Raw genomic sequence first — 56,407 nt, 5'->3', positions numbered from 1 at the left:
TTTCGAATTGCATGCACGTCGGGTGCCCCCAGCGTTTCGATCAAGGGCTCCGGCTCTGAGCCGGCAAGCGCCGCTGCGAACATTAGTTTCCGCTTGACATATATCAAAAATGAATGAGACGATGTCAATCATACGGATTTCACATGTAGGGAGAATATGGAAACTCGGGACCTTCAGACCTTCCTTGCGGTTGCTGCCAGCGGCAGCATTACCAAGGCGGCTGACATGCTCGGGCGTTCCCAACCTGCGGTGACACGCACCATTCAGGATCTTGAGGGCGAACTTGGCTTCGAATTGCTGCACCGGGTCGGCCGACGGGTGCAGCTATCTGAAGAGGGTGTCGCATTTGAAGAAGAAGCGCGGCGACTGCTGATGTCCTTCACCGAACTCGCGGCGCGGGCCAAGATGATCGCCGCCGGCCGGGGTCGGATCCTGCAGATTGTTACAACCTCCGCGATCGGCACTGGCCTGATCCCGACGGCCATGGCCGAGCTCAAGGGTATCGAGCTTCCGCACGAGACACATCTCGGACAGTTTCTTCCCTCCATCGTCGCCCAGGAAGTGCGCAGCGGTCGTGCCGAGATCGGCTTTTCAAGCCTGCCGCTCGATACGCCCGGCCTGGATGTCCTGCGGCTCTATTCGGCGCCCGATGTTGCTGCTGTGCGGGAGGACGATCCGCTGGCAGAACTCGACGTCATACCGCTTTCGGCCTTTGCCGGCCGTCGCGTCGCTACCTTGCTCAACCCGCTGCGTTTCCAACTGCATGTCTCCAAGGCATTGGCCGCCAGGGGTATCGACACCGGGCCAGTGATCCGGACGAATACTGCCTATGGCGCGTTGCAGCTTGTGCGCCGGACCGGCGTAGCCGCTGTCATCGATCCCCTCACCGCTTATGGCGTGGCCTTGCCTGGGGTCGCCATCCGCCCGATTGACGCGACCGTCCTTTTTTATTGGGGCGTTGTTGCTGCCGAAAAACGCCCCCTTCGTCCAGTCGCGCAGGCGTTGATGGATGCGGTCGAGGCGGTGGCTGAACGGTCGATCGTCGGCTTCAAGAAACTCGATCCGGCCCTGGCCGGCCAATTGGTGAGCGATCCTGCATCCGGCACAAATCACGGAACGGGAATATGAAGCATACTCCCACCGCGCCAACGTCGACAGGTCTTGCCGCGCTCGAAGCACAGCTCGCACAGGATCTTGAGTTTCTCGAACTGCCCGCCAAGCCATGGGTTCCCGCGCGTTCGCACGACGGCGTGCCGGTCCGTGATGTCGTTGTCATCGGCGCCGGCATGTGCGGACTTGCCGCCGCGGCAAAGCTGGTGCTGAACGGGATAACCAATGTCGTGGCCTATGATGCGGCTTCGGCCGGGTTCGAAGGACCTTGGGTGACCTTTGCCCGCATGCAGACGCTTCGGTCGCCGAAGACCCTGCACGGTCCGTCTCTCGGCCTGCCGCAATTGACGTTCCGCGCCTGGTTCACTGCGCAATGGGGCGTTGAGGCATGGCGTTCGCTGGACAAAATCCCGAAGGGCCAATGGATGGACTACCTGGTCTGGTACCGCAAGGTTCTCGGCCTGCCGGTCCGCAACAGCGTGCGGATGACCGGACTGGCACCTGTTGGAGATCTGATTGCGATCGATATCGAAGGCGCGGAAACCGGCCGGGTTCTCACCCGTCGTCTCGTTCTGGCCACCGGTCGGTCCGGTTTGGGCGGTTTTGCCGTGCCCGATTTCCTCAGCGGCGTCGATCGCGCCTATTGGGCCCATTCCGCCGACGACATCCACTTCGATACACTGAAAGGCAAGCGTGTCGCTGTCATCGGCGCTGGTGCCTCGTCCATGGACAATGCCGCAACGGCGCTCGAGGCGGGAGCCGGCTCTGTTGACATGTTGATCAGGCGCAAGGAAATGCCGCGCATCAACAAGCTGACCGGCATTGGCAGCCCGGGTGTTGTACTCGGAATGCATCACTTGCCCGATGCCTGGAAGTGGAAATTCTTCGATTATACCGCCTCGACCCAGACGCCGCCGCCGCGTTCATCGACACTTCGCGTGTCTCGGCACCCCAATGCTCGGTTCTTTCTCGACTGCGGCATAGTTGCGGTGAAGCAGGAAGCAGGGACCTTGCTGGTGGAAACCACGCAGGGGCCGATGCGCTACGATTTCCTGATCGCGGCAACCGGCTTTTCAAATGATTTCAGCGGCCGCCCGGAATTTGCGGCGATCGCCCCACATATCCGTACCTGGTCGGATGGCCGATATAGGCCGGATATGGGCCCGGCTCGTGCAGGCATGTCCGACGCACCGGACCTAGGTCCCGCCTTCGAGTTTCGTGAGCGCGTCCCCGGCTCCTGCCCGATGCTGTCGCATATCCACTGCTTCAACGACGCCGCCATGCTGACGCACGGCAAGGTCTCCGGTGATATCCCAGCCGTCAGCGCGGGTGCCGACCGTTTGGTCCGCGGCATTGCCGCATCGCTGTTTGCCGAAGATGTCGAAACCCACTTCGCCAACCTGATCGCTTACGACACGCCCGAACTTCTGGGCGACGAATGGGTCGATTCAACACCCTTGTTGGAGAAGGAGGCCGCGCTGTGATCGACGCAATGGACAAGGCCGCCGGTCTATCACCGGACGATGCGCTTTTCAGCGCGCGTCGGTTTCGGCCTGAATTCGTGCTGGGGGCCGAGGAATGTCGCCTCTCCGTCCTGCAGCCAGCAAACGACCAAGGGCTTGCGCCTAATTTGCGGGTTGCTCTGGCCCGTCGCATGGCCGCTCTGAATGCCGATCCGGTCCTGATGGCCGAATATGATGAGCAGCTGGCTCAGCTCGATCCGACTGAGCAGCTTTTGGCCTTAGCCCAGGGGGAAACGGATTTGGAAGAGCCATTGGCGACCATCGCACGCCATGTGGACCTGATTACGCTGACACCGAAAAAGGCGGAAGCGGGCTACATCGCCCTGCTCGCCCAAGCTGGATTGAACAATCCTCAGATCGTCGCCCTTTCCGAGCTCATCGCCTTCGTCAATTTCCAGACGCGGGTGGCAACCGGCCTGCGATTGTTGAGGACGGTATGATTTCCGCGGTGCGCCTGAAGCCATTGAATTGGCATCCGTACATAGCGCCGGTCGAGCTATCCGAGGCCACGCCGGAACAGCTTGAAGCGATGAAGGTCACGCCATCAGCCAAGAAAGTTTCGGAATATGTGCGCACCCTTGCGCATGACCCTGAGAGCTACCTTGCTCGCACCGTCTTGTTCAACGCAATCATGTATGTCGAAGGCGGGCTTGCCCGCCCTGACCGCGAGCTGGGTGCATTAGGTGCGTCCATCGTCAATGGCTGCAAATTCTGCGCCGTTGTTCACGCCCGCAGGCATGCAGAGCTGACCAAGAACGACGAAGTGGTCACCGCGCTCTATCTCGATAAACCTGAAGCGCTCGGCCCACGCGATGCTGCAATCTACAGTTTTGCCCGCCGCCTGTCGGCGGCCCCGTCGGAAGCGACGGCAGACGATATCGCCGCGCTTCGATCAGTCGGCATGGACGACCGCGAGATTATCGACCTGATCCACTCCATATCGATCTTCGGCTGGGCAAACCGGCTGATGCACGTTCTCGGCCATGCAGAGAGCGGGTGATGATGTCGCATGCGGTCGAAGCAGTCCGTCTCACACTTTCCGAAGGGCCAACCAGAAATGCTTGAACTCAAAGCTGTAAAGCTGTCTTACGGAAGCACGCAGGTTCTGAACGGCGTCAATCTCTCGGTAAAGCGGGGTGACGTGGTTTCGATCATCGGCCCCAGCGGCACCGGCAAGACCACGTTGCTGAAATGCATCAACTACCTGGCCAAGCCGTCGTCAGGAACCATCGCGTTCGATCAGATCCGGATGGATTACCAGCGTGCCGACAAGGTCGCTGTCCAGGCGATCCGGTTGCGAACGGCGATGGTCTTTCAACAATTCAACGTCTTCAAGAACATGACGGTCCTGCAGAACGTGATGGATCCACTGGTCGTCGTGCAGCGCAAGTCCGCGGACGAGGCGCGGGAGATCGCCTTGCGGGAGCTCGAGCGGGTCGGCCTCACCCCGAAGCGAGACAGCTATCCCTCCCAACTGTCGGGCGGCCAGCTCCAGCGCACCGGCATTGCGCGCGCCCTGGCGGTTCGTCCCGACGTGATACTCTTCGATGAGCCTACGTCATCGCTGGATCCAGAACTCGTCGGTGAAGTCCTGAAGGTGATCAAGGACGTCACCTCGTCAGGGATCACTTCGCTGCTTGTGACCCACGAGATGCAATTTGCAAGGAACATCTCCAACCGGATCGTCTTCATGGACCGTGGCGTGGTCGCCGCCGATGGCAGCCCGGCTGATATCTTCGACGCGCCTTCCAGCCCACGACTTGCTCAATTCCTGCAGTCAGAACTCGCTTTTCAATAATCCAACAACAAGGGAACCAAGACATGTCTGCAATCACATCCAATTTCTCTCGCCGCTATGCCCTGGCCATCGCCGGCGGCATCGCGATTGCCCTTGCAACGGCGGGGGTCAGCTATGGCCAGACCGTTCGCACGATCAAGATCGCTACGTCTGCCGAATCCAAGCCGCTGGCATGGGGCGCGATCGGCGTCGAGCCGCAAGGCTATGAGCCCGACCTTCTGAAGGCGATCAACGCAAAGCTGCCCCAATACAAGTTCGAAATGGAAGGCGTCTCCGACATTGCCCAGGAAACCGGTCTCGCTACGGGCAAGTACGACATTGCGGTGGGTGGCTACTACAAGTCGCCCGAGCGCTCCAAGCAGTTCTTCATTCCGGAAAATCCTATGGGCGCCAGCCTGATGAAGATCTACAGCAAGAAAGACAGCGGCATCAAGGAAATGAAAGACCTGGTCGGCAAGAGGATCGTTCCGACAACGGCCGGCGGTGGAACCTACAAGTTCATCATGAACTGGCAGAAAGAAAACCCGCAATACAAGCTCGATGTCACGGCATCGAGTGCAGGCATTCCCTACCCGAACCGGCTCGACGAAGTTCAGAACGGCAAGTTCGACGCTCTCGTCTTGCCGTCCAATCTCGGTGAGCAGACCGTCATCGAGCAAAAGAAACTCGATATCGTAGCGTCCGAACCAGTGTTCAGCAACAACACCTACATGCTGATCCACAAATCAGACGAGAACAAGGTTCTGGCTGACGATGTGAACAAGGTTCTCAAGGAATTGAAAGACGACGGCACGATCGAGAAGCTCTCGCAGAAGTGGTTTGGCGAGGGCATCGTCCAGTACATGAAATAGCACGGCCGTCGAGGGCCATATTCGCTAGTCAGCGGCAAGGTTGAATTGCAAGAAGGAGCGTTTCAAAGTGGATGTATCTGCTATGATTCCCGAGTTGCTCTCGGCACTGCCGCTGACGCTCGCCATCACGTTTACGGCCCTCATTTCCGGGTTCTGTCTGGCTCTCATCGCGACAACACTCCGGGTTCGCAGGGTGCCACTGATCAGTCACCTGGTGGACCTCTACGTGTCCTATGCCCGGAGTGTTCCTGTCGTCCTGCAGCTGTTCGTCGCGTTTTATGGGCTTCCGCTGTTGGTGATCCTGTTCGGCGCCAAAGATTTTATTTCGCCGACGATGGCTGCCATGGTGGGGTTGAGCCTCTACCATGGAGGATATCTGTCGGAAGTCATGCGGCCTGCATATCTTGCCGTCGATCGCGGCCAGCACGATGCGGCCGATAGCCTTGGATATACGTTCCGGCAGAAAATTACTCGCGTCGTCGGCCCGCAAGCGGTGCACTTCGCACTACCGGGCTACGGGAACTCCGTCATCTATCTGATCCATAACGTTGCGCTGGTCATGTACATCGGCGCCGCCGACGTCATGGCGACTGCGCATTTGATCATGGAGCGCGACTACAACCAGTTCCAGTTCGAAACCTACCTCGTTCTGGCGGTCATCTATTCGCTGATGTGCCTGGTCGCATGGCTCATCGTGCGCTTCTTCGAGCTTCGATCACCGATGCAAGCGCCAGAGGCAACGACAACAACTCCGATCAAGAAAGAGCTCCTCGCGAGCGTCTGACGTAAGGGTATTCAACCATGTTTGATACCGATATTTTGCTCCAGGACACGCAGGAAATTCTGAGTGCCGTACCCGTGACCGTTGGAATGGCACTCTTGATTTTCGTCCTGTCGACGATAGTCGGCAGCATATTCGCGCTGATCGAATACAGACGGGTGCCGGTTCTGCGAGAGCTCATCATGACTTACAAGATCGTCTTCAAGGGCGTTCCAATGGTCATCGTGATTTTCCTCGCCTATTTCGGTCTGCCGCCCGCATTCCAGTTCCTGTTCTCGTTGCTCGGGATCAACTTCAACGCTCACGAAACCCCCAATTGGGTCATTCTTGTCGTTGCGATTACCGGCTGTGTCGCCGCGTTCCAATCAGAGATTATCAAGGGAGCCCTGAATGCATTCGACACCGGTCAGTCGGACGCGGCCCATTCGCTCGGCTATACGGGCGGCCAACTGTTTCGACGTATCCTGTTTCCCCAGGTGGCCCTCACCGCAATTCCCGACCTGACGACTTCGATGATGGTCATCATGAAGGCGCTTTCTCTCGGATTCGCCATCGAGGTCGTCGATATCTTCGCCCAGTCCCAGCTGACCGCCGCCCTGAACTACTACTACCTCGAAGCCTTCGTGATTGCCGTCGTGATCTACATGGTGATTGCCTATATCGTCACACAGATTGCCGACAGGCTGGAGCAGGCGCTGAGGGTGCGGACGTAAGGCGGATGTGGGATAGAATCGTCAAGCTTCGGATATCGAGCCGCAGCTGGGAGGCAATTCTTTCGGGGATGAAAAGCTTAAGGAGAAACCCAAGTAGCCGATGTCTATACCGTTGAGTTTCATGCGTTTGGTTGATAAGCATCGTTTGTCGCTGCTGACTGGCTTCATGCCGACTGAAGCACCGATCGCGCCGGACGCGCCAAACCTCAATCCTGGCTGGGCCGCGTCGGAACATGTCTAGCAAAAAGCCTGCGATCCTTGTGCGCCAATGAAGCCCGCGACCGGACAGCCCTCTACCTTGCGGGGTGGGATGTTTACCTCGGCTTTTTGTTGCGACCAGACGCGGTGGTTCCGCCCGACGTCTAAACCGATGTTTTCTTCAGGATGGAGCCGATGGCCAATGATATGATCCGCCCCGCGGTCAATGCGGAATTGCCGTCCGGATCTTTCGACGGAACAAATTCCACGGCCGCGATGCTGCATATCGTTGCTTTCGCCGCAACACCTTTCATCAGATCCACGACCTCCCAGTACAACACCCCGCCCGGCGGGAACAAAATTCAGCAGGCATGATTGATGGGTCGAGCCCGTCGAAGTCGAGGTTTATGTGGACATTAGACTCCGAAGGAATGGCATCCAGGATCGGCTGAATGCCTTTTTGACGGACGGTCTGCGCCGAAAAGAACCTTACGCCCCAAGCTTTTGCATCGGCGATTTCCTGGGGTCCGGCCGAACTTCGTCGCGGCGTGTAACAATCTCGAGGACCTTGATGCCGATTGTTGTTCTCGGAATCCCATGCGCTACGCCGTATCCGGGCGCCGTCGAATACACCCACGCAAATCTGGATGCACCGCGCGATGGAGGCGGCGGTGTTTCCCGACGTACGAGCCAATCCGGTCCTGAGAGGCGCCATCGCGGATGGATCGGCGCGATCCCGATATCCGTTGAGGAAGTCGTAATCCCACAATATGCCCTTCTGATGCGCGCCATGAAGCCGATCGTCTTGCCGGTGTCCAGCGCCGACCCGCCGCCGAACGCGACTACACCGTCATGCTTCCCACCTCGAAACATGCGCACACCGTCCTCCACGTGCTTGTCCCGGGGGGTCGTCCCTGCATGCGTCTTCTCATAGGGCAGGAAAACGCCATTGGTCATACCGTGATGTGTGTCGTAGAGCGCGCCGACCGGATGCGAGAGTGCGTGGACGGCGCCCATCCCTTTCGGAAAGGCGACAGCACCCATCGCAGCAGCGCTGATCAGGTCACCATGGGCCTCGACGTCATTCGGATTCGAATACGCCTTCGGAAGGTTTTCGAAGATCAAGCGCACACCTTCGATGGCGATCGCGTCGCACATCGGATGATAGTAGGCGCTCGACAACGCCTCGATGCAGTGCGCGAGCGCGTCCATCCCAGTTCCGACAGTGATGAGCGGAGGCATGCCTACGATCAGTTCGGGGTCCCCGACGACAACCTTGGCCTCATCAGGTGATGGAACACCACGTTCTTGGTGTGCGTGGCCTCGTCGGTGATTATCGCACCGCGTCCCACATCGAAGCCCGTTCCGGCCGTGGTCGGGACGGTGACGAACGGCGTATTGCGGGGCCTCGGCTTGCGCCGAGCATGCGTCTTCCGTCCATCGTAGCGGGCCCGCCATTGGCCGGCGGAAGGCCTATGCGGCTAATGCTCTTCCCCCCGCCTGATCGCAAGATCATCGTGGTGCGTCCAATAATAAACGGCAGCTGACATTGCTACGATGCCCAACGCAAAGCCGATCGCCAACCCCAAATAAAACATCTCTGCCTCACGGCGATAACCATGCTTGGCGAAGGCATACACCAATTACAAATTCTGAGTAAAGGGATCAGCAAATATGACCAAATTCTTCGTCGACGCGGATGGCGTCTATCTCGGCGGCTTTGACGGTGCAGACGTCAAGTTGCCTGAAAATGGCACCGAGATGCCAGAAGCACCGGAAGATGCGCGCCAGGTCTGGGGCGGCAAGGCGTGGAGTGCCGTTCCTTCCGTGCGTCGCATGGTCCTGGAATCGGTTGTACAGGCTCGCATCATCGACGCGGGCAAGATGGCGCAGGCCTATGCCGCGCTGACGGGCAATCCAATCTATTTTGCCCGCTGGTCCGCGCCGGATCGGCCAGAAGTCTATAGTGACGATCCTGACGCTGTCGGACTAGTCCATGCTCTTGGGCTCGATCCTGCGGTCATCCTCGCGCCTTGAGTTTTTGACGAATGATGTCCACCGGCGTCCGCCACATTCGATATCGGCCAGCCTCGACGATTTGCCGTGCAACGGGCTCAGCAGCGTATGCATAGAAGAAGCGATGTACACGAGATTCTGCGAACGCCTTCTTCCCTCGTGTATTATAGTCCCTGATCTTGAGCTTATGCGGGCTGATCGTCCGCCCCCCCAAGGACAAGGCTATGCCGATGCAGAACTGCTCCGCAGCGTCAATTTTCGATATCTGATGGACAGCAAGCATCGGTGGATACGCGTCCATCAGAGCGGGAAGATTGTCTCGATGCAATCCGAGAATGCCGCTTTGCCACATAGGTTCGCGGCCCGTGATAACATGTTCGCCGATCCTAAGGCCTTCCCCTTCCAGCACAGGCGTCCATTTGTGGGGTTTCTCTAGGCGTCGCATCACTGAATGCTTAGGCGAAATGCCTTCGGAGGCATGAGATAGAAATCCCGCTGGGTAGTGGTCTGAGTCCATAAAAATGAGGCGGTCGGTCATCCTCAGGAGTTTGATCAACGCCCGGGCCTTGATGCCAAAATGATATTGACCGCTGAAGGACCAAGCCTCTTTCTGCATGTCAGTCAGAAGCAACGTCTCCATGGGATAGTCGACAAACAATTCGGGCCTGTCCGTCGCAACAATGATCTTTGCTTCTGGACAATGATACAAAAGCTTGAGTGCGCTCAGCAACGCGCCGCGATGGTACAATTCGTTTTCGCCATACGCGATGTAACCGAAGATGTCCCTCATCGAGTGGCGTGCTTTGCGATGAAAGTCTCGATCGGACCGCTGAGAGTAGCTGCCTCGCTCTTGATCTTATCGTCGTCCCACAACCACCACTGTATTTCCAGCAATTGCGCAACGGTATCAGCAGGGAACCGGCTGCGGATAACTTGCGCGCGATTGCCGGCCACTATCGCATAGGGCTCGACAGACTTGGTGACGACGGAGCCGGCACCCACAACAGCGCCGTCGCCGACTGTCACGCCTGGCAATATAATGGCACCGTGGCCAATCCAAACATCGTTGCCGATCGTGATGCCCCCAGGCTTGCCAGCGTTGGGTAAAGGCTCAGGCTGCTTCAGGACGCGGCTATAGATCGGGAATGAAGTGGCACTCTTCGTCTGGTGTTGGCCGGTGCACATGAACAGCACTTGGCCAGCAACAGAGCAGAAGCTACCCACATTTAGAGGGGCTTCATTAGTCGGAAAAAGCACCTTCCGCCAAGTGACGCCATAAGTGTGGCGGCCAACCGACACATTATCGGGCAGTTTCGCGCGCGCGTCTTTGAACCATTTAGAGAATACAGACATTAGACATCCCGCCCTGGCCGCAAAATAGCGGTTACCTTCTTTCAAATGCAACCTCAAGAGGCTTACACATGGACCGCAATTTCGTGCGGGCGCTCGCGCTCGTTCTCAAATCGGAAGGGCTCTGGTCGGACAATCCGGCCGATCCTGGCGGCGCCACCACGAAAGGTGTGGCGCTGGAGACCTTCCGCGCCTATATCAAGCCCAGCGGCACCAAGGCCGACCTGAAGGCTATCACCGATACCCAGCTTGCAACGGTCTATCGCCGCCAGTTTTGGGATGCGGTGCACGGCTCGGAGCTTCCGGCCGGCGTCGACTATCCCGCCTTCGATTTCGCGCTCAATTCGGGTCCAAAGCGAGCCGCAGAATACCTCCAGCGCGTGGCCGGCGCGAGGGTCGACGGCCGACTAGGACCGGACAGCCTCAAGGCGATCGGCGCCAAGCCTGCCGGCGTCATCATCGACGCCTATTGTGATGCGCGTCTCGGCTTCATGAGGCGGGCCAAGAACAAGAGACCGGCAAGCTCCTTTGGCTGACCTTTGGCAAGGGCTGGACGGCCCGCATGGCAGCCGTGCGTCGCGATGCCATGCTGATCTCCGCACTGCCTGCATCGCCGCCGCAGATCAGGGTTGAGGTGCCGGTGGAGGTGCCGAAGCCTGTTGTTCCCGAAGGTCAAGGAGAAATCCGGCTTCCTGTCCTGGTTGACCGGCCTCTTCGGTTCCGGCGCGCTTGGGCTTGGCTGGCTTGCCGGCATGACTGGAAGGCCGTTCTGCGGGCGGCGGCGTCCTCATCGTCTTCATCCTGATCTTGCTCTTGCGGCGCTCCCAGATCGTCGCGGCGGTGCGCCAGATCAAGGCGGAGGTTGCTGAGTGATGGAAGGCTTTCGCGAACTGCTCATCCCGGCGTTCGATCGCCTGCTGCGCACCGTCGGCGCTATCAACCTGGTCCTCAGCGCCGGGTTTGCCGTCCGGTTCTGGTGGCCGCTATGAGCGCGGTCATCGCATGGCTCCTGAACAACCCAACCGTGCTTGCCTTTGGCGCGACCATCATCGGCGCGCTTGGCTTCGGCTTTCAACAGCGGCTTGCCGGCGCCAAGGCCGAACGCAACAAGCAGGCGGCGGCCAACGTGATCGCCGCAACCCAAGCCGACGAGATCGATGATGCCGTCGCCGGTCGCGCGCCGGACGACAACCGGGGGAGGCTGGGCAAATGGTCACCAAAGCAATAGCCCTTGCGGTGCTCGTCGCGATTGCCGGCTGCACGACGATAGGCGGCTCGTTTTGCGCGGTCGAGCACCCGATCCGCCTGTCCGCCGAAGCAATCGCGGCGCTTTCAGACGGCGAGGTGAGCCAGGTCTTGGCCCAAACGAAAAGGGCGCCAAGCTGTGCGCATGGAAAGCCTGACATGCCAACATCGGCGACGAAGAGCCTGGAGATGATGGTAGGCGGCCTCGTCGCCGCTTTGGAGGGTGTCCAGCGGGACGTCACCGAAATCCGGCGCGATATCAAAGATAGCGACGCCCGGGCCGCGCTGAGCTACGAGCAATCCGAACAGCGCGCCGCCGCCAGCCGATCGAAGATGTACGCCAAGACCGACGAGTTGGTGGAGCGTCTTTCCCAGACCGAAGGCGCAGTGAAATCCCTCAGTGAAGACATGACTGAGGTGAAGGCCGTGACAGCGGAGGTCACCCGGTGGAAACTGATGGGGCTCGGTGCTCTCGGCGTAACAGGCATGGCTGCGGCGGCGCTAGCCTCCCTTGTCACCGCGTACTGGTCTGATATCTGGTGGGCGCTGCGCGGCGGCTGATTGGCGACGACATGAAACCAACTATCCGACTTCGCCCCGGCGCCTCACGGTATCCGGGGCTTTTCGCTTTTCTGGTCCCAACCGATGCCAAATTGAGTGCTGAGGTTGTTATTGGGGGCTACTTGTTCCATTCGTTCATTCTGTATAAGCGCGAGCCTAGCAGCAACCGGAAGCAAGTATTTGAGCAAGTCGAATTTCCGGCCTGAGATCCAGGGGCTGCGTGCTATCGCTGTCTGCTCAGTCGCTTTGTTCCATGTCTGGCCGTGGCTGGCCCCCGGCGGCTATGTCGGCGTTGACGTGTTTTTTGTCATTTCTGGTTTCTTGATCACCGGCGTCCTGCTGCGGGAGGTGGAGGACACCGGAAGAATGGACCTACTTGGTTTCTATGTTCGCCGGGCGCGGCGCCTCTTGCCTGCCGCGATGCTTGTCCTTCTGCTGGTGGGCTTGGCGACCCCGCTCTATCTACCCTCCGCGCTATGGAGGGACGGCACGAATGAACTGGTGCACAGCGCCTTTCAATTGGAGAACTGGCGGCTCGCAGCGAAGGCGATTGATTACCTGGCGATGACGAGCGCGCCGAGCCCGGTCCAACATTACTGGTCGCTGTCGATCGAAGAACAATTCTACGTTGTCTGGCCGGGGCTGATCATCGGCCTCCTGTGGCTTTCACGAAAAGTCCACAGGCCTTGGCGACCCTTGCTGGCCGCCGTGCTAGGCGCAATCTTCATCGCCTCGCTTGCCACCTCCGTATGGCTCACGCTTGTTGACCCGGCGCGGGCGTATTTCGTCACTCACACCCGCATGTGGGAGCTGGCGCTCGGCGCTCTGCTGTGTGCCATGGTGCCGGAGTCAGCCGACACACGGATCGGGGTACGAGCGCGGCGATTGCTTGGGTTTGCCGGCGTCGGCTCGATTCTCGCAGCCGCCTTTCTGTTCTCGACCAAGACACCCTTCCCCGGCTATGCGGCGCTGTTGCCGACCGTTGGGACCGCGTTGGTGATCGTCTCTGGTCAAAGCCAGTCGTCGTTCAGCGCCTTTGCTTTGCTCAAGTCACGACCGTTCCAATTCCTCGGCGACATCTCTTACTCGCTCTATCTTTGGCATTGGCCAATCATCGTTTTTTTCACCCAGCAAAGTGGCGAAGCGATCGGCCTTTGGGGCGGCCTGGCCATCCTTGCAGCAAGCGTCGGTCTAGCCGCCATCACCAAGGTTCATGTCGAGGACCGTTTCCGCCACCGCGCATCGTTGCGATCACGCCCCCGACTGGTCGAGTGGCTGGCCGTTTTTGCCCCGGTTCCTTTGGTGCCTCTAATCGCATTTTGCGCTGTCTCGATAGAAATCGCCCGGCAACAAGCATTGATCTCGGACAACCCGAATGACTATCCAGGGGCTAGGTCCTTGTTCACCAACAGGCCGGTGCCGACCGTAGCGGCCTATGCTCCTTCGCTGCCGACAATAAAGCAGGATAAGCCACAAACGGACAGCTGCCGCCCGCCTCGCGAAAACGGCGAACCTGTCGGTTGCCAGGTTGGCGATCCAAATGGGCGGCTCAAGGTGTTCCTGGTTGGCGATTCGCACGCAGAGCACTGGCTTCCGGCGTTTCAGGTGGCGGCGTCGGATCGAGGTTGGAATGCGGAGAGTTTTACCAAGCCCGGATGCCCGCTATTTCCTACCATGATCATGATGTCTGACAGCGACCGTCCGTTTCCAGATTGCCTGACCTGGGGTCAGCATATGCTGCGAATTATTCGACAACAAAGGCCAGACATCATCATTTTCGGGCAGAGAGACGTTTTACGTGCTTATCCCGACGACGGAAGCCAAGTGCCCGTGAGCGATACGTTGGTGCAGCTATGGCGCAGCATTGAGGCATTGGGCATTAAGGTGGTGGTAATAGCCGACACACCAGCTTGGGGAACGAACCCGGAGCGGTGCATGGCTCGGGACGGCCACTGCTCTGTTCCATATAAATCGGCACGTGATCGGGATCCCGTGGTAGTTGCCCAGCGCCTCTACCCGCATGTGCCGCTCGTCGACTTCAGCGACATTGTATGCCCGGGCAACATTTGCCCTGCGGTCATCGGCAATGTTTTTGTCTGGCGCGACACCGATCACCTGACCGCCACGTATTCCCGCTCAATGGCCGACATTTTCGGCAAACGCATCGACGCGGCAATCAATTAGCTGAGGGCGGCCGGCGCTCATTGGTCGAATTCTAGCGGCAGGTGATCCGGTTTCTCGTGCCACATCACCTGCCGGGAATGAGATCGTTCTTACAGGCGAACGAACTTGTCGAGATGCAGGCGTATCCGTTGGCCTTCTGCGAAGGACAGCGCGAATGATTCAATCACGAATGATCGGGTAATTTCCTGGTCTTCCTCGGCCACACGAACGGACCATTCGCCGCAGGCTTCGACGACTTCCACGCAAGGCAATACTTTGCGGATTGGTATCACGTTATCCATCACAGCCTCCCTACAAAAAGCAATGGTAACGTCGAGTTTTATACGCCCGCCGAAAGCGGGTTTTCAATAACAAAGATGGTCCGGGTTCATACCGTTGGGGTCAGCGGATCGCGGCTGGGTAACTCAGTGCCGCGACGTGATGGCGGATGGATGTGCTCGAACAGGAGATGACCGATCTGCTGCATCGCCGTCATATCCGGGTAAGCGGCTAGAACGGAGCCTTCACCGCCGACGCTGCCGAGCATCGGTATCAACACAAAGCTGTGAAAGTTCTGCTTCTTTTCCATTTTCGTACCTGCGATGGAGAGGCCGTTTGGTCTCATGGGGCGCTTTTTTGTTAGCGGCTCGTGCCCATCGGGCGACGCTTGTCGCCAGCGCACGCGTTCTTCCCGCTCAAGCAGGGCAATTTCGCAATCGCTTTCGCAGCATCGAGCGGCAGCCGAGAATATAACCCTGTTGCTTCTCATCCTCGTTCAGAGCGACATCCAGGTACTGCTTCATGTCCACGGAACCGGAGATGAGAGCGCATTTGCACTCGCCGCAAACTCCGTTTCTGCAGTCCGAAGGACAGTAGTGCCCGGTGCGCATCGCCGCTTCGAGAATTGTTTCGCCGTCTAGTACGGCGATCTCGTCCGCAAATTGCTGCACGATCAGTTTGTAGGACATCTCCACGATCCAGTATTGGCAGGCAGATTCAATTCGTAGGGACGCGCAACAAACTCTGCGCCCCTGCTGAGCAAGAGCCGACGTCGCGACTGAACGCAATTTGAACAATGCGAAGCAAGGTTTCGCTTTAACCGATGCAGGCTTGCGCCGGCGCAGATGACTGAGCGGTCGCAACACGTGACAGGACTTTTTGCCCGAACTTGATCAAGCTGTCGGCCTGCCGGTACTCGGGTCTTTCAAGGAGCGACGTGGCCCAGCCCTTCAGTGCCGAAACCAAATATTGGTTCGCACAATCATGATGGCCTGCCGGCAAGAGGTCGCGACATTCGTATACGTCCGCGATGACCCGGCAAAAGGCCGGATGCCCATCTCGGTCGATGACGACAGGAGAAATTTCCAATGCCCAACGCTCAAGTTGTTCGGATAGACACCATGGCCCCCGGAGGTCATGCACTTTGCTGACTTGGAGTTGGGGCCACCCGGCCGTGGAGAAGTGACCATTCGGCAGATTGCCATAGGCTTCAATTTTATCGATATATCGCAACGCAAGGGCATAGCGCGCTTCTCTTGAATACTGGCCTGGGACATGAGGCAGTGGGAGTGGTTGAGGATCTGGATTCCTCAGTAGAGGAGTTCAAGATCGGCGATCGGGTCGCATATATGAGCGCGGGCACAGGAGCCTACGCGACATTCAGGACCGTCAACGCCGAGAAGCTGGTTGCCGTTCCCGATGGTCTTTCGGACGAAGTGATCGCCGCCCACTTCTTCAAAGGTCTGACGGCGCAGTATCTGATACAAAAGACGTTCCCCGTGGAATGGGCATCTGGTGCTCCTGCGCCCCTCCCGGCGGTGTCGGCTCCATCCTGGCGAGTTGGGCCAGTAAGCTAGCGGCAACCGTCATTGGGGCGGTCGGATCGGACGAGAAATGTTCGTTGGCGAAAGCCAACGGATGTGCGTTCGCTGTCAACTATTCCAGAAAAGGCTGGGAGGACGAAATTGTCGAATGGACCGGAGGTACCAAGGTCGACGCAGTTTTGGATTCAATAGGCAAAGACACATTCCTGTCTTCGCTGGATCTGGCCACCCCTTTCGGAACTGTCATTGTCTTGGCATGGCATCCGGACCGGCTCCGGCGATCGATCCGGAACTCTTGAACCGCAGAGGCCGTCTCTTCCTGACGAGGCCTTCCATTTTTCCGCACAACGCGGCAGCGGCGCAATTTCGGGAGAACGCCGCCAACCTGTTTAAGGCCATGTCGGACGGAATGTCCGATACCAATTCCTACTCCCGGTTCGAGTGGACCCAGGTTCAAGACCTGCATCGGGCCCTCGAAGCGCGCGAGCTATCCGGTCCTGCTGTGATTATTCCCCAAATCCCCTAAGTATGCATCACGGACGGTCGCTGACATCGGCCTGGAAGATCGTGTTGCCGTTCGATCCTGGGATTGTATGACACGCTGGCGCACTGCGGCGAGGCGTTGTTCCTTTGCTCGATGATCCTCCAGGGCGGGCTCCAAATGGTCGTATGGCGGGAGCACATGCCTCGCCATGGTCGCCTCGCGCCACGATGAGCTCGGCGACGCGGTCGAGCGCTCGCTCAAAACCGCTGTGCTGTGGCTGGTCGAGGCGTGTGCAGTTTTGCACACGATCTCCCGTAATTATTTGATTTTGCTCAACTGTCCGTCCGGTCCATCATTGAGACAAGTCGTGGTTTTCAACGTCGTGACGCTCGACACCGACTTGCCGTCACCCTGGCTGACGATAGCAAAGAGCGCCCCCCTCAGTAGTAGGTCTTGCGATGTCCCGCTACCACTTCAACCCCGCTATCGTACGCAATGGCCCGATTGTGGCGGCCGCCCAATGCGGTGTCTGTGCAATAGCGGCTATATTTTGCCCTTCCTATGGCGAGTAGAAGCCTTCCGCGACCTAGAGCATCTCGCTCAAGTCACGCCAATGCCGCTAACGATGCCCTCAGACATTCTCGCCGTCACCCACGCGTATCGACTTCACCCCTCGGGAGTTTCGCGCACGCCTGTCGGGCTTCGCCTTCGATCTCGATCTTGCTCCGCGCTTGAAGATCGAAGCGCACCGTTACGGTGCGCATGCGTGCATGCAGCACATCGTCCAGCGTGCCGCGCATTTCATGCAGATAGGTCAGCGACGACTTCCCAAGCTTTTCTATAACGGTGCGAACGGTGATCAGAGTTCCCACCTCGGTTTCGTGCACGTAGTCGATCTCCATCCTCACATCCGCCCAGCCGAGCGTCGGCGTCAAACGGGGATCGGCGATCCTGCCAAGCAGCTGGAAACTGGCGTCGTCGAACATAGCGACGTAGTGACGGACGTTGAGATGGCCCATCGCGTCACACATCCAAGGATGGACGACGCCGACATAGGTTTCAATCGGGGGCGTCAAAACCCGACCTCGTTTCCGCCCTTGAGATCCAGCAACTGGCGGGCTTCGTCGGGGGTTGCGATTTCAAGCGACAGTTCGCCAAGGATGCGCTTGATCTTGGCGACCTGCTCGGCATTGCTCTTGGCAAGCGCGCCCTTGCCGATATAGAGACTGTCTTCCAGCCCGACACGCACATTGCCACCCATGATCGCACCCATCGTGCAGAGGTTCATCTGGTGCTTGCCGGCGGCAAGGATCGACCAGAGATAGTCGTCTCCGAACAGCCTGTCCGCCGTCCTGCGCATGTGCATCATGTCTTCGGCGTCGGCGCCGATTCCGCCCAGAAGTCCGAAGATCGTCTGGACGAAAAGCGGCGGCTTCAGCAGCTTGCGGTCGAGAAAGTGCGCCAGCGTGTAGAGGTGACTGACATCATAGCACTCGAACTCGAACTTGGTGCCATAGGCCTGGCCGACCTCGACAATGATGCGCTCGATCTGCTCGAACGTGTTGGAGACGATGCCCTTCTTGGTATCTTCCAGGTAGCCCTTCTCCCAGTCGTGCTTCCAGTCGGTGTATTTCGGCGCGATGTGATGCAAGGCGAAATTCATCGACCCCATGTTGAGCGAGCAGAGTTCGGGCTTGGCGGCATGGGCGGCTTCGAGACGCTCGTCGAGCGTCATCTTGAGGCCGCCGCCGGTAGAGATGTTCATCACGGCGTTGGTCTGCTGTTTGATGCGCGGCAGGAAGTCCATGAAGAGCTTAGGATCGGGGGTCGGCTTGCCCGTCTCGGGGTCGCGGGCATGCAGATGGATCACCGAGGCGCCAGCTTCGGCTGCGCCGACAGCCGCGTCGACGATCTCGGTAGGCGTTATCGGCAGATAGGGGCTCATGGTCGGCGTGTGAATCGATCCGGTGACCGCACAGGTGATGACGACTTTCGGCGATTTCTTCATGATCGGGTCTCCCTTGTCTGCCTTTTGGTGTTATCGATCGAGCGCGAGGCAATCCTCGCGGCCACAGCCCAGCCGGATCGCCGTACCCGGATCGAGCTTCGGCTGAGACGACGAAGTAGCAAGCTTGACGATGAATTTCTGGCCGCTCGCGGTCGCGGCGACGAGCCGGACATGATCGCCGACGTAGATTGATTGAACGACCGTCGCCGGAATCTCGTTGAGCGCCGTGACGCCGTCCTGCAGAACGGACAGGCGCTCGGGCCTTATCGACAGCGTCACCCTGACACCCGCAGAAAGCGCAGCACCGCAGGACATGGCGTTCAACACAACGTCGCCGTCGTCGAGACGGACGTATACGCCGCCATCCTCGCTTCCGGCCAGCACGGCGCCGAACATGCGGTTGTTCTCACCGATGAAGCTTGCGACAAAGCTCGCCGCGGGACGCTCGTACAGTTCGCGCGGCGTCGACAGTTGCTCGATGCGGCCGGCGCTGAACACCGCGATGCGGTCCGACATGGTTAGCGCTTCAGTCTGGTCGTGCGTGACGTAGACGAAGGTCACGCCCAGCCGGGCGTGAATATCCTTGATCTCGAACTGCATCTGCTCGCGCAGCTGCTTGTCGAGGGCGCCAAGCGGTTCGTCCATCAAGACAAGATGCGGTTCGAAAATCAGGGCGCGGGCAACCGCCACACGTTGTTGCTGCCCGCCCGAAAGCTGCGCTGGCCGCCGATTGCCGAATTCGGGCAACTGGACCATGTCGAGAACGTTCCCGACACGTCGCCTGACCTCCTCGCGGCCAAGTTTGCGGACCTCGAGCGGGAAAGCCAGATTTTCGGCGACCGTCATGTGCGGGAAAAGCGCGTAGTTCTGGAACACCATGCCGATGCCGCGACGATTGGCGGGAACGTTGTCGATGCGCTGACCGTCAATGAGAATTTCGCCCTCGGTCGTATCTTCGAATCCTGCCAGCATCATCAACGCCGTCGTCTTGCCGGACCCGGAAGGGCCTAGCAGCGTCAGGAATTCGCCGCGCACGATTTCCAGGTCGAGCTGGCGCACCGCCTGGACCGCATGCCCGTAGCGCTTGCTGACGCCGCGAAACTCGACGTGAACCGGCCCACGCGGAGATCCGCCCATCACCGCGCCTGCGCCTTCGGATCACGGCGCACCGAAGTCGGGCGCTTTCGAGCAGGCTGCGCCTCAGCCGCCGCCGCGGCGCGAAGAATGATGTCGGCGGCCTCGCGCAGATCGGCCACCAGGGCCTTGCGCGCAGCCGCGCCATCGGCGCGACGCAGCGCCGCGAGCATTTCGTCGTGATGGTCCAGGCCCAGGCCGTAGGTCACGTCCGAGCGGACGATGTTCAAGAACGGTCCTGCCTGCAGCCACAATTTCTCGATGATCTGCTGGATGAGAGGTGACCGCGCGGCATGGTACATCGTGAAATGGAAGCGCCTGTTCAGGCCGAGATAGTTAGCCATGACGTTGCTCTCGACGCACTCGCGCATCAGGCTGTTCAGCTTCGCCAATTCATCGAGTTCTTCGGGCGTGATGGTCGTCGCAGCCCATTCGGCCGCCGTCCCTTCGACGCTGCAGCGCACACGCACGAGATCCGAAATACGCGCCACCGTGGCCTCGGGGACGATGACGCCCCGGTTTGGGTGGTCGAACATCGCCTCGTCGCTGACGAGTTGCCGCAAGGCCTCGCGCACCGGCATGGCGCTGGTCCGGTACTGTTCGGCAAGCTGTCGCACGACCAGTCTTTGGCCGGGCAGGAAGTCACCGTTCATCAGTGCTTCCTTCAAGCCCGTATGGACACGAACATGAGCTGTCTTTTGCGCGGCCGAGCCGGCGGTGGCATCCTTGCGATCGAGCATCAGTTTGTCCGGCGGGGCAGTATTTTGAGGTTGCTCGACAGGAAATCGTCGAATGCGGCGGCGAAGCCGTCGAGTTCGGCGTCGCCAAATGGCAGTGACAACGCCAGCATGCCGCGCGGCGTCACGTAATACCCTCGCAACAGCATCTCGATATGCCACAGCGCAATCACCGATGGATCGGCATCGTCGAGCCGCGCCGGCGTGTCCACCGGCCCCCTGACGAAATGCAGGTTCATCAACGACCCGCGCCCTATGACGATGCCCTCGACGCCATGTCGTTCAAGTGAGACGTTCATCGCTTCACGCAAGCGATCGCCGCGCGCATTGATGGCGCGGCTCGCCTCTTGCGTCAGCACCTGCGTCAGACCGGTGAAACCAGCAGCCATGCTGAGAATATTGTTGTTGAACGTCCCGCCATGCGAGAACGCACCAGGCAAAGCCGGATCGAAGCGGTCGACGAGGTCGGCGCGTCCACCGAATGCGCCAAAACTCGCACCGCCGCCGATGTACTTTCCGAGCGTCACGAAATCGGGAAAAATTCCGTGCGCGCCATGGAGCGCTCGATAGTCGAGGCGCGAGGTCATGACCTCGTCGAAGATCAGCAGCGCGCCGGTCTCCTTCGTCGCTGTGCGCAGCGCCTGCAGGAACTCGCGGGTCGCCGGGATGCAGCCGCCGCCGCCCATCATCGGTTCGACGATGACGGCGGCAAGCTCGTCGCCCTGTTCCTTGATGAGCGCCACGGCGTCTGCACTATCGTTGTAGTCGGCGAAGACAAAGGGGAAAGGCAAATTGAGCGGTGAGCCGCCATGCGCAAAAGTCAGTACGCCGCCGTGATAGCCTTCCCGGAAGGCGAGTATCTTCGAACGCTTCGTGATGGCGCGAGCGGCGGAAATCGCCATGATGTTCGCCTCGGTGCCCGAGTTGCAGAAGCGCACGCGCTCGATGGCTGGAAAACGCTCGACCACCGCCGCTGCCAGGCGCGCCTCGTAGCGGTTGGGTGCACCCAGCATGATGCCGCCCTGTATGACGTCCACAAGGGCCGCCGAAATCGCCTTGTCGGAGTGGCCGTAGAAGCCGGCGCTGTATTCCGAGACCAGATCGACATAGGTATGGCCGTCGAGATCGGTGACCCTGCAGCCCTCGCCGGAGACGAACGAAACAGGGAATGGCGGGTACCAAAGTACAGCCCTCGTATTGCCGCCCGGCAACGATGCCGCGGCCTCGTTCTGGCGCGCCAGGCTGTTCGGGTTGGCGTCAGCGAAACACTGTCGCGCCTCGTCCAGAACAGCAGCGAGACTGACATTGGCGCGCACGTCTCTAGTGCCTTGCAGCATTCGATCAAATTCCCTTGTCTTTTTAACTTTCTTGCACCCTATCGCAAATTCCTGTTGCAAATCAATCCATTTTGCGTTTGAAATTTGATCAAATCTACAATGATAAGAAAGGGGAACTGCGATGAGGACTTATCTGCAAGCCGTATCTGCCGCCGCGATCTGCCTCGCGACCTCCACTTTTGCCGCGTCCGCGGCCGATCCCGTCACGGTGGTCGGCTGGGGTGGTACATGGGACAAGGCCTACAAGGATGGAGTCTGGGACAAGTATACCGAAAAGACGGGCGTCCCGATCATCATGGAAGAGTGGGGCGGCGAGGTCGCCAAGGTGCGTGCCCAGGTGCAGGCGGGCAACATTACCTACGACGTCGTCTCGGTGGAAGCGCCCGCCATGGAAGTCGGCTGCGCCGAAGGCCTGTTCGTCCCGCTGACGCCCGAGATCACCGGCGACGCGGCGAATTATCTCCCAGGCACCCTGCATGAATGCGGTGTCGCGTCCGACACATGGGCAACGGTTCTTGCCTACAACACGGATGTCTATAAGGGCGACGCCGCGCCAAAGAGTTGGGCGGACTTCTGGAACGTCGAGAAATTTCCAGGAAAGCGCGGCCTCTACCAGCAAGCGCAGTTCACACTGGAAAATGCGCTGATGGCCGACGGCGTGAAACGCGAGGACATGTACAAGGTGCTGGCCACGCCGGAAGGCGTCGACCGGGCTTTCGCCATGCTCGACAAGATCAAGCCGAACGTCGTCTGGTGGTCCACCACGACGCAGGGCATCCAGAACCTGGACAGCGGCGAAGTGACGCTCAGCGACGCGTTCAATGCACGCATCACCAACGAAGCCATCAACGAGAAGAAGCCTTACGCCATCGCATGGGACGCCGGCTTCTTCTACGGCACCGACTACTGGGCCGTGGTGAAGGGCGCACCGCACCAGCAAGGCGGGCTGGATCTCCTCAAGTGGTTCTCCATCCCTGAAAATCAGGCCGGCTTCTCCAAGCTCTATGCCTATGGCACCGGTCGCAAGGAAGCCGCCGACCTCATTCCCGCGGACTGGAAGGCCAACCTGCCGACGTCGCCGGAGCACCTCCAGTACGGCGCCGCCTATGACAACGACTTCTGGACCGAGCACAAGGAAGCGCTGGAAGAACGCTTCAAGGCCTGGCTCGCGAAGTAACTTGGGCATGCTGGTCGGGACAAAACCGGCTATGAAGCGACGCCAACGGGGCGGCATGCTCGCCCTGTTGGCGGCTCCGCTTATATTATTCGTCGTCATTCTGTTTCTGTGGCCGCTGGCGCGCTTCCTGGCTCTGGCCGTCGACAACTCGGATTTCTCGAACAACCTGCCGCGCACCATTGCCGCTCTGGCCGGCTGGAAAGCAGAGAGCGGCCTGCCTGGCGAACCCGTCTTTGCAGCACTCGTCGAGGACCTGGCCGACGCGCGGCGCGCCGGGAAGGAAGGCGTCCTGGCGCAACTCGTGAACCAGCGCGTTGTCGGTAGCCGTTTCCTCGTCATCAAGACGGCAAAGGATGCGGCCGACGGCGAGCTCGGCATGCGCCCCGTGCGCGACGAGGTGCTCGCCAAACAGGCCGGCTGGAAAAACATCGATCTCTGGCAGGTCATAGCGCGTCAGCAAAGCGCGCGAACGGACTATTATCTGCTTGCGAGCCTCGACCTGAAGCGCGGCGCGGACAATTCGATCGAAGCCGTTTCGGCCGACCGCGCCATCTTCGTCGACGCGCTGCTGCGTACGATCTGGATCAGCATGGTGGTGACGGTCATCTGCGCGGTGCTCGCCGTGCCGCTGGCGCAGGCGATCGTCAGCGCGCCGCCTGCCTGGTCGAAGCTGATGTTCGCGCTGATCCTGTTTCCGCTCTGGACATCGCTGCTGGTGCGCACCGTCATCTGGATCATCGTGCTGCAGAAGAACGGTCCCGTGAATTCCACACTGCTCGGATTGGGTATCGTCAGCGAACCCCTCGACCTCATCTACACCCGCTTTTCGCTGTACCTGGCGATGGTTCAGGTTCTGCTGCCCATGATGGTCCTCTCCGTCGTCGCCGTCATGCGGCGGGTTCCGACCACCTACATGCGCGCGGCGCTGTCGTTGGGTGCGCCGTGGCTCACGGCGTGGCGCCGCGTGCAGTTGCCGTTGATCCTGCCCGGGATCCTGTCCGGCGGGGCGATCGTTTTTGTCTTCGCGCTCGGCTATTACATCACCCCGACGCTTGTCGGCGGGCCGACAGACCAGATGATCTCCAGCTACATAGCCTTCTACACCAACAGCACGCTGAACTGGGGCATGGGCGCAGCGCTTTCCCTGCAACTGCTGATGATCCTCGTATTGTTTGCGTTCCTGTTCTGGACGGCATCCGTCCTCTTCCGCAGCAAGGCGCATGTCGCATGAGCGCCGACCGCTTCCGGAAATGGCTGATGTATGCCTATGCAGCGACGTTGCTGGCTTTCATCATCCTGCCCCTGCTGATCGTGGTCCCCATGTCGCTGACCTCGAGCAATTCGCTGGCATTTCCAACGCCGGGCTGGTCGCTGCGCTGGTATGCCGAACTGTGGGTCGACCAGCGCTGGCCGAACGCGCTGTGGAACTCGGTCGTCATCGGGCTATCCACCACGGTTCTGGCTTTGCTGCTCGGCATACCGGCGGCGATCGGGCTCGCCTGGGGCGATTTTGCCGGCAAGCGAATCCTCTACGCAATAATCGCCGCGCCTTTGGTGACGCCGGTCGTCATCGTCGGCGTCGCGGCCTTTTCATTCTTCGCCACGCTGGGACTCGTTGGCAACAAGCTATCGATCATTCTGGTGCATACGGCGATGGCCGTTCCTGTGATGCTGACGACCGTCGTCGCCAGCCTTTCGACCTTCGACCGGACGCTGGTTCGTGCGGCGGCATCGCTCGGCGCCGGCACCATGCGCACCTTCTTCAAGGTGGTGCTGCCGCTGATAGCGCCGGGCGTGGTTACAGGGGCCATCATCGCCTTCATCATTTCTTTCGACGAAGTCGTCGTCGCAAGCTTCCTCTCGACGGGCGCGGAGCGAACCTTGCCCCGCATGATATTCTCCGGGGTTCGCGAGTCCATCAGCCCTGCCATCGCGGCCGTCGCCGTGCTGCTGATCGCTTTCTCGGCGATCCTGCTTGGGGTCATCGCCATCCTGCAGAGCCGTTCGCAAACTCTCCGCGCAGAGGCATCGGCATGAAACTGGTTCCGTCGGTGCAGCAACTCGAGACCGAGATGACGGCGTGGCGGCGGCATCTCCATGCCAATCCCGAGCTCGGTTTCGAAGAGTTCGAGACGGCGCGTTTCGTGGCGGACAAACTGCGCGCGTGGGGCATCGAGACGAACGAAGGCGTCGGACGCACAGGTGTCGTCGGCACGCTCAGGGGCAGGCTCGGCGCTGGTCGCAGCCTTGGCATCCGCGCCGACATGGATGCCCTGCCGATGACTGAGGCACGGCCGCTGGCGCATGCGTCCCGCACCCCCGGGCGGATGCATGGCTGCGGCCATGACGGCCATACCACTATGCTGCTCGGCGCAGCCTCGGCGCTTGTTCGCTCGCCCGACTTCGCCGGCACGGTGCATTTCATCTTCCAGCCGGCCGAGGAGGGTCGAGGTGGGGCGCTTGCCATGCTGAACGAGGGCCTTTTCGAGCGTTTCCCCTGCGATGAAGTCTACGCGCTGCACAATTGCGAACGGCCGCTCGGCGAGATCGCCGTCCACCGCGGAACGGTGGCCGCGGCGGCCGATCGCTTCGAGATCGTCGTCTACGGAAGGGGCGGCCATGCGGCGATGCCGCATCTGGCGATCAATCCACTCCCCATCGCCGCGCGCATCCTGCTGGCAATCGAAGCCCTGCCCGGCCGCGTCACCGATGTGCATTCTCCCGCAATCGTCACCGTTGGCAGCCTGCGCGCAGGCGAAGCCTTCAACACCATCCCCGATACGGCGTTTCTGACCGGCACCGTGCGCACCTTCGACCACCAGATTCAAAAGACGCTGGAGACGGCAATCCGCCGCATCGCGAAAAACGAAGCTGAAGCTTTTGGCGCCGGCGTCGACATCCGCTACGAAACGCCCTTCGCACCGACGATAAACACTGCGGCGCAGGCCGACGCGATGATCGCGATTGTGAACGAAGTGATGGGACCGGCAAGTCTCGTCATCGATCCGCCTCCCGAGATGGGTTCTGAAGATTTCTGCTACATGCTGGAACAGCGGCCCGGCTGCTATTTCCTGCTCGGCCAGGCCGACGATGCGCACCAGGCCGCGGCTCACGACACCAACTACGATTTCAACGACGCAATCCTGCCGATTGGCGCGAGCCTTTGGGTCAGGCTCGTGGAGCGCCGCCTATCAGCCAGAGGCGCATCGTGATGCAACTGACGGAAAAGGACATCGTCTGGCGAAGCCATTGGCTGCGGCAGGCCCTGCCCGAGGACCCAGACCTTGCGCCTCCGCTCGAAGAGGCGACCCAGGCTGACATCTGCATCGTCGGCGGCGGCTATCTGGGCTTGTGGACCGCTATACGCCTCAAGGAGCACAATCCCGCCTTCGATGTTGTCATCGTCGAGCGTGACATTTGCGGCGGTGGCCCGAGCGGCCGCAACTCCGGCATGGTGCTCTCGGCATGGACGAAATACAGCGCGCTCGCCGCGCTGCGCGACGGAAACGATGCACTTTCGATCATCAAGGCATCCGAAGCCGCAATCGGCGGCATCGAGGCTTTCTGCAAGGCCGAGGGAATAGACAGCTGGTTTGATCGGATCGGCTGGATCTGGGGTGCGACGTGCGAAGCCCAGCTTGGCGCCTGGGACGACGCGTTGAACAAGCTGGCGGCGCATGGCTACGTGCCGGCGCGACGAGTTTCGCGCGACGAGATCGCAGCGATGGCCGGCACGACGAGCCACCTCGGCGGCGCGTTCGATGCGTCGTCGGCAACCGTGCATCCCGGTTTCCTCGTGCGCGGCCTGCGCCGGGCAGCACTAACACGCGGCGTGCGCATCTATGAAAAGTCGCCGATGACGCGGTTTTCGCGCGACGGCACGCTCAAGGTGGAGACGGGGAGAGGCACTGTGTCTTGCGGCAAGATCGTGCTTGCCATGAATGCATGGTCCGGCGCCATTCGAGAACTGGCGCCGGCAATCTTCAACATCTCCAGCGACGACGCCATGTCAAAACCCATTCCAGACCTTCTCGACAAGATTGGCTACCGCCGCGCGCCGCTGATGATCGATTCCCGCGTTTTCGTCGGCGGTTGGTCACCGACGCGCGATGGTCGGCTGTCTGTCGGCGTCAGTGGGGGCGTCATCGGCCTCGGCGGCATCGTCGACAGGCGGTTTCATGGTCTATCGCCACGGGTCGCCGACATGCGCCGCGCGTTGCGGGACGGTCACCCGGCGCTCGCCGACTTTCCGCTCGATACATCATGGAACGGCCCGATCGATCGGACCGTCAGCGGCGTGCCACTGTTCGGCGCCCTGCCCGCCAACCGCGACATCGTCTACGGCTACGGCTTCTCCGGCAACGGCACGACGATGGCCTATCTCGGCGGCAAGATCCTGGCCGGCCTGTTGACCGGCGGCGAATCCGAGCTCACCCATTCGGCGCTCGTGCGCCCAGTGACGCGAGGCTTCCCATCCGAACCATTCCGGTTCGTCGGCGCGCATTTCGTTCGCGGCGCGGTGCGGCGGCGCGACGATCTCGAACATGCCGGCCGAAAACCCGACCTCTTGACCAGATGGCTCGCGGGACTGGCCCCGTCCGGCGTCACCCCTTCGAAAGCCAACCTCCGCGCAAGGAAAGGATAAACGGTGTCCAAGGCCAAGATCTTCAAGCGCAGCGAATTGACCCTGAAGCCGTCCATCACACCGACCGGCACATCCTCGATTGCCCGCGTCATCAATGCCGATATCAGTCGGACCATGGGCGGCGGCATCGAGTATCTCGAGAACGCCTCGATCGACTGGACCGTGACCTACGACGAGGTGCTGTTCATCCACGAGGGCACCCTGACGATCGAACTCGACGACGGTCGCCATGAGTGCAATCCCGGCGATATCGTCTGGCTGCCAAACGGCACCCACCTGAAATACATCGCCACCGAGCGTACCGGCTATTTCTATTGCCTTTACCCGTTCGACTGGGCAGCGCGGCAGGGAACGGCAGAACCCTGAACTGACCGGCACTCCTTTTCCATGCGTTGGCCATCCGCAGCGCAGTTCCGAACCCGGGGCGTCCACCGCGCATGTCTGGCGGCAGATTGCAGCGACACAGCTCAGCCGCAGCACCTAAGCAGGAACCGGTAGTTCGACGAGTGGGGGGAAAGGCGGTAGCGCTCTCCCGCTACCAGCCTACCTAAGCTACTGAAATCATAGTAAAAACGCCGACCTATGGTAGCGCCCTGTCCGAAAAAATCTTCAATGATTCTCAGGACCTAGCCTGCTACCGTTGTGACGCCAACGAACGTGTTGCAACGCTTCGCAGACGACAAACTGCGCCTCGAGAGACGTGATTTGCGGGAATTGAAGTCTGCACCTGCGGACCCATTCGGTCCCAATTCCGAGGCGCAATCGACGCGGATTTTCGAATGGCGCGCCCATGTCGCACGCCAGCCCTCAACGCTCGGCGGCTTATGCCCAAGTTATCCAGCTAAATTAAGCAGTCTCATCGGGCGGGCGCTCTGGATTCGCCGACGCCAATCCGCGTGAGCGTACGCGGATCGTCTGACAGATACGATCAGCGAGAGAAGCGAGCGCGCCCTGCACAGTGCGTGCCCCAAGAACGGATTGGAGGGTAACGGCCTGTGTTGCAAACCTATGTTTGAAGGCCTCTCCGCCACAGAGGAAATCGACCAATCCCAAGCCGTGATCAAACGACCACTGTATATACTCCGTAATCAGGACCGCACCCGGCGACGCTCGGCTAAAGTCAGGGTCGTAGGTGGTAACGAATGCCATCATGACGTTGTGCTGGACGATGTTGATGGAAACCGCGACCATCGCACCATTGCATTCAAGTACGAAAATGCGCAGCACACCGGCGCGTGACAGCGCGTCCACCAGGGCGGCAAGAACCGGCTCGCCCTCTTCGAAAAGGTCGGATTCACGCGTGTGCTTTTCCAGCCATCTGCGCTTCAGCGCCGACAGTCGCTCCAGCAATGGCTGCAGCGGCTCGTCGGCCGACAGGAGGCGGAATTTCACTTCGCCTGTTTCTTCCAGTATCTTGATGCCGCGCCGATAGTTCTGGCGCATCTTTTTCGGCTGGTCCGCCAGCCATGCTGCTCCGCTGGCCCACTGTCCAGCGACGCGATAACTGACTTCCTCCCGGTGATTGGCGCGAAGCTTGACGCCGCTGGAAGAGCCCGGTGTAAAAATCCTGCGGGCTGCCGCATCCGGCGACAGACGATTGATAAAAGCAAGATCGAAGCCACCCGCCGAACAGATCCGGTTCCAGAGGTTCTGGAGGGCCGATAGGGAGCATTCCGGCGCGACAAGAATATCACCATAGTCCGTATAGCTATTGGCGGCCCATTCGAGGAGCCGAAGTCCTTTTCGTCTGCCGATCGCCAGGGGAATGACAGCGACCAGCCTGTCATCGCTCCATACCAGGCCGATCCGCAGCGAGCGCCGGTCGCGGTCACGCACGGTGCTCCACCATGCCGAAACCCAGGCATGGCTCTGAAAGATCAGTGCATGGGTACGATGCCATAGGTCTACCCATTCGGCTTCGATGGCGGCCAGGCGATCCGTCGAACTGACGATTTCCAGTCGCTCCGCACCAACAGCGTCAATCGAAGCCATTTTGTTCATGGTTGGAGACGGTCCTGCGGCTGCGCGACATCGATGCGCTTTTGAAAAAGTCGCATGATATGGTTTGCCATTTTCTTGAGCGGCAGCACGTAAAGTCCGAAAAGCGACTGATAGTCGCGTACGTCGCGATCTATCAGTCCAAACTTGAGGTCTTCGTCCGGATCCGGGATGAACTGCGTTCCGAATATGCGATCCCAGAATGAAAAAAGCAGCCCGAAATTCTTGTCGTAGTGGCGAGGGTCGACACTGTGATGCACCTGGTGCCAGTGCGGACACAAGATGACGCCGTTCAACCGGCCGAAGGAAATCTTCAGATGCGTGTGGCGAACAAAGTCCATCATGAGAATGTTGCGAATGACATAGACGTTGATGCCAAATATGGCGATCTCGACCGGATCAAGCGCAATCAGGCTCCACAAGCCGAAACTGATCCCCGGTATGACGCCGTCCCAGATCCGGTTCATCAGATCGTCCAGGGGGTGAACCCGGTCCTTGGTGATCCCAACCATCACTTCGGCCGAATGATGCACCTTGTGCAATTCCCACAGGAACGGGAAACGGTGCTGGGCAACGTGATATAGGTAGTAGGAGATATCGTAAGCAACGAGCATGGTTGCGGTGAAGAGGATGATCGTCACTGGGCCGGCGGGGCCGGGTATCAGCGGTTGCGAGATGCTGAAGAGCCAGCCGACTGCCTGGTTTGTTGCATATCCCGTGGCGGCAACGAAGGTGACACCGGCGGGAATGAGCAGGAAGGGCATCACCAGCCTTTTCGTGATCCAGAACAATGCGTCCGCTCGCGCCGATGGGTGCATGATGACTTCCGCGGGAAAGGCGAAGTCGAAAAAGTCCCGGAAGGATTTCTGTTCGACCGTTCGCCAGTAGGCGACCACCGCGCTCCCCAGCGCCGTGAGCAACAGGAGACCGAGTGTCAGCAGATCGATGTGTGAGAGTTTTTCCACGATCACTCTGGCGAATTCCGAAAACATCGATGCAGTGGCTCCTAGGTGGTGAAATGGTGATCCGGCTCGTCGCGAAGCACATATTGCCAGGCCTATCATATGCTGCCCGCAACTGTGTATCGGGATGCGACTGGCAGAACAATCATGGCCAAATTAGCAGATCAACGGTGTCAAAACCGCTAAATATCTGAACGTAATTAATGTCGAACGCTGCGCCTGCAACCTGCCCGTTATCGGGTCTGCGGCGGACTTGGCGCGAGCCGGATGACTACTCCCTTTTCGCCTACTTGGCCACGCCATGCGAGGCGTTCGGCTGGCTGCCTTGCACCAAAACGCGGCGAAACCCAGCCGCCCTGGCCCGGTGTGTCGCCGCCGGAACGGATGTGGATCGCTGCGTCTGGAAAGTGGATAGTCATCAAAGGTTCAGCGCCGCGCAATATCGTGACAATGTTTCCATCCCTGTTGGCGTGGAGGTCGGCGGCGAGTTGGAAGACGATCTCAGCGACGCGGCTGCCGCCGAGCAGTTGGTCGGTCACGAGGATGCCGTCGCCATCGCGTGTCACGGCGCGTTGATGCACAACGCCGAAGCGGCCTTTGTACCCGTCATGTCGGGCACACAGCCTCCAGTGCGGCCCCGGCTCGCTCTCCACCAATGTCGCAACCGCCTTGTGCGACCAGTTGAACGCCCCGGAGATGATGCTTTGGCTTTTACCCTCTAGGTTCAGCGTGTTGTGCGCCGGCGTCGAGCGGAACCAGTCGCGCCAGCCTCCCCCCGAACCATAGAGCCATGTGCCGGGGTCGACCAGCACCGGATCGCCGTCAATGCACAGGGTGAGCGACAGCGCGTCGGCATGACCGTGCGCCGCTATCGAAAGGTAGCCCAGCGGGCCGTGGTCGTATGTCAGATGGACGTTGCGACCATTCATCTCGCCGCGCCAGACGGAGAGCCCGCCTTGCGTGAATGTATGCAATCCATTCGGCACCGGCGCCGGCCGCGGTGGCGCGCCGAAGAAAAGCGCACGAAAATCGCCAGGCTCCGGTGCGCTGCCCGGCATCCGTAGAAAACCACGGATGGCGGCCGCGACCGATCCGACATAATCGGTTTCGCCCCCCAGCGTGATCACGCGGCCTTCATCATTGTCGCCGAAGCCGCTGGTTTTCGGCGGGAGCCAGCCTGCGAAATTGGCGAAAGCGGCCAAACGCGCTTCGACGGGCTGGGGAAAAGGCAGTCCGGCCTGGCGCGCCGCCGCAGCGCACAGCAGGAAAAGTTCGGCACTGAAGGCGGCGTAGGTCGGGGTCTGCTCGGCCCCGGCGCCATCGGCCAGGATCTGTTTGAGCACCTCAGCCAGGAGCGACTCGCGAGCCACCTCGGCCCCGAAAGCCAGACCGATCAAATATTCGCCAGCCAATTCCGCGACGAGATGGTTGTTGGCGGACGAAAAACGGGAGGGAAACCGCGGCAGCCAATAGGCGCTTGCCGCCAGTATTTCACCGACTTTTTCTCGCGTCGCCGCGCCAAGCCGGTCGCCGACGAGGTCGAGCGTGACAATCAGGCTGATGGCTCGTAGCGCGACCTCGATGCCCGAGGCCCAGCCAACGCCCCGAAATGGTGGGTTGGCGAAATGCCAGCTCTCGATCGCCGCCTCGATGGCCGCACGGGATTGATCATCGCCGGTGAGAAGCAGATGGGCAGCCAGTGGCGGCAGTTGCTGCAGCCGGTTGATTTCCCAGACATATTTTACATCGCCACGGCCGGTGGCATGGCGAAAATCGATATCGAAAGTATGGGTCTTGGGGCCTGGCCAAAGCCGGCCGGTCACCGGATCAAGGCGCCAGAGCTCGGGTGGAAAGAGAGTATAGGGGTCTCGCTGTGGCCAGGTCTGCCCAAGTGCTGAAAACTGGCCCCGAAGAGTGTTTTGCGCAGCCGCCTCGATAGCTTGCCGCTGGGCTGGTGTCGCAGCGGCCGGCACAGCATTCCGCAATCCGTGCAGCACCGGGTGCAACTGCGGCGACGCATAGCGCTGCCAGCCGTTGTCGCGGCGGCGCGAAACGGTCCTCCGGCGCTGCTCGTCCAACCGATGCAATATCTCGGCCAACTCCATGCTGCGCAATCGGTTGAAATACCACCCGACCCTCATCCGCGCTCCGCCAAGATTTTGATCCTCATACACCATCCCGTCGAAAAAGCGTGTGGCGGCATCCTCTTTTCCGTTCCCGCGGTTAATATCTTCGGCCATGACGCGGAGTTTTGCGATGAGAAAAGTTGTCTACGTCATAGCGTGCGCGCTTGGCATGGCTTTGTCAGCCGAGGCGGCGCCGATCCCGCTTGAGCGCGGCGTTGGCGTCCATGAATGGCTCAACTGGTCGCCGGTGGAGAAAGATGGTTCCTACAAATGGCCGCCCTATCGCAGCGAGAAGGAATGGCTTGCGGGCGGCAGGCCGCTCACCGATTGGCCGGACGGCGACCAGTTTGGTCGCATTCGATCCATGGGCTTCGACTTTGTCCGGCTGAGTGTCGACCCTGGCCCTCTGCTTGCCAGCGAGGGCGCCAAACGACAACAGGCGCTGGACATGCTTGCCGCTGCGGTGCAGCGGGTGGTTTCAAGCGGGCTCAAGGTGGTTTTCGATCTGCATGGCGTCAGCCAGGTTCCGGCCTACAGCATGGAAATGATCCATGGCGGGGCCGACAGCGAGGGTGTTGCCCGCTATCGCAAAATGGTAGTGGCGGTGGCTGCCATGCTGATCAAAATTGGCGCCGACAAGGTCGCCCTCGAGCCCTATAACGAGCCCGCCTACTACCCTTGCGATTCAAGCGGCAGCGATGACTGGCAGCGGATCATGGCAGGCACGGTTCGCGATATTCGCGCCGTCAGCAGCGAACTCACCATCGTCGCGACCGGCGCCTGCGGCGGGAGCATCGCGGGACTGGTCAACCTGGACCCCAACTTCGACGACCCCAACGTCTATTACAGCTTCCACATGTATGATCCGCACAGCTTCACGCACCAGCGGGCCGATGACAAGAACGCTTTCTCCTCCGGCCTTCCCTGGCCTGCCGACGCCAGCACGCCCGAAGTGGTCGCCGAAACCCTCAAGGCGCAGATGGACGCCGCCGGCTTGAGCCAGATCGAAGAGGTGATGAACATGGCCTCGGCGCGTGAAACGATCGCCCGATACTTTGAGCAGAATTGGGGGCAGAGCCAGCTCGAAGCGGGTTTCCGTCAGGCGGTCGACTGGGCTGAAGCCCATGGCATAGCGAGCAGACGCCTGTTCGTGGGCGAATTCGGCGTTATCCTGATGTCTGCGGATGGCCGCATGGGAGCTTTCGATGCTGATCGCCTGCGCTATCTCATGGCAGTGCGCAGAGAGGCGGAACGCTTCGCGATGCCGTGGTCGGCCTGGGAATTCTCCAATCCTTACGGAATGAGTGTTATCCAACCCAAGGGGCCTGCGATCCCGGACCGGGAGATGTTGCGGGCACTGGGCCTGCCATAACTCGTCATCGGGTCAGGATCGGTTCGAGCGGTCTGCCTGGTTGCTGGCGATCAATCGCGTGAAACCCAAGGACTGTCGTCTCCAGTTGCAGCCGAGAGGGCCTGATCGAACCAAATCAGGCTCAGTTTTAAAATCACTCCACCGAGCAGCTATTTAATATATTCGCTGTAGATTGGTGTCCTCGATCATACGCAAACAAGGGAAAGAGGGCCAAGGGAAAGAATGTGCGGAATTGCCGGCTGGATTGGGCGCAGGGTCGAGAAGCCACAAGATCGGGCCGCCGGGATGTCGAATGCCTTGCAGCATCGTGGTCCCGATGCCGAAGGCATCGAACTCCTGGACCTGAACACAGGCGAGGACCAGTTGGCATTGGTGCATCGCCGCCTGGCGATTATTGACTTAAACGCCGATTCAAATCAGCCGATGCAGACCGAGGACGGACGGCTCCGGATTATTTTCAACGGCGAAATATACAACTACATCGAGTTGCGTGAGGAGTTGATCGGTCTCGGCCACCGTTTTCGCACACGCTCCGACACGGAAGTGCTGCTCAGGGCTTATGACCAGTGGCGCCTGGCCATGTTCGACCGATTGAGCGGGATGTTCGCTTTTGCGCTGTGGGACGCTCAACGGCGCGAATTGATCCTCGCTCGCGACCCCTTTGGAAAAAAACCCCTTTACCTCATGCAAGGCAGAAATTTGCTGTCGTTTGCCTCGGAGATCAGCGCGTTGTTGTCTGCGCAGCCAGATGGCCAGCAGCTCGATCTGGATGGAGTGCGCGAGTATCTGACCTGGCGTTACGTGCCTGGACCGCGGACGCTTTTCAAACAGATCCGCAAGCTCAACCCGGGAAGCTACGCTGTGTGGTCGCAAGGGGAAGTAACGGAAACGCGCTACTATGCGCCCCCGGATCAGACCGATCTGACAGCGGATATCGATCCAGGAACCGCCAAGCGGCGATTTCTGGAATTGCTCGACCGTTCTGTCGAGATCAGGATGCGCAGTGATGCGCCGTTTGGCGCCTTTCTGTCCGGGGGCCTCGACTCGTCGGCAATCGTTGCCCTGATGACCAGGCACAGCGACAACCCCATTCGTACGTTTTCGGTCGGTTTCAGCGAACAGGCTTACAGCGAGCTTCCATTCGCCCGGCGCGTCGCCGATCATTTCAAGACCGATCATTGCGAAATCGTCATCCAGGCGGATGACCTGATGAATCATCTGCCCAAGATGGTCCGCCATCGGGGGGCACCTGTTTCACAAAGTACGGACATTCCAATTTACCTGATGTCGGTTCGAGCCTCGCAGGACGTCAAGATGGTGCTTACGGGCGAAGGTGCGGACGAGATTCTCGGCGGCTACCCCAAACATCGCGCAGAGTCTCTGGCGGGTGTCTACCGGTCACTTGTTCCAGCGTCGCTTCACAACAATCTCCTCGCCCCTTTGATGCGCGCATTGCCCGGCGCATCGGCCAAGTTCGATACATTTGCCCGAAGCGCGGGTGAACGGGACTTTGCCACCCGGATGATCTCCTGGTTTGGAGCCATGACGGCGCGGGAACGCGATTCGCTCCTCGGTGGGTTGGCCACTTGCGGCCATGACTGCAACGATTTCCCGTTCTCTTCGAGTGTGACGGAATCTCATCTGCGCCGTGTGTTGTTTTTTGATCAGACATCGTGGTTGCCCGACAACCTCTTGGAACGGGGCGACCGAGTGATGATGGCCGGTTCAATCGAGGGGCGAATGCCATTCCTTGATCGCGATCTGGTTTCCTTCGTCAGCCAACTGCCCGATCGTTACAGGCTGGGCTTCCTGCACAGCAAACAGATCCTGCGCGACTGCATGGCCGGCATGGTTCCCGACGAGGTCCTCAACCGCCCAAAGATCGGCTTCAAGGTGCCCGTCGCCGAATGGTTCCGCGGGCCGATGAGCGATTATGTACGGGACCATCTGTGTTCGTCCCATTCGGTCATCCGTAGCTATTTGAGCGCCAAGAAGCTGGACCAGATTGTCAGGGAGCACGCCGAGCGCGCCGCGGACCACGAAAAACTGATATGGGCGCTTTTGAACCTGGAGATATTCCACCGCGAATTCGCGCTTGGCCCGCCGCAGTGACGACAATGAAGGACAGCGTCAGCGCTTGACCGATCGCGCCTCGGACGCGACCGATCTCCAGACATCGCAGATCGCGTCGACAAACGGTGCAAGCTCAAGCCTTTCCCGGTGCACCGCCATGGCGGCGGCGCCAAGCCGCGCGCGCAGCGCCGTATCCTCGACCAGCCGAGTTAACGCCTCGGTCAACGCCGCCACATCGCCGGGCGGCACCAACAGACCGGATTGTTCGTGGGTGATGATGTCCTCGACCGCGCCAACCGGGGTGGCCACGACAGCCAGGCCGGCCGCCATGCCTTCGATCACCGACATTGGCAGATTTTCGGCGAACGAGGGGAGCACCAGAATATCGGCCGAAGCGATCAGTGATGCGACCTCGTCAGGTCCCACCCAGCCCGGAAAAGCAATACGGTCGGCAATCCCTAGAGCGACCGACCTCGCTCGTGCCGGCTCGACCTCACCATCGCCGGCGATCGTGGCACGCCAACCCCTGAGATGTTTCATCCGCTCCAGCGCCTCGCCCAACTGCGGCACGCCCTTTCGCTCGCCGATGCGGCCGAGGAACAGGATGTGCACGTGATCGCCTCCGCCGACATGCGCCAGGGAAGGAACTGCCGTGGCGTTGGGAACGATGACAATATTGCCGCCGTTCGCCGGTGCCCGGCTGGCGACGAAATCGCGCCAAAGCCCCCCCAGGACAATCACCCGGCCGGCATGCTCGAACAGAGCCCTGATACGGCGGCTCATGAAACTATGATCATCTTTCCAGAATGTCTGATACTGCGCCCCATGCAGATGAAGGACATATGGTATCGACAACAGCCTGGCGCAGGCGGCGATCATCATCTTGCGATAGGTGCTGCCGGAGACCGATATATTGATGTGAATGACGTCGGCGCGTCTGTCGAGGCGGGCCGCAAGCATCCGCGCGCAAAAACCAAGCATGTAGAAGATCGAAAGCCCGACATGTCCCGGGCCACGGCTGGAAAGAAAGCGCAGATCGATGTCGGCGATCTCTTGCCGTTCGAACTCCTGCTTCAGCGCCCCCATGATCCGGTCGATGCCGCCTTGTCCCGAAACGCCCGAGGGCGTTGCGACCAAGACATGTATTTTTCTATTGTGGGCGAGACGCTGCAACATGACACCATTTGGATTGCGGATGCCGGGTGACCCTAAAGCAAACGTTCCAAAAAAGGTTTACGACAAATCTTTTGGTTCAAACTGTATCCGTTCACCCTTTGCCGTCATCATGCTGGAATTCCCGTCGGTCAACGGTTAATCGACGGCAAATTTTCCGGGGACAACCCTTTGCTGCTCCGTTCCACACTCATCTATGGCCCCGCTATTCTGCTGACGCGGGTTTCCGCTCTGCTCCTGCTGGTCGTCATGACGCGGTTGATCGACCAGACCGAGTATGGCCTGCTGACCCTGGTGGTCACCGTGGGCGAAATGACGGATGTTGCCGTTACCAACTGGCTGCGCATTGCCTTGCTGCGGCTTGGTGGAAAAGGCGACGTCAGCCGTGGCAGCCTGATGCTTGCCGGACAGGTATTGCTTGCCACCACGGTGCTGGCCCTGATCATATCCGTGATCGCCTCGGCGGTGATCGTGCCGGAGCGCTGGATCGAATTTGCAATCGCCGTCTGCAGCTATCTGATTGCCGGCTCCATCAGCCGGTTTGCGTTGACGGTGCTGCAAATGCAGCAGCGTCATTCCCTCTATTCAATGCTTGAATATCTGCGCGGCCTGCTGCAACTCGCCTTGCCGATCGCCGCCATCCTTATCTTCCAACGCTCGTTTCTGACGGTATCGCTCGGCTCGAGCCTCGCCGTGCTGATTGCCGGCATCGTGGCGTGCGTGGTGGCATCCGGGCGCGTTATTGGCGGCCCGCCGCGCTTCACCCACAAGGAGTTTTTTGCCCTCGGCGTGCCCCTCGTCATCATGGCGCTGGTCGGTTTCGGTCTCAACAGCGCTGAACGCGTCTTCCTCAAGCTCTACTACGATGCCGGCGCGGTGGCTGTCTTCGCAGCCGCCTACGCATTGGCTCGGCAGCCGATCGATATGGTCGCCAACGCAATCAACATGGGCGCATTTCCAGAAGTGGTCAGCCGCTTCGACGAAGAGGGATCCGAGGCGTCCGGGCGGTTGTTGTCGCAACTCATGGCCTTGATGATACGCCTTTGCCTGCCGGTCGCAGCAACGCTTATCGCGCTCAGCGGCGACATCACGCGACTCCTGCTGCCCGCGGAATATCATGGTCGCTTCGGTCTGCTGTTTCCGATCATCGCCTTCAGCGTTCTTTGTGCCAATCTCACAAGCTTCGTTTATGGCGTCGTGGTGCACGCACATAAGCGGCCGTGGTTGCTGATCATCGCCAATTCCTTCGGCTCGGTGGCAACGATTTCACTGTCTTTTCTGTTGATTCCCACCATGGCGGAGGTTGGCGCGGCGTTGGCGTTGGCGGGCGGATCGCTGGCAGGTCTTGCAGCCTGCATCGTCATCGCCGAGAGGCTCACGCCGGTGCCGGTGCCCTGGCGCGACATCGCTGTCTCAATCATAATTTCTATCTGCACCGGATTGGCCGCCAGCCTCGCCAGCACTGCGCTGGGCTATATGCCGGCGATCTTTCCGCTCGCGGCGGGCGGCGTCGCCGGCGCTGCGGCTTTCCTGGGACTGACCTGGTTGTTTCACCCCGCGGCCGTGACGCATTTCATCGGCAAGCTAAGGGCACGGCTCCGGATCGCATAAATCCCGCGCTATGAGGCATGCTTGTCTGAAAGTCGCGAGCTTACGGATTGACGTTTCGGCGTCCCCGGCGAGACCAGAACTCACGCCACAGCAGCAGTGCATAGGCGGTGTTGGTATCGTAGTAGCGGCGCCACAAGCGTCGCGGCTCCTGCGCCACGCGGAACAGCCACTCCAGGCCGGCCGCCTGAACCAGTTTCGGTGCCCGGGCGACCTTTCCACCATAGACGTCGAAGCTGCCGCCCACGCCCATGACGAAACTCGGAGCGAGTACGTCGCGATAGCGCTTGAGAAAGCGCTCCTTGCTCGGCGTCGGCATCGCCACAAACAGGCAGTCGGCACCTGAAGCGTTGATGGCCTCGACGATCGCGGCCTCTTCCTCCGCCTTGAAATACCCATTGCGCCGGCCGGCAATGGCCAGGCTCGGATGATCTCTGGCAAGTCGGCTTTCAACTGCGTCGAGAATGTGCTGTTCAGCGCCCAAAAGGTAGGGGCGATAGCCACGCTTGGCGCACAGCGCAAGCAGGTTGATCATGACGTCGACGCCGGTCACACGCTCCGGCAACTCGACGCCGCAGAGCCGCGCGCCCCAAAGCACGCCTTTGCCGTCGACATTGACCATATCCGCCCCGACGACATCCTCGCGCAGTTCGGCATTCTTGCGCATGTTCACAAGCTTGGCGACGTTCACGACAACATGATGAAGCGGTCGCCGCGTCGCCATCGCCTCGTCTGCGATGGCCAGCGTCTCGGCCATGGTCAGCGCATGGATGGTCGCACCGAGAAACTCGCGGCGGCGTGATGCCAATAGGGAGTGTTGCGCCCATGCCGGGTCATGCGAGTTCATGCCGCTTCTCCGGTGCGAGCGAGAGACTGCGAGCGTTCCATTTCGGATTTCTTGCCTTCGATGCGGGCGTCGGGCTTGCGCGCCTTGCGCCAGGTCCACAGGCCCCGTGTGTCGACGAGCTTCTTGTCCTTGAGCGCTTCGGGATCGATCAGATTGAATTGTCGATGGTCGACCAGCAGGACGACGATATCGGATTGGTCAATAGCGGAAAGTGCATCGGTGAACATGACGCCGCTGCCCTCGAGCTCGTGTGGCAACTGACGCGCATTGGGCTCGGCAGCGACGATCTTGATATTGGGAATCTTGGACAGAAGCTTAACAACCTCGACAGCCGGGCTCTCGCGCATATCGTCGATATTGGGTTTGAAGCTGAGGCCAAGACAGGCGATCGTCTGCTTGCGGGTCGGGTCGAGCAATGCCTCGATGTCCCTGACCACCGACAAGGGTCGCTCGGAATTGATGCGCCGTGCCGAACTGATCAGCCGCGTATTGTTCGGTGCGGCGTCGATGATAAAATACGGATCGATCGCAATGCAGTGGCCGCCCACGCCCGGGCTCGGCTGCAGGATGTTCACGCGAGGATGCCGGTTGGCGAGATCGATTACCTCCCAGACGTTGAGCGACAGATCCTGGCACACCGCCGCAAGCTCATTGGCGAAGGCGATATTGACATCGCGGAACGCATTTTCGGTCAGCTTAACCAGTTCCGCGCTTTCGGCCTGGGTTATGAACAGGTCGCCGGCGACGAAGCTTGAATAGAGTGCCGCTGTCCGCTCCGAAGACTTTCGGGACAGCCCGCCGATCGAGCGATCATTGTTGATCAGTTCGGTCAGCACCTTTCCCGGCAGCACGCGCTCAGGAGAGTAGGCGACCAGGACGTCAGCTTCCTCGCCATGTGCGACGGGAAATTTGAGATCGGGTCGCAGTTCAGCGAGCAGCGCTGTCATGACACGCGTCGTACCGACCGGCGATGTTGATTCCAGCACCACCAGGTCGTCCCGTTTTAGCACCGGAGCGATGCTTCGCGCTGCCGCAAGCACGTAGCTGACATCCGGCTTGCGGTCCGGGGTGATCGGAGTTGGAACGGCGATAATATAGGCATCGGCCGGCTGAGGCGTACTGAATGCCTTGAGCTTGCCATTGGCGACGACTTTCTGGATCAAACCATCCAGGTCCGGTTCGATGATGTGGATTTCGCCGCGGTTGACCTTCGCGACCACCGCCTCGTTGATATCGACACCGATGACATCGAGTCCGCGGCTGGCAAAAATGGCACAGGTCGGCAGGCCGATATAGCCCATGCCGATAACGGAAACGGTTTTGATTTCAGCCATGATTCAGCAATTCCTCAACGATCCGGCTCGCAGCTTGGCCATTGCCGTATGGATTGTGCCTCTCCGCCATGCCGCGATAGACGCTCTCATCATCGAGCAGGCTATTGGCATTGGCCAGAATTTTTTCGATATCGGTGCCGACCAGCCGGGCAGTACCAGCGGCGATCCCTTCGGGTCGCTCCGTGTTTTCCCGCATCACCAGCACCGGCTTGCCGAGTGAAGGCGCCTCTTCCTGCACGCCGCCGCTGTCGGTCAACACCAGGTAGCTCTGTTTCTGCAGGTACAGGAACGGCAAATAGTCCTGCGGGTCGATCAGGTGGATGTTCGGCACCGTCCCGATTTCGGCCTCGACCACGGAGCGCACATTCGGGTTGGGATGGACCGGGTAGATGATCTGCACATCCCTGCGCGCCGACAATGCCTTCAGCGCGGTGCAGATTCTCTGGATGCCGCCATCGAAATTCTCACGGCGATGACCGGTGACGAGTATCATTTTCTTGGTCGGATCGATGAAGGGGAAACGAGCGGCGAGCTTGGCGTTCATCAGCTTGTCGGCATCGATCTCGCTGGAGAAATGCAGCAGCGTGTCGATCACGGTATTGCCGGTTACGAAGATGGTGTTCGCAGCCTTTCCTTCGGCGATGAGATTGTCGCGCGCCTCGGTGGTCGGCGCAAAATGCCAGGTGGCGATGTTGCCGGCAATCTTGCGGTTCAGTTCCTCCGGAAAGGGAGAGTTGATGTTGTGGCTGCGTAATCCCGCCTCGATGTGGGCAACCGGAATCCGCTTGTAGAAGGCAGCTAGAGCCGCGGTCATCGCGGTGGTTGTGTCGCCCTGGACGACGACGATGTCCGGCTTCGCCTTCTCCAGCACCCCCGCCATTCCGAGGAGCACGCGCGAGGTCACGTCGAACAACGTCTGACCTGGCTGCATGATGTTGAGGTCGTAGTGCACCGGCAGGCCCGTCAGTTCAATGACCTGATTGACCATCTCGCGATGCTGGCCCGTCACACATATTTCCGTGGTGAAGCCTGGATGGGCGAGCGCGGCCCGCGCCACCGGAAAACATTTGAGCGCCTCCGGCCTCGTGCCGAACACGATCAGCAGTTTTCGCCTTGAGGGCAAGTTCGGATGTGAAACGGCGTTCATGGTTGACCCTGGTCACCGAAAGCGTGGGCGCCCGGCTGACATGTGCTTTCAGCCTAACAATAGCGCCCTGAACCGCCTTCGTATTCAAAAAAATTAACGTATGATTAACGCTAGAGTCCGCAGCCCCCCTTGGGCAACCCTTGCCAGGAACTGTGGGGAAAGATACCAGAGCAAAGCCATTTTTTGCTTTAACGAGAATAACTTGGGTTGACTAATATTTTAATCATCGGCCACGCCGTCGCATCCCGGCGCTGGGAAAATGAGCTTTTTAAGCGGTTGGATGCGGCAGGTTACGTGGTCTCGAGTTGCAACGCGCCGGCGGCGGCGCCAACCGCGCGGGGGCTGGACACTGTCTTGGCGATCGAGAGCCGGCGTTTCGGTCCCTCGCTGGCGGGCCGGTCCGAGCCGTTGCCGCCCATCGATCGCGGCCCTCCGGACCTCGTCATAGATCTCACTGCCAGCGCAACGGGGCAAGACGCGCCAGTCCTGAGGCTCGAATTTTGCGGTCGCAACAGCTTTCCAGCCGGCGTTGCCGCAATGTTGGCGAGCGGACAATTGCCTGAACTTGGCGCTCGCCTCGATGGCGTTGTCGTGGCCCAGGCTAGACCGATGCTGGCAGACAGGCTCTGGCTATCTCGAAGCTGCAACGACCTGCTCGCCGGCGCCATGTCGCTGATCATGCAAACCGTCGCCCGCTTCTTTGCGGGCAAGCTTGTGCCGGTAAGCGACAACCCGGTGCCGATCCTGAAGAACGACAGTTTTGTTCGACACTATGTGCCCTTTTTTGGCAGGGCTTTGATCGATCGCGCCGTGCAAAAAATCAGGCGGGGACGACGCCCCTTCTATTGGCAGGTTGCCTATCGGGTGATCGACGGACCAGGCATCGCCGAAACCGGGCAACTCGACGGCAAACCGTTCACAGTCCTGCCGGACGATGGCCAACGCTTCTATGCCGACCCGTTCGTCTTCGAGGCCGACCGCCGCCATCATCTGTTTGTCGAGGAATTCCCCTACGCGACGAGTCGCGGCGTGATTTCCGTCGCCGAGCTCGGTGACGATGGCACTTTCGGTGTTCCAAGGGTTGTATTGGAGGAAGCGCACCACCTGTCGTATCCGCAGGTGTTCGCACACGATGGCGAGATTTTCATGATCCCCGAAAGTGGTTCGGCTCGCGAACTTGTGCTCTATCGCGCCGCGCAGTTTCCCGACCGCTGGGTCCGCGACACCGTGCTGATGGCGGACAGGGATTTCAACGACGCGACGCTGCTCGAATCCGACGGTCGCTTCTGGCTGGTTGGAACGGAGCGGTTCGGCTACGGCAGCGCGTCGGACACGATGGCGGTCTATTGCGCACCCTCGCTGCGCGGGCCATGGGTCGCCCATCCGCTCAATCCCATTGCCGTCGATCATTCGGCCACCCGGCCGGGCGGCGCCTTTATCCGCCACGACGATGCCCTGGTGCTGCCGGTGCAGAACGGATCGAGGGCCTATGGCGGTGGTCTGGGGCTGATGCGGCTTGAGCGACTCGACGCGTCCGATGTCCGTTTTGCCTCGCCCCGGCCGATCGGCGCGGGTCCGGCATGGGCACGCACGGGCATTCATACGCTTAACCGCGCCGGCAATGTCGAGGTCGTGGACAGCGCGGGCTGACTGAAGCGCTGAAAGCCGTGAGCGTCCCGTTGCGTGGCCTGCTTATTTGTTCTCCGTGGCAATATGAGGAAGCGGTGTGTTTCTCGTCTTCCTTCTGCCGTTCAGGGTCTGAAGAATCGGCTTCTCGATCGTCTCGTAAATCACCAGACTGACGAGGCAGGCTGCCACGATGCTGACCACCGACACCAACAATACCGTTGTCGGATGCTCGTATCCGACGGTGCGTCTGGCCAGGTACGCCACAGCGCCGATCACGAAGATATGCGACAGATAAAGCGCGTAGGAAGCGTCGCCCAACTGCTCGAGAAGGCTCCAGTGCTTGAGTTTCGGCTCCAGAATGAGGCTGAGATGAAGCAGGCCCGCCGCCCACATTGCTTGTCCCGCGAAGCTGATCTGACCGAAGAGCGGCGTACCGTCATCGACGAATGAAAGCACCACGCCTGCAGCGGTCATTACGCCGAATATCCAGGCATGGCGTATGTCGGAAGTGAAATCACCGTCCAAATAGCGCCGCCCTATCCACATGCCGATTACGAATGCCACCGGAGAAGGGTTGAGATAGAACTGGATAACAGGGTTGGTGGGAGCCAGCCACAGCCCGGCTATCCACATCGCAATGAAAAAGACCGTCAGCACAAATACGCGCGAGGTCACGGACAGGAATGCGAACACCGCAAAAGCGATATAGAAAAATACCTCGTAATTGAGCGTCCAGCCGAGTGAGAGGATTGGACTGGCGCTATCCCGTCCAGGCGCTTCGTGAACAATGAAGAGGAGCGACTGAAGATAGTGGGGCCATGTAAAGACGGTCTTCTGGAAGAGACTTGGCGCGAGCGCCGCCAGAACCGCGGCGAGGCTGGTGAAAAGCCAGTAAAGGGGGATGATCCGGATTGCTCGGCGTTTCAGGAAGGTGGCAGCGGAAAACGGACCATCTCCCGTAATATGGACCATTATGAAACCGCTGATGACAAAGAACAGAACGACGCCCAGGCGGCCCGCCGTCACAATAATCAGATTGTCCACGCCAATCTGATAGGAAAAGGCGTGTGCGAACAGAACCAGCAAGGCGGCGCAGGCGCGAAGATACTGAATCGAATAGAATTTCTTCACCTTGATCTCCTGCGCTTTGCCGGCGCCTGATGCCATTGTGCCGTCCACAGGCAGCGCGTCGGGCGCCGTGCAAAGCATCGCCATCAATACGACCGGCCAATTAAGTGTGGGTTACCGAGTTCACGAAATAGCGTAAATCCGGCTGCCGATGCACGTCGCGCAAGTGCATTGCGTGCATTCGTTCCCACGCGGCGCACTTTGGTGAGATTTCAATGAGCGGTGTCCGGCTTTTCGGCAAAGCTGACATGTGGCGGCCCATGCCGGGCATCGCCACTGTTAAGATCGGGTTATCCATATTCCTTTACGTTCGTGCAGGAAAATGTACCCGGGGGCGCGTTCGTCACCTGCCATCTCAATCGCAAGCCGCAACGCTGGTCGGATAATCGTGAGTGTCACCCCCACAGAGCAACAGTTCGTGACCGCGCAGGCCAGCCGCCAAGACGCCCTCACACTCCTGTTCTTTCTCCTCGCGGCCTTCGCTTTCCTGCTCCGCTCGACCATCTCTCCGCAATTGATGAATATGGTGATGTCCTATTCGACGGAGGGGGGGTCGTTTCCCGAAAAGCTGCATATCGGGACCTATGCCATCTTTCTGCTGCTTGTCGTCATCGCCACGACCCGGCCAATTCGGCTCGAAGGCGATGAAGTCAGGCTGTTCAAGGCGACATTGTTATATTCGCTGCTGCTGTTGTGGCTGGTGCCTTATCTCTTCGTGATAGGCCGTGCCGGCTCGGCCGGCTTCATAATCGATTCCTATCTGGTCTCTTGTGCCGCGGCGATGATCATGCTTGCCCTGGGTGACCATGTGCGCAGGGCGCTTGGCAATGTCATCGTCGGCATGATTGTCCTCAGCGCCATCATCGGAACGATCGAGGCCGTCACCCAGCATCGATTCCTGCCCTATCCCCTCGTTGAGCTGGACTTTCGGCCGATCGGACTGTCGGCCCATCCGCTGGCGCTGGGCGCGCTTTGCACCACCGCCATAGGTTTCGTTGCATTGACGCGGTGGCGTATCTGGGTGTGCGCGCTTTGCATCTTCCTTCTCTTCATCGGCACGGCCGCTTCGGGCGCGCGCACCGCCCTGCTGCTCGCTTGCGGCGAGATCCTGTTCCTGCTCGTGTTCCTGCCTTGGCCGGACTTGTCACCCAGACATCAACGCCAGGCCAAACTCCTGGTGCTGATGCTGACGCTGGCCGGTGGCGCCATACTGATTGCGATACTCTTTTCGGCGGGGCTGCTGAACCGCTTCAGCAATACGCTCTTTGATCAAAATTACGACGCGCGCGTCAAGATCTACGATGTATTCAAGTTCGTTGAATGGAGGGACATCCTGCTTGGCATGAATCCCAACGAGTTGTTGAAGATCGTCAACGAAAAGCTCAACCTCCCCTTCATCGAAAGCACGCCGGTCGTTCTTACGCTTTTGTTTGGCCTGCCGATCGCCCTGCTCTTCGCGTTTGCTTTCTTCCGGTTCCTTTTCAAGCTCCTGCGCAATACGCCTCGGGCCGCCCATATCGCAGCGGCCGCGTCCATTCTCGCGGCATTGTCAAACAATGCCCTCTCTTCGAAGGCGCCGGATATCATGCTGCTCGTCATCTTGTTGCTCGCTTATCGAAAGCCGGATGGGCGCCAAACCGGCACGCCCCTTCAAGGCCAACCAGCATCAACAGCGACATGACGCCAAAGCCCGCTCCTTGTGGGTGCCCTCGCGACGACCTCTTGCTTTTCCATTTGAAACGCCTGCACGCTTTGCCAGGCTACGACGGGCGTGGCAGAATACCGACCAAGGGTGGATAGATCGCTGTTCCAGAACGCGCCTGACACGCCTGGAAAATGAAATGTTAACGATGTTTCCGTAAAGCAGGCTGTGCGTATTGAATATTAAAGGGTTAGCATGATGTCCGCCGCTTCCGGTCCTCCTCCAACCGCGGCCGCCGCCGGCATTAGCCCCTATGAACGGATCGAAAATGCGCGGCGCGCCAGCAGGCCAAAGCCGCAACAAACCGCGCCGATCATGGCACATGCGGCGGCACCCGCTGTAACGTCGGCCCCTGTAACGTCGGCCCCTGTGTCGCCTGCACCCGTGGCGCCGCCTGTAGCCGAGCCCGTCACGACGGTGACGCTCAACAAGATCGGAACCTTTCTCGAACTCGATTTCGGGCGTCTGTTTGTCTGGCTGCGCGCCGGCCTTGCTCTGGTATGCCTGCTGGCAATCGCCGGCGGGATCATCGGCGGTGCCTACGCTCTGCTGAGCAAGCAGCGCTACACCGTGACCACGGACATCCTCATCAATCCCGCCAATCTTCAGGTTGTTCCGAACGATCTTTACCCGCAATCGGCCCAGGTCGATGGACAGCTGCTCAGCGCGCGCAGCAAAGAGCGCATCTTGACCTCGGGCAGCGTGCTTTCACGTGTTGTAGACGATCTTGACCTGGCCAGCGACCCTGAGTTCTTCGACGCGGACCGAAGCCGCACAGGGACGGACGGCGCCAAACCCGATCCAAAGCTTACCGCCCTGAAGAACCTGGCGGAACGGGTTAGCAGCATCGCGGATGAAAAGTCGTTTGTCACGACCTTGATGGTATCGGCGGAAACCCCCGCTAAGGCGATCCTGATTTCGCAGGATATCGTCAAGACTTTCCAGGAAGAGCTGGCCAGCGCCGAGGCTTCCGGCGCCAGCCGTGCCGCGGCCGCGCTGGACGGGCGGCTGGGCCAGCTCAAGAGCGATGTGCAGGCGGCCGAAGAGAAGGTCGAGGCCTATAGGCGCAGCCACAATCTGGCCACCAGCAATGGGCAGCTTGTTTCCTCGCAAACCATGACCCAGCTCAACGGCCAGATCGTGGAGACGCAATCGCGCGTCATCGCCGCGCAGGCAAGTTACGACGCCCTGCTTGCCGCCGGCGCAAACGGCACCAATTCCGGTCCCGCCACGTCGGAGGCGCTTGTGGCGCTGCGCGCAACGGCCAACGGCCTGCGCCAGCAGATCGATTCGCAGTCGATGACCTTTGGCCCCCGTCATCCGTCGATCGTCAGGCTGAAGACGGAGTACAACACGGTCAGCGCGCAACTCAGCGCCGAATACGCGCGCACCCTGCGCCTGGCGAAGGTCAATCTCGATGCCGCCAAAACCTCGTCGGCCTCCCTCAATGCCAAGATGAATGACTTGAAGGGCAACGTGTTCTCGGATAGCGATTCCGAGGTTGCCTTGCGTGAACTTGAACGTGACGCCGCGTCGAAGACGGCTATCTATGAGAGCTTCCTGTCGCGGGCACGCCAGATAACCGAGCGCGAACAGATCGACAGCACCAATGTGCAGGTGATTTCAACCGCAGTGCCGCCAAAGGGCCGTTCATGGCCCCCGCGCACCGTCGTGATGATCGGCCTGGGGGCAATTGGCGGCATGATCCTTGGCATGTTGCTCGCCATTACCCTGGGTATCGTGCGCGACATGCGTCTTCCGCCGAACCGCCCGGACGTCATTGCCAGCCGCGCCTGAAATGGCGAAGCGGATTGTCTTTCACATTGCCAGCCTCAGGGGCGGTGGCGCCGAGCGTGTATTCGTCCTGATGGCGAATGAACTGGCATCGCGCGGCCACAACGTCACGCTTTTTACCTGGAACGCGCAGGGGCCCAATGCCGCCCTGCTTTCGCCTGCCGTGGATCTGGTCGATTTCGGCCTCCTCATTCGCGGCGAGGGTTATGGCAAGTGGGCGACACTGAAAGGCATCGTGCGAAGCGCGGGCCTGCTTGGCCGCCTTTCTCCCGACGCGATCTACAGCGCCCCGGAATTCGCCAATCTGGTCGTGGCGCTGGCGCTTTCCCTCGCGCGAAGCAGGGCGCGGTTCTTCCCGAGTTTCCACGCCGCCGCCTCACTGCCTTCCGGCAGCCTTGGCGCGAAAATGGCGGTCTGGCTTTCGGCCCTGGTTGCGGCCCGCGCCACCAGGGCCATCGCGGTTTCTGAGGGTGTCGGCGGCGATCTTGTGGCCCGAGGCTTCCCGAAATCCAAGGTCGTGGTCATCAACAACCCGCTGCCGCCGGTTGCGGCATCCCAGCAACGCTCCTACGCCTGGCAGGCAGAGCTCGCGGCGCTGGGCGACGGCCCCGTCATCATCACCGCCGGACGCCTGGTGCCGGTTAAGGATCATTGGACGTTGCTGCGGGCCTTCGCTGTGCTGCGCGCCGGCCGCCGGGCTCGGCTTGTCATCTTCGGCGAGGGTCCGCTGGCCGACGAGCTGCGCGCCTATGCCGAAGAATCCGGTATCGGCGCAGACGTTCTGTTTGCGGGCTATGTCAATGATCTGGCGGCCTGCTACGCCGTAGCTGACTTGTTCGTCCTATCATCGACCAGCGAGGGCTTCGGCAATGTTCTGGTCGAGGCCATGGCAGCGGGGATTCCGGTGGTCTCCACGGACGCGCCGCACGGCCCGCGCGAAATACTTGATGACGGCCGCGTCGGCGCCCTGGTGCCGGTCGGCGATGCCGGGGCTCTGGCAGTGGCGATGGCCGGAATGCTCGACCAGCCGACAACCGCCGCGATCCTGAAAAGCAGGGCGGCGGATTTCGAAATTGAAAAGATCGGAGACCGGTACGAGGCGTTGCTCTGAATTAGCGCATGGATCGGCTTGCGGCAGCATAGGAATGCGCCATTGATGGGACAGGACGCCGCCAACATAGGCCGGTTACTCCCAATCCAATCATGATCTTTAACATCAATTTACCCGGAGTTGGTAACAACAGGGAACCCGCGTTTTATCCTCAGGATAGGGATTTTCCTTGCCGCAGCATCACAGCCTTCCTGCCGGCCGTGCAAACGATCGCAATTGGCCGCGATTGCACCGCTTCATGCGGGTTGAGCTGGAACTCGCGCCTGACGTCCTGGTGCCGCGAGCCCAAACGGAACTGCTTGGCCGGACGGCCGCGGCCATTCTTGGCGAACAGGCGCACGAAACGATCCTGATCGACATGTGCTGCGGCAGCGGCAATCTTGCCGTGGGCATCGTCAGCGAATGTCCTCGGGCTCGGGCATGGGCGGCGGACCTGACCGACAGCACGGTTTCGCTTGCCCGCCGCAATGTTGTGCGCCTCGCCCTGCAGGACAGGATCAAGGTCCGGCAAGGCGACCTATTTGCCGCGATCGAGGGTGACGGCCTCCACGGCGCTGCCGACATGGTTTTGTGCAACCCGCCCTATATTTCCTCATCCCGTCTCGATAGCGAAAGCGCGCATCTGTTGGAGAACGAACCTCGGGAAGCTTTCGACGGCGGCCCTTACGGTATTTCGATCCTCCAAAGGCTGGTCCGGGATGCCGCAGCTTTCCTCAAGCCAGGCGGATGGCTGCTGTTTGAGTTCGGCGAAGGTCAGGATCGGCAGATAGCAACCCTTTTATCGAGAACGAAATCCTACGAAACCCCAACCTTTGCCGTGACGGCCGACGGCCAGCCCCGTGTCGCCATGGCGCGCAAACATGGTGGCCGGGTTCCCGGAACAGGGAGCCCGGCGTGAGCGTCGTCCGCGCCCTCGATCAGGCCGACCTTGCGGCCGTCGCGGGCATGTTTCAACGCATGCTGCGCAAGAAGCGGGGGCCAGCGCCGGCCTCCCTCGTCGATTACATGAGGCGGTTTTATCTGGACGCACCCGACTGGGGCAGCGGGCTCCGTTCGCTTGTCCATGTCAATGACGCCGGCCAGGTTTCCGGCTTCGTCGGCGTTCATGCGCTGCCGATGAAATTCAACGGCCGGCAGCTCTACGCTGCCATCTGCAGCTCGCTGATGGTCGAGGATCACGAGACCGATCCGATGGCCGGTGCCCGCCTGTTGAAGGCCTTCCTCGATGGTCCGCAGGACATCTCCTTCAGCGAAACCGCCAATGATACGTCCGTGAAACTGTGGACGCGGCTTCGCGGCGTTGTGCTGCCGCAATACAGCCTTGACTGGGTTCGCGTGATGCGGCCGGCGACCTTCGTGCTCAGCCTTTTTGCCAGTCACATGAAGCTTGCCTGGATGTTGAACCCGCTCGCCCGGATGGTCGACCGGCTCTACCTTCGCAAAATGGAGGGCGGTCAACGACGCTGGACCGGCGTCGTCGCCAACGCATCGAGCCGGGGGGCATTTCGGACCTCCGAGATCGACAGCGGCAGCTTTGCGGGGCTGCTGGAGCCGCTTTGCGCCCAGTTTCCGCTACGTCCGCAGTGGGCGGAAGGTCAGCTCGACCATATTCTGGGCGATGCGGCGCAAAAGCCGGATTTCGGAGAGCTTGTCTGCGTGTCGGTGGCATCGCCGAACGGCGCCAATGTCGGCGCTTTCGCCTACTACGCTCGACCGGACGGGATCGGCCGCGTGCTGCAGGTCCTCGCTCTTCCCGGCCAGGCCGGGCCGGTGATCGATTGCCTGGTCGAGCATGCCGCCCGGCGCGGTGTCTCCGGCTTGCGCGGCCGCGTCCAGCCCGCGCTTCTGGACGCCATGCTTGTAAGACGCATAGCCTTCATACCGGTCGCCTCGACCGTCGTGCATTCACGCGATCCCGAGCTTCTCGATGCCATGAAGAACGCGCAGGTCTTTCTGAACGGGCTTGCGGGCGAGCAGTGGAGCCAGTTGATCGGCGGCCGCTTCACCTGAAGCGTTCCGCCTAGAGCAATTCCAGGAAAGGGTGCGCGGTTTTCCGTCCGGAATGGCATAATGCATCAGGTCAGGAGCCGACTTCGTCCACGCCGCCAACGAGCTGCGGGCGCAGGTGCAGATAGCGCGTCGCCTTTCGCTTGGCGGCGATGTCGGCCCAGACACGTTCGATCTGTGAGGCGGCCAATCCCGCCGCTTGCCCTACCACCTCGGCGGACACGCCGTTGTTGAGGCCGTAGAGACACAGATCCATCCGATCGTAAGGCAGGGAGAAGTAGAATTCTTCCTGCGTCTGCGCCAGCGAGTAGGTGTCGGTGGTCGGCGGCCGGTTGCGGACCTCTTCCGGAATGCCGAGATAGGCGGCTAGCGCATAGACCTGCGTCTTGTAGAGATGCGCGATCGGCTTGACGTCGGCGGCGCCGTCGCCGTTCTTGACGAAGAACCCCTGGTCGTATTCCAGCCGGTTCGGTGTGCCGAGCACGGCGAAGTTCAGCCGGTCGGCATGATAATATTCGAGCTGCTTGCGGGTGCGCTGCTTCATGTTGGTGGCGGCAACGATGCCGAGATAGACTGCCACCGGCATCCGCAGTTTCGTCTGCTTGCCTTGCGGGTCCTGCACCACCAGCGACGAGATGTTGTAGCCCTCGCCTTCGAGCACGTTCGCGATCACGATCTTCGAGGCCCAGCCCTTGCCATAGTCCGGGACCAATTCGCGGATGAAGGCGTCGCGGCGTTCATAGCAGCCCATTGCCCGCAGGGTCGGCCCGATATCCTCCACAACGGCCTCGACGCCGAAAGTGTCGGCGACCAGATGGCCGAGCCGCAGGCTTTCGGGGTCGGAATCGCTTTCCGGCATGAGGACGCACAGCACATTCTGGTGGCCGACGGCCCGCGCGGCCAATGCAGCCGAAACGCTGGAATCTATACCGCCCGAAAGACCGAGCACGAGGCCGCGCTTGCGAATGCCGCGCAACTGCTCGCGCAGGGCCGCCACGATCCTGTCCGTTTCGGCGGGGGGATCGATGGCCAGGGCTTGCGTGAAGGCCGGCGCATCCTGGGTTGAGCCGATGTTCATTGCTCGGCCTCCATCATCTCAGCCGCGAGCCGGCGGCTGACCTTGCCCGACTCAGTCTTCGGTAATTCGCTCCGGAACTCTATGATTTTGGGGACCATGAAATCCTCCAGGTGGCGCGCGCAGTGACGAATGATGTCCTTTCCGCCAAGCGCCGGGTCGGACCGCACGACGAGCGCGCCGATCGCATGCCCCAGCACCGGATCCGGCACGCCGACGACCACCGCTTCCGCGATACCTGGATGGGCGTGGAGCACGGCCTCGACTTCCTTGGGGGCGACCTTCTCGCCACGCGTCTTGATGATGTCGTCCTTACGCCCGACAAAATAGAGAAAGCCGTCCTCGTCGGTCTGGAACAGGTCGCCCGTATAGAGCACCTTTTCCCAAGGGTTAGGCCCCGGCCGGAGCGCTCGTTCCGTCGCGGCCTGGTTGCGCCAATAGCCCTGCATGACGTGCGGACCGCGGATGACGAGCTCACCCGCCACGCCCGCCGGCATGCGTTGTCCAAGGTCGTCGACGACAAAGGCTTCCGTGTTGGGGATGGCTATGCCGACCGACCCTGGCCGGCGGTCAAGTTCCTCGGGTGGCAAATAGGTGCAGCGCTTGCATTCGGTCAGTCCATACATCGAATAGATCCGGACGCCGGGCAGCAGCGAGCGCAGGCGTTCTATGTGGGCTGGCGGCAAGGCGGCCGCGGTGTTGGAAATATAGCGGAGGCTGGGCAGGAAACCCGGCGCCAGATCACGCATCTGCAGGATCATCGCCGCCATGGTAGGCACCAGCGGAAGGCCGGTGACGCCCTCTTTGCGGACGCGTTCGAAGATCTCGTGCGGGAAGGCGAAGGACTTCTCGAGCACCAGCGTGGCCCCGAGCCTGACTGCCATCAGCAACTGGTAGAGGCCATAGTCGAAGGCAAGCGGGAGGACGTTCAGGATGATGTCGTCCGGCGCGTTGCGCAGATAGGTGGCGATCGACCCCGCGGCAGCGTCGCAATTGCGATGCGTCATCATCACACCCTTGGGCCGGCCGGTCGAACCTGACGTGTAGATCAGCATCGCAAGGTCGACGTCGATGCCGCGATGGTTTACCTCCGCGCCATCGAACGTCAGGCAGTCAGTCAGGGACGCGGCCCCTGCCGGGCATTGCCCATCGGCCCCAGGGGTGGAAGCCACGAAGATGCCGGGCTTGCCTTGCGATGCGCAGGCTTCGGTGACCACGGGCATCAGCTTCGCCTGCGTCAGGACCGCCCTGGCGTCGCAATCGGCGATGACGTAACCGAGCTTGTCGGCCTTTGTGGAGGGGTTGATCGGACTGAAGGTCGCACCTGCCTTGAGTGCGGCAAAGATCGATACGGCGGCCTCCCAGCAATTGTCCATGAAGATCAGAACGCGGTCGTCGCGCCTGATCCCATTCATGAAGAGAGCGGTGGCCAGCCGGCTCGAAAGGTCGTCGAGTTCTTCGTAGCTCAGCCTTTTGCCCCTAGTGACCAATGCCGTCTTGGCCGGGTGGGCAGCAGCCTTCGCCATCAGAAAATGCTCGATCCGCACTGGACGTTCCTCGCCGTTGGCGCTTACGCTGCCAGCGTTTGTGCTCTCGCCTCGATGAAGGACGAGATGCGGTCAAGCGAGTCCAGGTTGGCCGGAACGATGTCGGCATCCACCATCGCGATGCCGAAATTGTCCTCGATGAAGGCCACCAGCTCAAGCACCGCAGTCGAGTCGATAATGTCGTTCTCGATCAGCGAGGCTGAATCCGACAGTTTGTAGGAGGTGTCGCCGAACAGGAAGTTGTCGACGATAAAGCTTCTGACCCTGTCCTTGATTGCCGTCATCGTATCTTTCCTTTTCCTCGCCGTCTCAGGCCGCTCTTGCCGCGCCGACCGCTTGGCCGGCGAAATTCTTCTGCCACAGCTGCGTCGACAGAATGCCGACGAAGGCGGCGTTGTCGCGAAATCCGGTCGCGGTCTCCATGCGGCATTTCTCGTGGAGCTTGGCCACCGCCTTGGCGTTGAACAGGCCGCCGGCGGTAATGCTCGCCTCGCCCAGGCAGTCACGAACATAGTCTAGTTCCTCCGCCCCGACGAAGGAGCGGGCCTCCGGGGCGCGGTAAGGTTGCTTGGTGCGTTTGCCGATCGTCGCCGGAAGGTGGTGCCTGGCCACCTTGCGCAATATGTGCTTCTCCATCAAGCCTTGCAGTTTCATCTCCGGCGGAAGTCTTGCCGCGAACTCTACCACGCGATGATCCAGGAAAGGAAACCGCCCTTCGATGCCGTGCGCCATGGCCATCCGATCGCCTTGGCTGGAGAGGATGTAGCCGGGCAGGAGGAAGCGGGTTTCGAGATACTGCGCCTGATGCAGTGGATGCCATAGGGAAAACGCCTCGGGCAGGCGGCTGGTCAGCTCTTCAGCCGCGTCATAGCCCTTCAACGTCGCACGCAGATCGCCGGAAAAGAAGATTTTCGCCGCCGCCGTGGTCTTGAAGCGTGGCCGATGCGAGAACAGCGGATCGTCGAGGGCAGCGTTGCTGGTGCCGAAGAAGGCAGCCAGATACTCCACCGATTGCTGTTGCAGGCCCGGCAGATACGGGTAAAGCCGGCGGAACAGCTGCGGCCTTATGCGCGATGTGGGCTGCCGCCCGCAGAACCGGCGGACACGCGCCTCCTTGAAGACGTCGTAGCCGGCGAAGACCTCGTCGGCGCCTTCACCCGTCAGCACCACCTTCAGGCCGGCCTGGCGAACCAGGGCGGATAATTTGTAGAGTGGCGCTGGCGCCGTGCGGATGATCGGCCGCTCGGCAAAGCGGACGACCTCAGGAAAGACCCCGGCGATATCGCGGGCGCCGCATTCTATGGCGTGGTGGCGCGTGCCGAGCGCCGAGGCCATTTCGATCTGAAAGGCGCTTTCGTCATGCTCGGCGCTGTCGAAGGTTACGGAAAATGTCTCCAGTCTCCGAGGAGTCATGCCGGCGGCAAGCGCCGAAACGAGCGACGAATCGAGCCCTCCGGAAAGATAGGAACCGACCGGCACGTCGGCCCGCATGCGAAGCCTCACCGCATCGGTCAGAAGGGCTTGCAACTCCTCTGCCGCGTGGTCCTCGTTCGTGATCTTCGACGGCTCATCACGATGCGGATAGTCCAGGTGCCAGTACCGCTTGACCGTGACCTGCCCCTGCGTCGCAATCATCACACTTGCCGGTTCCAACTCGTGGATATTGCGGAACGCCGTGCGCGGAGCGATCGGCGCCCACAGCGTAAAGATCTGGTCCAGCGCAATCGGATCAATTTCAGCGGAGACGCCCGGGACCTTCAGCAGGGCTTTGATCTCCGAGGCAAAGTAAAGCACCCCGTCCTTGCTTGTGTAGAACAGCGGCCGGACACCCATCCGGTCTCGTGCAAGCACCATTCGTCGCTGCCGATTGTCCCATATCGCCAAGGCGAAATCACCGTTCAGGAGAGACAAGCAGTCTTCGCCCATCTCCTCATAGAGCTGAAGGATGACCTCTGTGTCGCTCGACGTCCGAAAGTGCCGGCCCTTGGCGATCAGCCCTTCGCGCAGTTCTATGTAGTTGAAAATCTCGCCGTTGAACGCAATCGTCAAATTGCCGGCCTCGTCGGACATCGGTTGCTGGCCATCGCCGATGCCGATCACCGACAGCCGCGCATGCCCGA

At 60.4% G+C, this 56,407-nt stretch carries 55 protein-coding genes and 1 pseudogene (1 of these 56 running past the window's edge); 31 read left to right on the top strand and 25 right to left on the bottom strand.

Annotated elements, in window-relative coordinates:
* Nucleotides 1–156 precede the first annotated feature (156 nt).
* From NKH35_RS00540 to NKH35_RS00500, 9 genes are all read left to right on the top strand, one after another.
* Nucleotides 157–1,128, top strand: a complete 972-nt coding sequence (locus tag NKH35_RS00540) for a LysR family transcriptional regulator (RefSeq protein WP_023711071.1) — start codon at nt 157–159, stop codon at nt 1,126–1,128.
* Nucleotides 1,125–2,594, top strand: coding sequence for an NAD(P)-binding domain-containing protein (locus NKH35_RS00535; protein WP_023711070.1), 1,470 nt, complete (start codon nt 1,125–1,127; stop codon nt 2,592–2,594). Before NKH35_RS00540 ends, NKH35_RS00535 begins: the two co-directional genes overlap by 4 nt.
* Complete coding sequence (locus NKH35_RS00530; RefSeq protein ID WP_023711069.1) at nt 2,591–3,073, top strand: CMD domain-containing protein; 483 nt, start codon at nt 2,591–2,593, stop codon at nt 3,071–3,073. Before NKH35_RS00535 ends, NKH35_RS00530 begins: the two co-directional genes overlap by 4 nt.
* Nucleotides 3,070–3,633 (top strand): peroxidase-related enzyme, encoded by a 564-nt coding sequence (locus tag NKH35_RS00525; protein WP_023711068.1) that lies wholly within the window; start codon nt 3,070–3,072, stop codon nt 3,631–3,633. The genes NKH35_RS00530 and NKH35_RS00525 overlap by 4 nt, the downstream gene beginning before the upstream one ends.
* 57 nt (nt 3,634–3,690) lie before the next feature.
* On the top strand, nt 3,691–4,431 hold the full coding sequence (locus NKH35_RS00520; protein WP_023711067.1) for an amino acid ABC transporter ATP-binding protein: 741 nt from the start codon (nt 3,691–3,693) through the stop codon (nt 4,429–4,431).
* Between the two features lie 23 nt (nt 4,432–4,454).
* A complete protein-coding gene (locus NKH35_RS00515; RefSeq protein ID WP_023817332.1) occupies nt 4,455–5,282 on the top strand; it encodes a transporter substrate-binding domain-containing protein in 828 nt (275 codons plus the stop codon).
* 67 nt (nt 5,283–5,349) lie between these two features.
* Nucleotides 5,350–6,066 carry an amino acid ABC transporter permease gene (locus NKH35_RS00510; protein WP_352913080.1) on the top strand — a complete coding sequence of 239 codons (717 nt, stop codon included), beginning with the start codon at nt 5,350–5,352 and terminating at the stop codon, nt 6,064–6,066.
* A gap of 17 nt (nt 6,067–6,083) precedes the next feature.
* Entirely contained in the window at nt 6,084–6,776 is a 693-nt protein-coding gene (locus NKH35_RS00505) for an amino acid ABC transporter permease (protein ID WP_023669865.1), read from the top strand.
* Between the two features lie 393 nt (nt 6,777–7,169).
* On the top strand, nt 7,170–7,349 hold the full coding sequence (locus tag NKH35_RS00500; RefSeq protein ID WP_198025470.1) for a hypothetical protein: 180 nt from the start codon (nt 7,170–7,172) through the stop codon (nt 7,347–7,349).
* Here NKH35_RS00500 and NKH35_RS00495 read toward each other — a convergent pair.
* The 3 genes and pseudogenes from NKH35_RS00495 to NKH35_RS00485 all read right to left on the bottom strand — a co-directional run.
* On the bottom strand, nt 7,288–7,491 hold the full coding sequence (locus NKH35_RS00495) for an arginase family protein (RefSeq protein WP_352757875.1): 204 nt from the start codon (nt 7,489–7,491) through the stop codon (nt 7,288–7,290). The two genes, NKH35_RS00500 and NKH35_RS00495, sit on opposite strands and share 62 nt — an antisense overlap.
* Nucleotides 7,464–7,847, bottom strand: a complete 384-nt coding sequence (locus NKH35_RS00490) for a hypothetical protein (protein WP_245263991.1) — start codon at nt 7,845–7,847, stop codon at nt 7,464–7,466. The genes NKH35_RS00495 and NKH35_RS00490 overlap by 28 nt, the downstream gene beginning before the upstream one ends.
* Before the next feature lie 57 nt (nt 7,848–7,904).
* A pseudogene (locus NKH35_RS00485) lies at nt 7,905–8,368 on the bottom strand (iron-containing alcohol dehydrogenase); the annotation flags it as partial.
* A 280-nt stretch (nt 8,369–8,648) separates the two neighbouring features.
* On the opposite strand from NKH35_RS00485, the gene NKH35_RS00480 reads away from it, so the two are divergent.
* Nucleotides 8,649–9,011 carry a hypothetical protein gene (locus NKH35_RS00480; protein WP_023711061.1) on the top strand — a complete coding sequence of 121 codons (363 nt, stop codon included), beginning with the start codon at nt 8,649–8,651 and terminating at the stop codon, nt 9,009–9,011.
* Here the strand turns inward: NKH35_RS00480 and NKH35_RS00475 are convergent.
* A complete protein-coding gene (locus NKH35_RS00475) occupies nt 8,995–9,780 on the bottom strand; it encodes a hypothetical protein (protein WP_023711060.1) in 786 nt (261 codons plus the stop codon). The two genes, NKH35_RS00480 and NKH35_RS00475, sit on opposite strands and share 17 nt — an antisense overlap.
* Nucleotides 9,777–10,343, bottom strand: a complete 567-nt coding sequence (locus tag NKH35_RS31980; RefSeq protein ID WP_023711059.1) for a CatB-related O-acetyltransferase — start codon at nt 10,341–10,343, stop codon at nt 9,777–9,779. The genes NKH35_RS00475 and NKH35_RS31980 overlap by 4 nt, the downstream gene beginning before the upstream one ends.
* A gap of 68 nt (nt 10,344–10,411) precedes the next feature.
* On the opposite strand from NKH35_RS31980, the gene NKH35_RS00465 reads away from it, so the two are divergent.
* From NKH35_RS00465 to NKH35_RS00450, 4 genes are all read left to right on the top strand, one after another.
* Complete coding sequence (locus NKH35_RS00465; RefSeq protein ID WP_050588605.1) at nt 10,412–10,876, top strand: glycosyl hydrolase 108 family protein; 465 nt, start codon at nt 10,412–10,414, stop codon at nt 10,874–10,876.
* 449 nt (nt 10,877–11,325) lie between these two features.
* Nucleotides 11,326–11,568: a hypothetical protein gene (locus NKH35_RS00460; protein WP_023711057.1), complete on the top strand. Its 243-nt coding sequence runs from the start codon at nt 11,326–11,328 to the stop codon at nt 11,566–11,568.
* Nucleotides 11,550–12,146, top strand: coding sequence for a DUF1515 family protein (locus NKH35_RS00455; RefSeq protein ID WP_245263986.1), 597 nt, complete (start codon nt 11,550–11,552; stop codon nt 12,144–12,146). Before NKH35_RS00460 ends, NKH35_RS00455 begins: the two co-directional genes overlap by 19 nt.
* A gap of 180 nt (nt 12,147–12,326) precedes the next feature.
* On the top strand, nt 12,327–14,330 hold the full coding sequence (locus NKH35_RS00450; RefSeq protein WP_023711055.1) for an acyltransferase family protein: 2,004 nt from the start codon (nt 12,327–12,329) through the stop codon (nt 14,328–14,330).
* A gap of 89 nt (nt 14,331–14,419) precedes the next feature.
* On the opposite strand, the gene NKH35_RS00445 is transcribed toward NKH35_RS00450, so the two are convergent.
* The 3 genes from NKH35_RS00445 to NKH35_RS00435 form a co-directional block, all read right to left on the bottom strand.
* Nucleotides 14,420–14,611, bottom strand: coding sequence for a hypothetical protein (locus tag NKH35_RS00445; protein ID WP_031192958.1), 192 nt, complete (start codon nt 14,609–14,611; stop codon nt 14,420–14,422).
* Nucleotides 14,612–14,697: 86 nt separating this feature from the next.
* A complete protein-coding gene (locus NKH35_RS00440) occupies nt 14,698–14,898 on the bottom strand; it encodes a hypothetical protein (RefSeq protein WP_023711053.1) in 201 nt (66 codons plus the stop codon).
* 106 nt (nt 14,899–15,004) lie between these two features.
* Nucleotides 15,005–15,277, bottom strand: a complete 273-nt coding sequence (locus NKH35_RS00435) for a 2Fe-2S iron-sulfur cluster-binding protein (RefSeq protein ID WP_031199198.1) — start codon at nt 15,275–15,277, stop codon at nt 15,005–15,007.
* Between the two features lie 600 nt (nt 15,278–15,877).
* Here NKH35_RS00435 and NKH35_RS00430 point away from each other — a divergent pair.
* Nucleotides 15,878–16,165: an MDR/zinc-dependent alcohol dehydrogenase-like family protein gene (locus NKH35_RS00430; RefSeq protein WP_023711051.1), complete on the top strand. Its 288-nt coding sequence runs from the start codon at nt 15,878–15,880 to the stop codon at nt 16,163–16,165.
* Nucleotides 16,093–16,431, top strand: a complete 339-nt coding sequence (locus NKH35_RS00425) for a zinc-binding dehydrogenase (RefSeq protein WP_196813676.1) — start codon at nt 16,093–16,095, stop codon at nt 16,429–16,431. The genes NKH35_RS00430 and NKH35_RS00425 overlap by 73 nt, the downstream gene beginning before the upstream one ends.
* Nucleotides 16,432–17,263: 832 nt before the next feature.
* On the opposite strand, the gene NKH35_RS00420 is transcribed toward NKH35_RS00425, so the two are convergent.
* Genes NKH35_RS00420 through NKH35_RS00400 form a run of 5 tightly spaced genes read right to left on the bottom strand, consistent with a single transcriptional unit; the run spans nt 17,264 to nt 21,832 of the window.
* A complete protein-coding gene (locus tag NKH35_RS00420) occupies nt 17,264–17,647 on the bottom strand; it encodes an acyl-CoA thioesterase (RefSeq protein WP_081740607.1) in 384 nt (127 codons plus the stop codon).
* Between the two features lie 41 nt (nt 17,648–17,688).
* Complete coding sequence (gene kce / locus NKH35_RS00415; protein ID WP_023711047.1) at nt 17,689–18,624, bottom strand: 3,5-dioxohexanoate:acetyl-CoA acetone transferase; 936 nt, start codon at nt 18,622–18,624, stop codon at nt 17,689–17,691.
* Between the two features lie 30 nt (nt 18,625–18,654).
* On the bottom strand, nt 18,655–19,761 hold the full coding sequence (locus NKH35_RS00410) for an ABC transporter ATP-binding protein (protein WP_031192955.1): 1,107 nt from the start codon (nt 19,759–19,761) through the stop codon (nt 18,655–18,657).
* Nucleotides 19,761–20,498, bottom strand: coding sequence for a GntR family transcriptional regulator (locus NKH35_RS00405; RefSeq protein ID WP_023696853.1), 738 nt, complete (start codon nt 20,496–20,498; stop codon nt 19,761–19,763). The genes NKH35_RS00410 and NKH35_RS00405 overlap by 1 nt, the downstream gene beginning before the upstream one ends.
* Nucleotides 20,498–21,832 (bottom strand): aspartate aminotransferase family protein, encoded by a 1,335-nt coding sequence (locus NKH35_RS00400; RefSeq protein WP_023711045.1) that lies wholly within the window; start codon nt 21,830–21,832, stop codon nt 20,498–20,500. Before NKH35_RS00400 ends, NKH35_RS00405 begins: the two co-directional genes overlap by 1 nt.
* Nucleotides 21,833–21,953: 121 nt before the next feature.
* Here NKH35_RS00400 and NKH35_RS00395 point away from each other — a divergent pair, with 121 nt between their 5' ends.
* The 6 genes from NKH35_RS00395 to NKH35_RS00370 are packed head-to-tail and all read left to right on the top strand — an operon-like array spanning nt 21,954 to nt 28,020.
* On the top strand, nt 21,954–23,009 hold the full coding sequence (locus tag NKH35_RS00395) for an ABC transporter substrate-binding protein (protein WP_023696855.1): 1,056 nt from the start codon (nt 21,954–21,956) through the stop codon (nt 23,007–23,009).
* Between the two features lie 31 nt (nt 23,010–23,040).
* Complete coding sequence (locus NKH35_RS00390; protein WP_352913074.1) at nt 23,041–24,240, top strand: ABC transporter permease; 1,200 nt, start codon at nt 23,041–23,043, stop codon at nt 24,238–24,240.
* Entirely contained in the window at nt 24,237–25,046 is an 810-nt protein-coding gene (locus NKH35_RS00385; protein ID WP_050588602.1) for an ABC transporter permease, read from the top strand. Before NKH35_RS00390 ends, NKH35_RS00385 begins: the two co-directional genes overlap by 4 nt.
* A complete protein-coding gene (locus NKH35_RS00380; RefSeq protein ID WP_352913072.1) occupies nt 25,043–26,221 on the top strand; it encodes a M20 aminoacylase family protein in 1,179 nt (392 codons plus the stop codon). Before NKH35_RS00385 ends, NKH35_RS00380 begins: the two co-directional genes overlap by 4 nt.
* On the top strand, nt 26,221–27,654 hold the full coding sequence (locus NKH35_RS00375) for an NAD(P)/FAD-dependent oxidoreductase (RefSeq protein WP_023711041.1): 1,434 nt from the start codon (nt 26,221–26,223) through the stop codon (nt 27,652–27,654). Before NKH35_RS00380 ends, NKH35_RS00375 begins: the two co-directional genes overlap by 1 nt.
* A 3-nt stretch (nt 27,655–27,657) precedes the next feature.
* Nucleotides 27,658–28,020, top strand: coding sequence for a EutQ-related cupin domain-containing protein (locus tag NKH35_RS00370; protein WP_023711040.1), 363 nt, complete (start codon nt 27,658–27,660; stop codon nt 28,018–28,020).
* A gap of 480 nt (nt 28,021–28,500) precedes the next feature.
* Here the strand turns inward: NKH35_RS00370 and NKH35_RS00365 are convergent, their stop codons facing one another.
* The 3 genes from NKH35_RS00365 to NKH35_RS00355 all read right to left on the bottom strand — a co-directional run bounded on the left by NKH35_RS00365 (nt 28,501) and on the right by NKH35_RS00355 (nt 32,854).
* Nucleotides 28,501–29,655 (bottom strand): GNAT family N-acetyltransferase, encoded by a 1,155-nt coding sequence (locus tag NKH35_RS00365; protein ID WP_023696861.1) that lies wholly within the window; start codon nt 29,653–29,655, stop codon nt 28,501–28,503.
* Nucleotides 29,652–30,644, bottom strand: coding sequence for a sterol desaturase family protein (locus NKH35_RS00360; protein ID WP_023686296.1), 993 nt, complete (start codon nt 30,642–30,644; stop codon nt 29,652–29,654). Before NKH35_RS00360 ends, NKH35_RS00365 begins: the two co-directional genes overlap by 4 nt.
* 203 nt (nt 30,645–30,847) lie before the next feature.
* Complete coding sequence (locus tag NKH35_RS00355) at nt 30,848–32,854, bottom strand: heparinase II/III family protein (RefSeq protein ID WP_023671805.1); 2,007 nt, start codon at nt 32,852–32,854, stop codon at nt 30,848–30,850.
* 16 nt (nt 32,855–32,870) lie between these two features.
* Here NKH35_RS00355 and NKH35_RS00350 point away from each other — a divergent pair, with 16 nt between their 5' ends.
* Entirely contained in the window at nt 32,871–34,112 is a 1,242-nt protein-coding gene (locus NKH35_RS00350; RefSeq protein WP_031192949.1) for a glycoside hydrolase family 5 protein, read from the top strand.
* A gap of 222 nt (nt 34,113–34,334) precedes the next feature.
* On the top strand, nt 34,335–36,224 hold the full coding sequence (asnB, locus tag NKH35_RS00345) for an asparagine synthase (glutamine-hydrolyzing) (protein ID WP_023703936.1): 1,890 nt from the start codon (nt 34,335–34,337) through the stop codon (nt 36,222–36,224).
* 18 nt (nt 36,225–36,242) lie between these two features.
* Here asnB (NKH35_RS00345) and NKH35_RS00340 read toward each other — a convergent pair whose 3' ends face one another.
* A complete protein-coding gene (locus NKH35_RS00340; protein ID WP_023671802.1) occupies nt 36,243–37,361 on the bottom strand; it encodes a glycosyltransferase family 4 protein in 1,119 nt (372 codons plus the stop codon).
* A 168-nt stretch (nt 37,362–37,529) separates the two neighbouring features.
* Here NKH35_RS00340 and NKH35_RS00335 point away from each other — a divergent pair, with 168 nt between their 5' ends.
* The gene (locus NKH35_RS00335; RefSeq protein WP_352913069.1) at nt 37,530–38,969 is read left to right on the top strand and encodes a lipopolysaccharide biosynthesis protein; all 1,440 of its coding nucleotides are present in this window, start codon (nt 37,530–37,532) and stop codon (nt 38,967–38,969) included.
* Nucleotides 38,970–39,009: 40 nt separating this feature from the next.
* On the opposite strand, the gene NKH35_RS00330 is transcribed toward NKH35_RS00335, so the two are convergent.
* The 3 genes from NKH35_RS00330 to wecB are packed head-to-tail and all read right to left on the bottom strand — an operon-like array spanning nt 39,010 to nt 42,294.
* Nucleotides 39,010–39,813, bottom strand: coding sequence for a WecB/TagA/CpsF family glycosyltransferase (locus tag NKH35_RS00330; RefSeq protein WP_023725122.1), 804 nt, complete (start codon nt 39,811–39,813; stop codon nt 39,010–39,012).
* Entirely contained in the window at nt 39,810–41,147 is a 1,338-nt protein-coding gene (gene wecC / locus NKH35_RS00325) for a UDP-N-acetyl-D-mannosamine dehydrogenase (protein WP_023686301.1), read from the bottom strand. Before wecC ends, NKH35_RS00330 begins: the two co-directional genes overlap by 4 nt.
* Nucleotides 41,140–42,294, bottom strand: coding sequence for a non-hydrolyzing UDP-N-acetylglucosamine 2-epimerase (gene wecB, locus NKH35_RS00320; RefSeq protein WP_023686302.1), 1,155 nt, complete (start codon nt 42,292–42,294; stop codon nt 41,140–41,142). The genes wecC and wecB overlap by 8 nt, the downstream gene beginning before the upstream one ends.
* A gap of 666 nt (nt 42,295–42,960) precedes the next feature.
* Here wecB and NKH35_RS00315 point away from each other — a divergent pair.
* Nucleotides 42,961–43,944: a glucosamine inositolphosphorylceramide transferase family protein gene (locus tag NKH35_RS00315; protein WP_245260781.1), complete on the top strand. Its 984-nt coding sequence runs from the start codon at nt 42,961–42,963 to the stop codon at nt 43,942–43,944.
* Nucleotides 43,945–43,986: 42 nt separating this feature from the next.
* On the opposite strand, the gene NKH35_RS00310 is transcribed toward NKH35_RS00315, so the two are convergent.
* Nucleotides 43,987–45,090: an acyltransferase family protein gene (locus tag NKH35_RS00310; RefSeq protein WP_352913066.1), complete on the bottom strand. Its 1,104-nt coding sequence runs from the start codon at nt 45,088–45,090 to the stop codon at nt 43,987–43,989.
* Nucleotides 45,091–45,469: 379 nt separating this feature from the next.
* On the opposite strand from NKH35_RS00310, the gene NKH35_RS00305 reads away from it, so the two are divergent.
* From NKH35_RS00305 to NKH35_RS00285, 5 genes are all read left to right on the top strand, one after another.
* Entirely contained in the window at nt 45,470–46,732 is a 1,263-nt protein-coding gene (locus tag NKH35_RS00305; RefSeq protein WP_023725126.1) for a VpsF family polysaccharide biosynthesis protein, read from the top strand.
* Nucleotides 46,733–46,951: 219 nt separating this feature from the next.
* Entirely contained in the window at nt 46,952–48,550 is a 1,599-nt protein-coding gene (locus NKH35_RS00300) for a GumC family protein (RefSeq protein ID WP_031202660.1), read from the top strand.
* Nucleotide 48,551: 1 nt separating this feature from the next.
* Nucleotides 48,552–49,658, top strand: a complete 1,107-nt coding sequence (locus NKH35_RS00295) for a glycosyltransferase (RefSeq protein ID WP_352913064.1) — start codon at nt 48,552–48,554, stop codon at nt 49,656–49,658.
* Between the two features lie 169 nt (nt 49,659–49,827).
* Nucleotides 49,828–50,556, top strand: coding sequence for a N5-glutamine methyltransferase family protein (locus NKH35_RS00290; RefSeq protein WP_502906968.1), 729 nt, complete (start codon nt 49,828–49,830; stop codon nt 50,554–50,556).
* Nucleotides 50,553–51,668 carry a hypothetical protein gene (locus NKH35_RS00285; RefSeq protein ID WP_023683445.1) on the top strand — a complete coding sequence of 372 codons (1,116 nt, stop codon included), beginning with the start codon at nt 50,553–50,555 and terminating at the stop codon, nt 51,666–51,668. Before NKH35_RS00290 ends, NKH35_RS00285 begins: the two co-directional genes overlap by 4 nt.
* Nucleotides 51,669–51,738: 70 nt before the next feature.
* On the opposite strand, the gene nadE is transcribed toward NKH35_RS00285, so the two are convergent.
* The 4 genes in view from nadE to asnB (NKH35_RS00265) are tightly spaced (at most 25 nt apart) and all read right to left on the bottom strand, a layout consistent with a single transcriptional unit that may run on beyond the window.
* Nucleotides 51,739–52,743: an NAD(+) synthase gene (gene nadE / locus NKH35_RS00280; protein WP_352913060.1), complete on the bottom strand. Its 1,005-nt coding sequence runs from the start codon at nt 52,741–52,743 to the stop codon at nt 51,739–51,741.
* Nucleotides 52,740–54,287, bottom strand: a complete 1,548-nt coding sequence (locus NKH35_RS00275) for a class I adenylate-forming enzyme family protein (RefSeq protein WP_352913058.1) — start codon at nt 54,285–54,287, stop codon at nt 52,740–52,742. Before NKH35_RS00275 ends, nadE begins: the two co-directional genes overlap by 4 nt.
* Before the next feature lie 23 nt (nt 54,288–54,310).
* Nucleotides 54,311–54,571 carry an acyl carrier protein gene (locus NKH35_RS00270; protein ID WP_023696872.1) on the bottom strand — a complete coding sequence of 87 codons (261 nt, stop codon included), beginning with the start codon at nt 54,569–54,571 and terminating at the stop codon, nt 54,311–54,313.
* A 25-nt stretch (nt 54,572–54,596) separates the two neighbouring features.
* A protein-coding gene (asnB, locus tag NKH35_RS00265; RefSeq protein ID WP_023735002.1) for an asparagine synthase (glutamine-hydrolyzing) crosses the window boundary here: on the bottom strand, nt 54,597–56,407 show its 3' portion. It continues 127 nt past the right edge of the window; 1,811 of the gene's 1,938 nt are visible here — the last part of the coding sequence; its start codon lies off the right edge, out of view — the gene reads right to left on this strand; its stop codon occupies nt 54,597–54,599.

The sequence above is a fragment of the Mesorhizobium sp. M1143 genome (assembly GCF_040318435.1).
Classification (GTDB): domain Bacteria; phylum Pseudomonadota; class Alphaproteobacteria; order Rhizobiales; family Rhizobiaceae; genus Mesorhizobium.
This window is presented reverse-complemented; position numbering and strand designations above follow the sequence as displayed.

Coding starts and splice junctions, on each gene's coding strand:
- NKH35_RS00380 (WP_352913072.1), top strand. CDS start 25,043: ATGAAACTGGTTCCGTCGGTGCAGCAACTCGAGACCGAGATGACGGCG.
- NKH35_RS00535 (WP_023711070.1), top strand. CDS start 1,125: ATGAAGCATACTCCCACCGCGCCAACGTCGACAGGTCTTGCCGCGCTC.
- NKH35_RS00425 (WP_196813676.1), top strand. CDS start 16,093: ATGGGCATCTGGTGCTCCTGCGCCCCTCCCGGCGGTGTCGGCTCCATC.
- NKH35_RS00310 (WP_352913066.1), bottom strand. CDS start 45,090: ATGGCATCAGGCGCCGGCAAAGCGCAGGAGATCAAGGTGAAGAAATTC.
- NKH35_RS00295 (WP_352913064.1), top strand. CDS start 48,552: ATGGCGAAGCGGATTGTCTTTCACATTGCCAGCCTCAGGGGCGGTGGC.
- NKH35_RS00445 (WP_031192958.1), bottom strand. CDS start 14,611: ATGGATAACGTGATACCAATCCGCAAAGTATTGCCTTGCGTGGAAGTC.
- NKH35_RS00500 (WP_198025470.1), top strand. CDS start 7,170: ATGGCCAATGATATGATCCGCCCCGCGGTCAATGCGGAATTGCCGTCC.
- NKH35_RS00270 (WP_023696872.1), bottom strand. CDS start 54,571: ATGACGGCAATCAAGGACAGGGTCAGAAGCTTTATCGTCGACAACTTC.
- NKH35_RS00505 (WP_023669865.1), top strand. CDS start 6,084: ATGTTTGATACCGATATTTTGCTCCAGGACACGCAGGAAATTCTGAGT.
- NKH35_RS00385 (WP_050588602.1), top strand. CDS start 24,237: ATGAGCGCCGACCGCTTCCGGAAATGGCTGATGTATGCCTATGCAGCG.
- NKH35_RS00490 (WP_245263991.1), bottom strand. CDS start 7,847: ATGTTTCGAGGTGGGAAGCATGACGGTGTAGTCGCGTTCGGCGGCGGG.
- NKH35_RS00420 (WP_081740607.1), bottom strand. CDS start 17,647: ATGTGTGACGCGATGGGCCATCTCAACGTCCGTCACTACGTCGCTATG.
- NKH35_RS00390 (WP_352913074.1), top strand. CDS start 23,041: ATGAAGCGACGCCAACGGGGCGGCATGCTCGCCCTGTTGGCGGCTCCG.
- NKH35_RS00410 (WP_031192955.1), bottom strand. CDS start 19,761: ATGGGCGGATCTCCGCGTGGGCCGGTTCACGTCGAGTTTCGCGGCGTC.
- wecC (WP_023686301.1), bottom strand. CDS start 41,147: ATGGCTGAAATCAAAACCGTTTCCGTTATCGGCATGGGCTATATCGGC.
- NKH35_RS00300 (WP_031202660.1), top strand. CDS start 46,952: ATGTCCGCCGCTTCCGGTCCTCCTCCAACCGCGGCCGCCGCCGGCATT.
- NKH35_RS00440 (WP_023711053.1), bottom strand. CDS start 14,898: ATGGAAAAGAAGCAGAACTTTCACAGCTTTGTGTTGATACCGATGCTC.
- NKH35_RS00395 (WP_023696855.1), top strand. CDS start 21,954: ATGAGGACTTATCTGCAAGCCGTATCTGCCGCCGCGATCTGCCTCGCG.
- NKH35_RS00375 (WP_023711041.1), top strand. CDS start 26,221: ATGCAACTGACGGAAAAGGACATCGTCTGGCGAAGCCATTGGCTGCGG.
- NKH35_RS00340 (WP_023671802.1), bottom strand. CDS start 37,361: ATGTTGCAGCGTCTCGCCCACAATAGAAAAATACATGTCTTGGTCGCA.
- NKH35_RS00540 (WP_023711071.1), top strand. CDS start 157: ATGGAAACTCGGGACCTTCAGACCTTCCTTGCGGTTGCTGCCAGCGGC.
- NKH35_RS00520 (WP_023711067.1), top strand. CDS start 3,691: ATGCTTGAACTCAAAGCTGTAAAGCTGTCTTACGGAAGCACGCAGGTT.
- NKH35_RS00480 (WP_023711061.1), top strand. CDS start 8,649: ATGACCAAATTCTTCGTCGACGCGGATGGCGTCTATCTCGGCGGCTTT.
- NKH35_RS00455 (WP_245263986.1), top strand. CDS start 11,550: ATGGTCACCAAAGCAATAGCCCTTGCGGTGCTCGTCGCGATTGCCGGC.
- NKH35_RS00405 (WP_023696853.1), bottom strand. CDS start 20,498: ATGCTCGATCGCAAGGATGCCACCGCCGGCTCGGCCGCGCAAAAGACA.
- NKH35_RS00355 (WP_023671805.1), bottom strand. CDS start 32,854: ATGGCCGAAGATATTAACCGCGGGAACGGAAAAGAGGATGCCGCCACA.
- NKH35_RS00350 (WP_031192949.1), top strand. CDS start 32,871: ATGAGAAAAGTTGTCTACGTCATAGCGTGCGCGCTTGGCATGGCTTTG.
- NKH35_RS00525 (WP_023711068.1), top strand. CDS start 3,070: ATGATTTCCGCGGTGCGCCTGAAGCCATTGAATTGGCATCCGTACATA.
- kce (WP_023711047.1), bottom strand. CDS start 18,624: ATGAAGAAATCGCCGAAAGTCGTCATCACCTGTGCGGTCACCGGATCG.
- NKH35_RS00515 (WP_023817332.1), top strand. CDS start 4,455: ATGTCTGCAATCACATCCAATTTCTCTCGCCGCTATGCCCTGGCCATC.
- NKH35_RS00400 (WP_023711045.1), bottom strand. CDS start 21,832: ATGCTGCAAGGCACTAGAGACGTGCGCGCCAATGTCAGTCTCGCTGCT.
- NKH35_RS00315 (WP_245260781.1), top strand. CDS start 42,961: ATGTCGCTGATCATGCAAACCGTCGCCCGCTTCTTTGCGGGCAAGCTT.
- NKH35_RS00360 (WP_023686296.1), bottom strand. CDS start 30,644: ATGTTTTCGGAATTCGCCAGAGTGATCGTGGAAAAACTCTCACACATC.
- NKH35_RS00475 (WP_023711060.1), bottom strand. CDS start 9,780: ATGAGGGACATCTTCGGTTACATCGCGTATGGCGAAAACGAATTGTAC.
- NKH35_RS00465 (WP_050588605.1), top strand. CDS start 10,412: ATGGACCGCAATTTCGTGCGGGCGCTCGCGCTCGTTCTCAAATCGGAA.
- NKH35_RS00330 (WP_023725122.1), bottom strand. CDS start 39,813: ATGAACTCGCATGACCCGGCATGGGCGCAACACTCCCTATTGGCATCA.
- NKH35_RS00365 (WP_023696861.1), bottom strand. CDS start 29,655: ATGAACAAAATGGCTTCGATTGACGCTGTTGGTGCGGAGCGACTGGAA.
- asnB (WP_023703936.1), top strand. CDS start 34,335: ATGTGCGGAATTGCCGGCTGGATTGGGCGCAGGGTCGAGAAGCCACAA.
- NKH35_RS00460 (WP_023711057.1), top strand. CDS start 11,326: ATGAGCGCGGTCATCGCATGGCTCCTGAACAACCCAACCGTGCTTGCC.
- NKH35_RS31980 (WP_023711059.1), bottom strand. CDS start 10,343: ATGTCTGTATTCTCTAAATGGTTCAAAGACGCGCGCGCGAAACTGCCC.
- wecB (WP_023686302.1), bottom strand. CDS start 42,294: ATGAACGCCGTTTCACATCCGAACTTGCCCTCAAGGCGAAAACTGCTG.
- nadE (WP_352913060.1), bottom strand. CDS start 52,743: ATGAACATCGGCTCAACCCAGGATGCGCCGGCCTTCACGCAAGCCCTG.
- NKH35_RS00435 (WP_031199198.1), bottom strand. CDS start 15,277: ATGTCCTACAAACTGATCGTGCAGCAATTTGCGGACGAGATCGCCGTA.